This is a genomic window from Rathayibacter sp. VKM Ac-2857, from assembly GCF_013205025.1.
Taxonomy (GTDB): domain Bacteria; phylum Actinomycetota; class Actinomycetes; order Actinomycetales; family Microbacteriaceae; genus Rathayibacter.
Window position 1 is genome coordinate 56,040 of the sequence record NZ_JABMLE010000002.1, and the last position, 54,290, is coordinate 110,329.

Consider the following 54,290-nt stretch of genomic DNA (forward strand, 5'->3'; position numbering starts at 1 on the left):
TCGGAGACGAGGCCCATCGCGATGCCCGCGACCGGGGCGCGCAGCGGCACACCGGCGTTGAGGAGCGACAGGGTCGACGCGCAGACGGAGCCCATCGAGGTGGAGCCGTTGGAGCTGAGCGCCTCGGACACCTGGCGGATCGCGTAGGGGAACTCCTCGCGGCTCGGCAGCACCGGCACGAGGGCGCGCTCGGCGAGGAAGCCGTGCCCGATCTCGCGACGCTTCGGCGACCCGACGCGGCCGGTCTCACCGGTCGAGTAGGGCGGGAAGTTGTAGTGGTGCAGGTAGCGCTTCTTCGTGACGGGCGACAGCGAGTCGATCTGCTGCTCCATCTTGAGCATGTTCAGCGTGGTGACGCCCAGGATCTGGGTCTCGCCGCGCTGGAAGATCGCCGAGCCGTGGACGCGCGGGATGACCTGCACCTCGGCGTCGAGCGGACGGATGTCGGCCAGGCCGCGGCCGTCGATGCGGACGCCGTCGCGGAGGATGCGGCCGCGGACGACCACCTTCGTGACGGACTTGTACGCGGCGCCGACCTGCGAGTAGGCCTCGGCGGAGAGCTGACCGGACGCGATGCGCTCGGCGATCTGCTCCTTGACCTTCGCCTTGAGGGCGTCGTCGGCGTCCTGACGCTCGACCTTGTCGGCGATCTGGTAGACGCGGACGAGCTCGTCGTAGCTGAGCTCGGCGACGTTGTCGTAGGTCTCCTGCGCGTAGGGCAGGAAGACCGGGTAGTCCTTGACCGGCTTCGCGGTCTCGGCGGCCAGCTTCGACTGCGCCTCGACGAGCGCGCGGAGGAAGGGCTTGGCGGCCTCGAGGCCCTGGGCGACGACGGCCTCGTCGGGCTTGGTGGCGCCCGCCTTGATGAGGTTCCACGAGACGTCGGTGGCCTCGGCCTCGACCATCATGATGGCGACGTCCGAGGAGCCGTCCTCGTTGGTGACGACGCGGCCCGCGACGGTGAGGTCGAAGACGGCGTTCTCGAGCTGCGAGGCCTTGGGGAAGGCGACCCACTGGTCGGCGCCGGAGCCGTCGGACATGAGCGCGAGGCGCACACCGGCGACGGGGCCCGAGAAGGGCAGGCCGGAGATCTGGGTCGAGGCGCTCGCGGCGTTGATCGCGAGGGCGTCGTAGAACTCGTCGGGCGCGATGCTGAGGACCGTGATGACGATCTGGACCTCGTTGCGCAGGCCCTCGACGAACGAGGGGCGCAGCGGCCGGTCGATCAGACGGCAGACCAGGATCGCCTCGGTGGAGGGGCGGCCCTCGCGGCGGAAGAACGAGCCGGGGATCTTGCCGGCGGCGTAGGAGCGCTCCTCGACGTCGACGGTCAGCGGGAAGAAGTCGAAGTTGTCCTTCGGGTTCTTCGACGCCGAGGTGGCGGAGAGGAGCATGGTGTCCTCGTCGAGGTACGCGGCGACCGCGCCCTGAGCCTGCTGCGCGAGGCGGCCGGTCTCGAAGCGGACGGTGCGGGTGCCGTACGAGCCGTTGTCGAGAACGGCTTCGGCGAATGTGATTTCAGGACCTTCCAAGAGGTCTGTCTCCTTAACGTCTGCAGCGGCACCCCTCTGGGCGCCGGCGTTCGTCGGAGCGGCATGACGGTCAGGAATCGCACGCGATCCCACGGCAGGGCTTCGCGCCGTGCCGTCGTGTGGAGGGCGTTCGTGCTGGCCACCAGTAGAAGGGCTCCGGGTCTGCCCGACATCGGCCAGTCTGCTGTTGCACTGCCTGATGTCGCGAACCGGGACTCCACCACCGAGGACCAGCTTCCTGCCGGCCTGCTCCGTGGTTCGAACCCGATGACGACCGGCGGTCGCTCCCGGATTCGGAACCGGTTCATGCTATCAGTGCGGGCCCCGATCGACCAGGAACCGCGGATCCGCCGCGCGGCTCCGGGCCGGGAGCGCTGCCGGGCGACTACCAGATCGTGCCGGCCCCGACGGTGATCGCCGCGAGCATCAGCGCGCCGAGCACGAGGCCGACGACGGCCCGGGTGACGCCTGCTCCCCGCCGCGCGCCGCCCTTGACGAGGCCGACGACACCGAAGACGACGGCGAGCACGTCGAGCGGACCGCCGAGCAGGAGGCCGATGAACAGCGGGATCGGGGTGAGGAGCACGCCGAGGATCCCGAGCACGAGCGACGCGGTCGCAGCGGCGTTGCCGACGGCGGGTGCCGCGGGCGCCAGCGGCGCGAGGTGGCCGGTCCAGGCCCGGCCGTCCCAGTAGCGCTGCGTGCCGGCCATGCCCGGATCCGGATACCAGCCGGGCGGCGGACCGACGGGGGCGGGGCTCCCCCAGAACTCGGCCGGTGACGACGGACCCTGCGGCCCCGCGCCGTCAGCCACGGGTCTCGTGCATCAGCAGCTGGACGCGCAGGCCGCCCTTGGACTTCACGATCCGGGCGGGGATGCGCGGCTGCTTGCCGGCCTCGGTGAGCCGGGCGAGCGCGGCCTCGACGACGTTCTCGAGCCCGCGGGGGACGTAGCCGACGAGGTCGCTCGGCCGGTGATTCGCGAAGAGGCGGACCGGCATCGGCGCGTCGGTGCGCTCCTCCTCGATCGTGCGGCGCGGGATGACCGCCGTGATCTCCTCCTCGCCGAGGGCGTGCACGCGGGCCAGCTCGTCCTGGTGCGGGAGGGAGTCGGCGACGCCGAGGAGGGTGTCGCCGCGCTTGGACTTGGGCCGCAGCTCGTAGTCGTAGTCGTCGAGCTTGCCCGAACCGCGGTCGCCGGCGGGCAGGGGATCGGAGTCGGAGCGGCCGAACGAGAAGAGCTTCATGACTCCATCATGGAGCGCCGGGGCCACCCGTGTCGCGGCGCGCGCCCCGCCCGGCCGCCGCCGCCCGGCCGCCGCGCTCAGGCCGCCGAGCGCAGCATCCGCGCGATCGCCACCAGCACCAGCGCGAGCACGATCGCGACGAAGCCGACCAGCACCGGCACGGCGGGGAGGACGGCCAGCGCAGCGCCGATCAGGAGCACCGGGACCGCCAGCCCGATGTAGGAGGCGAGGAACATCCCGGCGAGCACCTCGCCGCGGGTCTCGTCGGAGGCGAGCGAGCCCGCGACGCCGAGGGCCAGGCGGAAGATCAGCCCGACGCCGGCGCCCGCGATCACGCCGCCGCCGATGAAGGCGGGCAGCACCACGGCGACGGCGCCCGCGGCGACGAGGGCGAGCCCGACGGTGAGGGCGACGGCCGAGAGGATCAGCGCGCGGCGGACGGGCAGTCGCGCGGCGGTCAGCTGGGCGACGGCGCCGGCGGCGAAGACGCCGAACGAGACGACGCCGGCCACCAGGTGCGAGGTCTCGCCGAAGCGGCCGGCCAGGAAGGTCGGCGCGAGCGAGGTGAAGAGGCCGAAGACGGCGAAGCCGGCGAACGCGCCGACAGCGGCTGACAGGAAGGTGCCGCGCGAGGCCGCGGGCACGGCGAGCCGCTGCGGCCGGTAGGCGGGCAGCTCCTCCCGGCGCTCGACGGTCTCGGGGACGAGGGCGACCGCGATGCCGAGCACGACGAGCAGCACGAGGAAGACCTCGTAGGGCACGACGAGCGGCCGGTCGACAGTCACGGCCAGGATTCCGCCGATCAGCGGGCCGAGCGCCAGGCCGCCGACGTTGACGAGGGTGGAGACGGCGCGCGAGGCGCCGGGGCCCTCCTCCGGCCGGGCGATCGCGCGGAGCTCGGAGAGGTGCGCGGTGGCGGTCGCCGTGAGCGCGCCGACGCCGATGCCGGTGAGCAGGCGGGCGACGATCAGGCCCGGCACGTCCGGCCAGAGCAGGAAGACGATGCTCGCGAGCACCTCGACGAGGATCGCGGCGAGCAGGATGCGACGCCGGCCGAGCCAGTCGCTGACGTGACCGGCGAGGAAGAGGCTGGCCACCACTCCGACGGCGTAGGCCGCGAAGATCACCGTCACGACGAAGGCGGGGAAGCCGTCGCGCTGCTGGTAGATCGCGTAGAGCGGGGTCGGCACGGTCGAGAAGGCCATCACCGAGAGGAAGGCGAGCGCGATCACCCAGAACCCGAGGTGGTGCCCGAGCTCGGGGCGGCGCGACCCTGGGCGGCGCGAGGAGGACGGCGTGCGGGCGGGGGTGCGCTCGGCGGGGATTCCGGTGGTCGGCATGCGCCCAGAGTGCTCCCCCCGATCGTCCACGTCCAACGGAGGATCCTGGACGCATTGATCGAGGATGCTGCATGATTCACGGATGGACGATCGTCAGCTCGCCGCCTTCGTCGCCGTCGCGGAGGAGCTCAGCTTCACCCGCGCCGCGGCCCGCCTCTACGTGGTGCAGTCCACGCTGTCCGCGACGATCCGCTCGCTGGAGCAGGACCTCGGGGCGCCGCTGTTCACCCGGTCGACCCGCCGCGTCGCGCTCACCACCGTCGGCGAGGCGCTGCTGCCCTCGGCCCGTGCGGCGATCGACAGCGTCGACCGGATGCGCTCGCTCGCGGCGGAGGACGCGGCGGGGCTGCGCGGCCGCGTCCGGGTCGGCACCTTCTCCGCGCTCGACATCCTCGATCTGCCGGGCGCCCTCGGCGCGTTCCGGCGCCGGCACCCGCTGGTCGACCTGCTGCTGCGCACCTCGCCGAGCGGATCGACGGGGCTGGCGGAGGACCTCCGCCGCGGCCGGCTCGACGTGGCGCTGCTCGCGCTGCCGGTGACCGAGCTGGACGATCTCGCCGTGACGACCGTCGTCCGGGACGGCTACGTTCTGCTGGTCGAGAGCGAGCACCCGCTGGCGCGGCTGGTGCGGCCCTCCCCCGCGGACCTCGACGGGGTCGCCTTCATCGACACCCCGGCCGGCTTCGGCAACCGCGTCAGCGTGGACCGGGCCTTCCGCGCGGCCGGAGCGACGCGGCGGGTCGCGACCGAGGTCGCCGATCTGCCCGCGATCCCGCGCTTCGTCCAGGCCGGCCTCGGGCCGGCGGTGGTCCCGCGCTCGGGCATCAGCCCGCTGGCCGGGGTGACCGCGATCGATCTGGACTGGCCCGGGCTGGTCTGGGAGGTCTCGGTCTGCAGCCCGCCGCGCCCCTCGGCCGCCGTGCAGGCGCTCGTCGCGCTGCTGGCCGAGCGGGCGGAGCCGGTCTGAGGAGGGCGCCCGCGGGCCCTCAGCTCTCGCCCGGCGCTCAGTCGCCCGCCTGCGGTCCGCTCTCCCGCAGCGGTCCGCGGACGATCGAGTCGCCGGAGTGCTGCGGGTCGCCGTCGTCGGGCTCCTCGGAGATGTCGACGAGCGAGTACTCGGCGAGGTCGATGTCGGCGGGGACCGTGAAGCGGCCGTCTGTGCCGTCCAGCACGCCGAGCCCCACCAGTCCGGTGGCGTCGGCGGCGATCAGCCAGACCTCGCGGTAGGAGTCGGCCGCGCCCTCCGCGTCGAGGTGCACGACGAGCTGCCGCTCGCCGTCGGCGTCCTCGAGCTCGGCGCTGCCGCTCGCGCCCTGCCAGTCGGGGAAGGCGGCGAGGTCGGCGCGTGCCACGACGACCGCGTCGGTGCTCCGCGACGCCTGCAGCCAGAAGCCGCCGACGACGCCGATCGCGAGGGCCGCGAGGGCGGCGAGCGCCGCCGGAAGCAGTCGGCGGGAGCGCGGTCGGCGTCGCGACGGCGTGTGGCGGCCGACAGGAAGCGCGGTCACCGGAGCGATCGGGGCCTCCGGAGTCGTCCCCAGCCCCAGCTCCCCGCGGATGCGGTCCCAGACCTCGGCCGGCGGGGTCTCGAGCACCAGCGAGCGGCTCTGCCTGCCGAGACCGGCGGCGTGGCCGAGTTCGACCAGCTGCTGGGCGCACTCGGGGCACGCCTCGAGGTGGGCGGCGGCGTCGGCGGAGGAGTCCTCGCCGAGGGCGAGGAGGGCGAGCTCGTCGGGATCGAGGTGCGTCATGGGCTGCTCACCTCCAATCGGGAGCGGAGTCTGTCGAGACTGCGGCGGATGTGGCTCTTGACGGTGCCGAGCGGGAGCCCGGTGCGCTCGGCGATCTCGGTGTGCGTCAGGTCGTCGTAGAAGGCGAGGCTCATCACCCGCCGCGGGACCGGATCGAGGCGGGCGAGCTCGTCCGCCACCAGGACCCGCTCCTCGAGATCGACCGGCGCCTCGCCCTCGTCGATCGGGGCGACCGCGACCAGCGCGGCGGTGAGCCGGCGCTCGCGCGACCGGTTCTCGTGGGCGTCGGCGATGCGCTTGCGCGAGATGCCGACCAGCCAGGCGCCGAGGGCGGCCCGGCCGGGGTCGAAGCTGCCGCGCCCCGTCCAGGCCGAGACGAACACGCGCTGGACCACGTCCTCCGCATCACCGCGGTCGCCGAGCGAGCGCAGCGCGAGGGTGAAGACGAGCGGCGACCAGCGGGAGTAGGCCTCGGCGAGCGCCGACTCCTCCCCCGCCGCGAAGCGCAGGCCGAGGCGCTGGACGAGGGCGCGCTCGTCGGCGGCCTCGTCGTCGGGCTCGCGGGTCTGGGCGTCGCTCAGGGGGGTCCTCCTGGACTGGGGGCGGCACCGGGGCGGAGGAGCCGGTGGCTCGACGGCGCGGGGTGCTGCGGCGATGCTCATGCTACGGCGCGCTCTCACCGGGAGCACAGGGGTGGTCGAGCACGGTCATCGTCGGGCGGTCAGGTCGAGGGGGTCGCGGTGACGACCACGTTGCTGAGGTAGTGCCGGGTGTCGTAGTCGAAGTCGCCGCCGCAGGTGATCAGGACCAGCCGGGCGGGGCCGTCCTGGACGAAGACGCTGGAGAGGTCGACCGCGGTCTTCTCGGTCGTCTCGACCGTGTCGACGGTGTAGACGCGCTGGACGCCGTCCTCACCGGTCAGCCCGATCCGCTGACCGGGCTGGGCCTTCTTCAGCTCGGCGAACGGGCCGAGCCCGTAGGTGAGCGAGTCGACGTGCGCGGCGATCACGGTGGTGCCCTCGGCGGCATCGAGTCCGCGGCCGAAGCGGTACCAACCGGCGACGTCGGTGTCGGGCACCAGCTCCATGGTGCCGTCGTCGGCGACTTCGACCGGCTGCACCGGCATGTCGATCGGCAGGCCGTCGACGACCAGCCGGGTCGGCGCGAGCACGACCGGCGTAGGCGTTGCCCCGAGTCGCGCGTCGGCGACGGGGACGTCCGGCACGGCGGGGGCGGTGGGAGTGCTGGAGGGGATCGCGGCCGGCGTCGACGTCTGGACCGGCGGGCTCGCGTCAGGGGCGGGCACGACCCCGACCGCCTGTGCCGAGCAGCCGCCGAGGCCGACGCCGACCACGATCGAGCCGACCACGAGGAGGACGCGCGGCAGACGGGGGGTCCTGCTCATCACGTCCTCCTTCCTCGTGGTCGGCGGCCGGCCCGGAGTGCGGGGCACGCCGGGCCGGCGGTCTTCGGTGCCGGTTCGCGACCGGCGGTCTTCGTCGCCGGTCAGCGACCGGCGGTGCTCACCGTCGGTCAGCGACCGGCGACGGCCTTGCGGCGGCCCACCAGCGCGGCGCCGATCAGCGCGAGCGAGGCGAGCGCGGCAGCGCCCCACCAGCCCGCGGCCGCGTCGGTGCGGTTGTCGGCGGCGAGGCCGGCCTCACCGGCGGGGACACCCGACGGCGAGGAGTGCAGTCCGCCGATGGTCTGCGTCGCGAGGGCGAGGTTGCCCTTCTCCAGGCTGCCCCAGGCGTAGACGATCGTGTTGACGCCCTCCTGGACCTGGACGTCGGCCGGGCCGATGACCGGGGTCGTGGTCCCGGTCGCGGCGACGACGGTCGAGATCGTGGCCGGAGCGAGGTTGAGGATGCCCTCGTTCGGGTTGGTCACGTTCGTCAGCACCGGCGAGCCGCCGGCGAGGATGTCCACGGCGGGGGCCGCGGCGATGTGGCGGACCGTGAGGCGTCCCTCCCCGGCTGCAGTGGCGGAGATGTCGTTCGGGAACAGCGTGGCGGTGGGGGTGTTGTCGGGCTTGAGGTGCGCAGCGACGGTGTAGCTCTTGCCGGCCTCGAGCGCGAGGTCGACGGGGCCGATGACGGGGGCGCTCGCGTCGGCGGCGTCCGCGGCGGTGATCGCGACGGTGTAGGTGCCGGTCGGCAGGTCGAGCGGGCCGGCCAGCGAGCCGGGCGTGAAGTCGTCGAGCGTCAGTGCTCCGTTGACGTACACGTCGACCGGGGTGTCGGGCACCGCGTGCAGCACGTAGAGGTCGGCCGAGTCGGCGTCGGCGGCGCTGGCGGGGGCGGCGGCGAGGCCGGCGACGGCGAGGGTGCCGAGGCAGGCTCCGGCGAGCAGGCGGTGGGTGAGGCGGGAGGTGGTCACGGTGTTCCTCTTTCACGATGGGACCCGCGGGCGGGTCGGTGGGTTCTCGAGAAGGGCCTTCACCACTACTTCCGTCCGAGCGGCCTCCGCGGATGCACCGTTCCGGAGATTTCTCGAAGGAATTCCGGCCGCGGTTCCGCGCGCCTCGCTCCGCCCCTGGTCAGACGCCTGTTCCGGGTCTAGCCTCCGAGCAGAGGGAGTCCCGCATGGTGCGTCGAGGCACGGTGGCGTCCGCGCTCGATCGAGTGCGGCGGGGTGAAGTGCGGCGCCAGGGAGTGCGGCCGGATCGCTCCGTCGCCGCCGTGCGCAGCGACTCCCCCGGGCGGCTCCTCGGGGCGACCGCCGCCTCCGCCGCCGCGATCGCGGTGCTCGCGCTCGCCCTCGCCGCCCTCGCTCCCCTCGCCGGTCTGCCCTCCGCTGCGGGCGGGACGACCGGGCCGTGCGACGAACCGCGCGAGCTGCTCGCCGCCTCCTCCGTGCTCGACCGCGAGGGTGAGGCGCTGGCCGGGCATCTGCTGGCCTGCATCGACGCCGACCACCGCAGTCTGACGATCCACAACGACACCCCCGTCGTCTGGGTGCTGAGCGATCCCGGGGTGCGCGGCGTGGTCGGTCAGAACGATCCGAGCCGCGACGCCGGGGTCACCGGACTGCTGAGCGCGTACTCCGCTCGGATCGGCCGCGGCCTGGTGCTCCCTCCGGGTGCGTCCGCCGCGATCTCCGCGGGCCCGGGCCGGCTGGCACCGCGGCCCGACGAGGAGGCGACGCGGCTGTTCCTCGCGCTGACCGCGGTCGTCGGCGCGCAGGATCAGGTCCGTGCCACCGAGCCGCCGCGGGCGCCGCGGAGCGTCGTGCGCACGGCCGCGCTGACCTGCGCGCTCGCGCTGGTGCGGGACGGCGCCGCCCCCGGCGCCGACTCGATCACCCGGGCCGCCGGCGAGCCCGCCTGCGCCGACGCCTGGCAGCGAGCGCAGGCGAAGGCCCTCGACGACCAGTGGAGCCTCCCCGGTCTCGCCGAGGCTCTGGCGCTGCCCGGACGACCCGAGGCGGACGCCGCACTCGCCCGGTCGGCGGACGACTGGTTCGCGGCGGCGGACGGCTTCTCCTGGGGCGGGGTGGACCGGCCGGAGCGCCTGGACTGAGCAGGGGCTCCGGGGGTGCCACTCAGGAAACGCGGAACGGGCCGCCCTCCCGGAGGAGAGCGGCCCGTTCTGAAGAAGATCGCGGTGTCATCGAGACTCCGCGCTCGACCCGATGAGGGGAGGAGCGAGGAGGACTATCGACGGAGGCCGAGACGCTCGATCAGCGAGCGGTAGCGGCTGATGTCCACGTCCGACAGGTAGCCGAGGAGTCGACGGCGCTGACCCACGAGCAGCAGCAGACCACGACGCGAGTGGTGGTCGTGCTTGTGCTCCTTGAGGTGCTCGGTGAGGTCCTTGATCCGCTTGGTCAGGACGGCCACCTGCACCTCGGGGGATCCGGTGTCACCGGGGTGGGTCGCGTACTCTTCGATGATCGCCTTCTTGACGTCTGCTTCGAGTGCCATGAATGGGATCCCCTCTCTCTCGTTGCGCGGTGCCCGGCGCCTGATGCGTGGGCTCTCTTGATCCGCGGCCGTTGGACGGCAACCTGAGGAGCCTACCAGAGCGCGAGGTCCGGTGGGCGGCGGGATCGGGCGCCCACGGACGGGCGCCGGCGGATCAGGCGCCGACGGCCCGGTTCCAGAGCTCGACGAGCCACGGCGAGACGAGCAGCTCCCAGCCGATGACGACGAGCACGTTCAGCACCACGCCGATCCAGCCGGCGATCGGCGGCCGGCCCTCGCGGCGCCGCGCGCGGATCGAGGAGACGCCGAGCAGCACGCCGGTGAGCAGGAGCGCGTGGATGATCGCGGTGTAGAGGACGCCGACGAGCAGATCGCTGACGGCCTGGTCGCCCGGGAAGGCGCCGAGGGAGATGATCGCGTACCAGACGAAGAAGGCGATAGGGACGACGACGATCGCGAGGAGGATCGACGCCGTCGCGGCGCCGTAGCGGCGGCGGAGCGCGGCGAGACGGCCTCCGGAGGCGGCGGCGCTCGAGCGCGCGGGGCGGGTCCGGGAGCGCGGAGCGGGGGCGGCGGCGCGGCGCGCGGGGGCGGCTCCGGCGACGCGCGACGCGGTGCTGCGCGGGCGTCGGGGCGCGCCGTCGGATGACGTGCTCATCCCCCTACCCTACGGTCTCCGCCTGCACGGCCCCGTGCGCCCGCGTCCGGGGCGGGACGACCGCGGAGGGACGAGAATGGAGCGAGTGAGCCAGCCTCCCTCCGCACCGCGACGCAGCCACGTCGTCGACCTCTCCCCCCTCCGCGAGTCCCCCGCCTTCGCCCGACTCTGGGCGGGCAACGTGATCTCCGGCATCGGCGGGCAGATGACGATCGTCGCCGTGGGCCTGCACATCTACGCGCTGACCGGATCGACGCTCGCCGTCGCGATGGTCGGCGTGGTGGCGCTGGTGCCGACGGTCATCGCCGGACTCTACGGCGGGATGCTCGCCGACGCCTTCGACCGCCGGCTGGTACTGCTGCTCTCCGCCATCGTCGCCTGGGGCTCGACCGCGGGGATCGCGGCGCTGGCCTGGCTCGGCACCGAGACGCCGCTCACGCTCTACGCGCTGACGGCGGTCAACGCCGTGGCGACGACCATCATCGGCGCGACCCGGATGACCGTTGCGCCGCGGCTGCTCCGGCTCGAGCTGGTGCCGGCCGCAGCGGCGCTCGGCGGGATCGCCGGCGGAGTCGAGGTGACGGTCGGGCCGGCCCTCGCGGGCGTGCTGGTCGCCTCCTCCGGCTTCGCGGTGACCTACACGATCGACGTGGTGCTCTTCCTCGCGGCCTTCCTCGGCATCGCCGGGCTGCCCGCGCTGGTGCCGGAGGGCGAGCGGCAGCGGCCGGGCCTGGAGTCGCTGCGCTACGGACTGCGCTTCCTCCGCGGGGCGCCGAACATCCGGCTGTCGTTCCTGGTCGACATCGTGGCGATGACCTTCGGGCAGCCGCGCGTGGTCTTCCCGGCGGCGGCCGCGCTGCTGCTCGGCGGCGGGGCGGTGACGGTCGGGATCCTCACCGCGGCGTACGCGGTCGGGGCGCTGCTCAGCAGCGTCTTCTCCGGGCGGCTGACCGGGGTGCGGAGCCAGGGGCTCGCGATCGGCCGGTCGATCCAGGCGTACGGCGCGCTGATCGTCGGCTTCGGCGCGGTCCTGCTGGTGGCGGAGCTGACGGCGCACGACGCCGCAGAGCCGAACCTCGGCCTGATCGCGGCGGCCTCGGTCGCGCTCGCCGGGGCCGGCGCGGCCGACAACGTCAGCTCGATCTTCCGGCAGACGATGCTGCAGACGGCGGTGCCCGACAACATGCGCGGGCGGCTGCAGGGCGTCTTCATCGTGGTGGTCACGGGCGGGCCGCGGGTCGGCGACCTCTACACGGGGCTGCTGGCCTCGCTCGCGCTGCTCTGGCTGCCGCCGCTGGCCGGCGGGCTGGCGATCGTCCTGATCCTGGCGGCGGTGCTGCGGCTCAGCCCGGGCTTCCGGCGCTACGACGCGCTGCATCCGGTGGCCTGAGGCACGTGGTGGGGTGACCGCGCCGCCGCCCGTGGAGCGAGCGGCGCGGTCGCGGGGTCACTCGCCGGCGTAGGCGCCGGCGGCGTTGCCGTCGGTGAGGTCGTCCGAGACCTCGCCGCTGTCGTCGTCGCGTCCCTCGACGCGGACGGGGCGGTAGACGTGGAAGCCGTCGATCTCGCCGTCCAGCTCCCAGACGACCTCGACCTCCTCGCCGTCGATGTCGGCGACGCGGGTGAGGGAGCGCTGCGGGGAGCCGTCGATGAGTTCGAGGCGGATGCTCTCCTGCTCCGCGCCGCTGTCGAGCATGGCCGTGTACGTGGTGGTGTCCATCCCTCGACGCTAGCCAGGCCGTCGACGCGCTCGCCACCCCTTGCGGCGTCCGTGCTTCCGCGTAGCGTCGGGGCCATGACCGACACCTCCATCACCCCCGCCACGGACGACGACCGCGCTCAGATCACCGAGATCGTGAAGAGCGCGAAGATCGGACTCCTCACCACCGTCAACGAGACCGGGCAGCTCGTCAGCCGGCCGCTCGCCGCGCAGGACATCGACTTCGACGGCGACCTCTGGTTCTTCACCCAGGACCCGTCGGCGAAGGTCGACGACATCCGCGCCAACCCGAGCGTCAACGTCGCGTTCGAGTCGAAGAAGGGCTACCTGTCGGTGGCCGGCTCGGCGACCGTCGTGCACGACCCCGCCAAGGTGGACGAGCTGTGGTCGCCCTCGATCTCGGCCTGGTTCCCGGACGGCAAGGACGACCCGAGCGTCGCGCTGCTGCGCGTCTCGGCCGAGACCGTCGAGCTCTGGGTGACCGACTCCCCCGCCCCCGTCGTCCTCTTCAAGGTCGCCAAGGCGGCCGTCACCGGCGGCCAGCCCGACATCGGCGAGAACCGCACCGTCAGCTTCGAGTAGCCGCCCGCCCCCCTCCCCTCCCGCGAGATGCCACTTGTGCACGCCTTTCACGGCGTGTCGCGCTCATAAGTGGCATCTCGCGGGAGGTCAGCGCTAGTCGACGGCGATGCCGCGGGACTCGAAGAAGATGCGCGGGTCGAGGAGGTTCCCGTTCTGCGTGATCGTCAGGTGGCAGTGGTTGCCGAAGCTGACGCCGGTGTTCCCCGTGTAGCCGACGACCTGCCCCTTCGTGACCCGATCGCCGACCGAGACGATCGGCGATCCGGCGATCAGGTGGCCGAGCAGTGAGACGACCCCGTCCGCGTGCCGGATGTCGACCCTGTGTCCGTACGTGGGGTCGGACGTGGTGGCGAGGACCACCGTGCCGTCGCTCATGGCGCGCTGCGGCCAGTTCTGCGGCAGCCCCCAGTCGAGACCTCGGTGGCCGTTGGGGTGGGCGCTGTCCTTGACCTGGAACTCCGTCGTCACTCGCCACGTGCCCTCGAACGGGAGCTGCCACGTCGCGGGCACGGCCGTTCCGGTCACGTTGTTCCAGACGCTCACTCCGTCGTCGCGGGTCATCAGCAGTCGGCCGTCCGTCTCGAGAACGACCCTCTTGCCCTGACGGCCTGCGGTCGACGCCTGCCACCGCACATTGGCGCCGTTCTGAATGACGAAGTTGCCATCGCTCTGCATCGACGCGACGGAGCCGGGGACCGACGTGCGGGTCTGCCACTGCACAGCGTTGGACCGGTCGTAGATCACGAAATTGCCGTCGGCCTGCATGATCGCCTTGTAGCCGTTGTTGGACAGGTGATGTCCGGGCTGGAGAGCCTCTCCGGCGATGAGAGCCGCAGAGAAGGTGTTCGAGCGATATCCCGCAGTGCCGTCAGAACGGTAGAGGACGATGTTCCCGTCGTCCTGCAGCGAGAGCTTCGCCGCCGTTCCCGTGGAATACGTCTGCCAGATGGAAGGACCGGATCCCCGATAGATGACGAGATTGCCGTCCGCCTGCGGGACGAATCGGCAGTCCGCGCCGCTCGTGTACGACTGGAAGACGATCTGATTGCCGGGCGTGTAGACGGCCAGATTGCCGTCGCCCTGCATGACGAGTCGGAACTGCCCCGAAGGGGATCGGAGCGTATCGCCGTACGCCATCTCGGACCCGACCGGAATGGAATCCGTGTAGAAGATCGGCTTCGTCTCGGTTCCGCTGAACCAGAGGGCCGAGTCGGACGTCGACAGCAGCACGAGATTGCCGTCGTTCTGCATGACGAGCCTGCGCGACGCAGCGCCGGATCCGCCCGCCCGCAGGACCTTGACGACGCTGTTGTCGGTCGCCCGGTAGATGACCAGCCCGCCGTCGGCCTGGATCGCCAGCCTCGCTCCGCTGTTGCCGTCCGTGTCGCTCTTCCACAGCGCTGAATCGTCCTTGGCATAGATGACGGCGTTGCCGTCCGGCTGCATCACCAGACGAGTGCGGCCGTTCCGCGAGACGATCTGATCGCCGTTGCGGAGATCGGCCGGAGCGGCGACCTCTCCGACGTGGTCGGCGGCGGAGGCGGGGACGGCCGAGACGACGGATGCGCTGACGACGGTCGCTCCGAGAGCGGCGAGTACTGTTCGACGTTTCATGGGTGCTCCTTCTGGAATAAGCGACGCTTCCTCACATCGCTCCACGAACGTAACGAAAGCTCGACTCCGTCGGCACGCGTCAGGAGGATTCCTCACATAAGAGTGGGCTCGGCGGACGTCGTCGCACTCCTTAACCGTCCGGTCAGTCCGATGGGGCGGTCCTCGACGCGGAATCACCCTTCGATGGCGCGCGAGACCGCTCCGCACCTCCGCGCGCCCGTAGCTCCGGGCGCGCGCGCCGATCCCCCTCCGCGAGATGCCACTTGTGCGCGCCTTTCGCGGCGTGTCGCGTGCACAAGTGGCATCTCGCGGAGGGGGGCAGAGCCTAGGGGCCGCCGAAGCGCTCGGTGCGGACCCGGGCGGGGTCGTGGCCCTGGGCGACCAGGGCCGTGGCGACGGCCTCGACGAAGGCGGTGGGGCCGCAGACGTAGACCGTCGGCTCCTCGGAGGCGGGGATCGCTGTCGCGGCCAGCAGCTCGGGGGTGAGGCGGCCGGCGGGGCGGGCGGAGCCGGGCGGGGCGACGCGCGTGTAGATCAGCTCGGTCTCGACGCCGCCGCGATCGCGGGACAGCTCGCCGAGCGCGCGCAGGTCGTCGCGGTAGTAGGCGAAGACGCTCGAGCGCACGGAGTAGAGCAGGCGCATCGGGGCGGCGCTGCCAACGCGGCCGTGCTCGCGGGCCATCGCCATCAGCGGGACCAGCCCGCTGCCGCCGGCGATCAGCTGCACCGGCTCGGTCTGCTCGGCGCGCCAGACGAACCAGCCGCCGATCGGGCCGCGCACCTCGAGGCGGTCGCCCGCCTCCAGTCCCTCGACCAGGTACGGCGAGACCTCGCCGTCGTCGAGGCGCTCGACGGCCAGCTCGACGCGGTCGCCGTCGGCGGGCGCGCCGATCGAGTAGGAGCGGCTGGCCTGGTAGCCGTCGGGCGCGGTGAGCCGGACGTCGAGGTGCTGCCCGGCGAGGTGCCCGGGCCAGCCGGGGACGCGGAGCGCGATGAGGCGCGAGGTCGGAGTGAGCGGCAGGACCGACTCGGTCACCGCCTCCGTCCAGATCACCAGTAGCGCTCCTCCTTCCAGGGATCGCCGTGCATGTGGTAGCCGTTCTGCTCCCAGAAGCCGGGCTCGTCGCCGGGCATCAGGCGGAGGCTGCGGACCCACTTCGCGCTCTTCCAGAGGTAGAGGTGCGGCACGAGCAGCCGCGCGGGTCCGCCGTGCTCGGCCGCGAGCGGCGCGCCCTCGAACTCGGTCGCGATCCAGGCCTTGCCGTCGCGGATCTCGGAGAGCGGCAGGTTGGTCGTGTAGCCGCCGTAGCTCTGTGCCATCACGAAGCCGGCGTCGCTCTCGATGCCGTCGAGCAGGAGGTCGACCGAGACGCCGCGCCAGTTCGTGGCGAGCTTGGACCAGCGGGTGACGCAGTGGAGGTCGGTGTGGATGTCCTCGCGGGGCAGCGCGGCGAACTCGTCCGCCGTCCAGCGTCGTACCCCGGCGGGGCCGGCGTCGATCGAGAAGGCCCACTCGTGGATGTTCGGGGTCGGCCCGATCGAGAGGACGGGGAAGCCCTTCTCCAGGTACTGGCCCGGCGGGATGTCCGGGTTCTGCTCGCGCTTGCCGAAGAAGCCCCGCGTGATGATGCCCATGTCCGCCTTCGAGTCCTCGGGTGCGCCCCGGTCCGTGGATGCCGCTCGTCGCTCGCCAGGCTAGCGCGCGACCCCCGCTACCGCATCGGGCCGCGAGCGGCGAGCCCGCGACCGTGTCGGGGGTGGGTGCGAGGATCGGGCCATGAGCAGAACAGTCGTGCCGCCGTATCTCCTCGTCCGCATCGCCCGACTCGACGACCCGGCGTTCGCCCGGGCCGCGCGGGCGGCCAGCCGCTCGCTCGAGCAGGACGTGCCCTTCCGTCGCGTCCGGCCGGGCGAGCCCTCCCCCGGTCGCTCGACCGCCACCGCGTCGCCGGTCCCCCGCGCGGAGCGGGTCGCCGCCCTCCAGCGGACCATCTCGGACGCGCAGTCGACCGAGACCCTCCCCGGCACCGTCGTGCGCACCGAGGGCGCTCCCTCCACCGGCGACGCCGCGGCGGACGAGGCGTACGACGGCCTCGGGGCGATGTCCGACTTCCTGCAGCAGGCCTTCGGCCGCGACTCGATCGACGACGCCTGGCTGCCGCTGGACGCCACGGTGCACTTCGGCGAGGACTACGACAACGCCTTCTGGGACGGCTCGCGCATGGTCTTCGGCGACGGCGACGGGCAGGTCTTCCGCCGCTTCACGGTCTCGCAGAGCGTGATCGGCCACGAGCTGGCGCACGGGATCACGGAGTACACCGCGAACCTCGTCTACCGGGGGCAGTCCGGAGCGTTGAACGAGTCGATCTCGGACGTCTTCGGCGCGATGCTCGAGCAGTTCGGCGCCGGGCAGGGCGCGGCGGACGCGAGCTGGCTGATCGGCGAGGGCCTCTTCACCGACGAGGTGCAGGGCACCGCGCTGCGCTCGATGATCGCGCCGGGCACCGCCTACGACGACGACGTGCTCGGCAAGGACCCGCAGCCCGGCTCGATGGCCGACTACGTCGACACCGAGGACGACAACGGCGGCGTGCACATCAACTCCGGCATCCCCAACCGCGCGTTCGCGGTCGCGGCGATCGAGCTCGGCGGTCCCTCGTGGGAGCGCGCAGGGCGGGTCTGGTACGACGTGCTGACCGGCGGCGTGCTCACGGCGACAGCGGACTTCGAGGGCTTCGCGGCCCTCACCGTGGCGGCCGCGGCCGAGCGCTTCGGCGCCGGCTCCGAGGTCGAGGCGGCGGTCCGCACCGGCTGGACGACGGTGGGGGTCGCGCTCGCCGGCTGACCCGCGGGGTGGGCCCTCCTGCTGCCCGCGCTTCATGCTGGTCGAGTAGCCCCGCAGGGGCGTATCGAGACCCACCGTCGTCAGCAGCAGGGTCTGCAGACTCGCCTCTCGGTGATGGTGGATCTCGATACGCCCGCTGCGCGGGCTACTCGATCAGCAAGGGGCGGCCGTTGCGCGGGCTGCTCGATCAGCAGGGGACGGCCGTTGCGCGGGCTGCTCGATCAGCAGGGGACGCCCGCCGGGCGGGCTGGTCGATCAGCAGGGGCGCCCGCTGCTCGATCAGCATGGTCAGGGGCAGGCGCGTACGATCGCGGCCATGGATGTGATCGTGTCGCGCAGTGGCGGCTTCGCCGGGCTCCGCCGGGTCTGGCGGATCGATGTGGACGCGCAGCCGGACGAGCGCGCCTGGCACGACCTGCTCGGCTCGCTGGACTGGGACGATCGGCCTCGTGCCGCGGCGGTCGCCGGCGGGCGGCCCGACCGGTTCGTCTACGAGATCCGGGTGCAGACGCACACGGTGCGGCTCGGCGAGACGGAGCTCGACGGGGCCTGGCGCGAGCTGGTGGACCGGGTGAAGAAGGCGCAGCCGCGCTGAGAGGTGGCGGCGGGGAACGACGAAGGCGCAGGCCCCGGTGATCGGGGGCTGCGCCTTCAGGGCTTGCGGGGTGGGTCTCGATACGCCCCTCTGGGGCTACTCGACCAGCATGAATCGAGACGCCCCCTCGGGGCTACTCGACCAGCATGAATCGAGACGCCCCCTCGGGGCTACTCGACCAGCATGAATCGAGACGCCCCTTCGGGGCTGCTCGACCAGCTCGGGCCGAGTGCGGGCTACTTGGTGCCGAGGAGGTCGATCACGAAGATGAGGGTCTTGCCGGAGAGGGGGTGGCCGCCACCGGCGGGGCCGTAGGCGAGGGCGGGCGGGCAGATCAGCTTGCGACGGCCGCCGACCTTCATGCCGGGGATGCCCTGCTGCCAGGCGCGGATGAGGTTGTTGAGGGGGAAGTTGATCGACTGGTTGCGGCTCCAGGAGGAGTCGAACTCCTCGCCGGTGTCGTACTCGACGCCGAGGTAGTGCACGTCGACGGTGGAGCCGGGCTGGGCCTCGGCGCCGTCGCCGATGACGAGGTCCTCGACGACGAGGGTGTCGGGGGCCGGGCCGTCGGGGGCGTCGAGCTCGGGCTTGGTCAGGTTCTCGCTGCTCATGCTCTCCATCCTAGGAGGGACGCCCTGAGCGCTCGATCCGGCCGCTCCCCCGACCGCATCCGGCTCACTCCACCAGGGTCAGGCGCTGCGTCGGCCGGGTCATCGCGACGTAGAGCGAGGCAGCGCCCCGCTCCTCCGCCGCGATCAGCCGCGGCCGGGCGATGACGACGGAGTCGAACTCGAGCCCCTTCGCGTCGGCCGTCGAGAGCACGGCGACCGGCCGGTCGAGTCCCCGGGAGCCGCGGCCGACCTCGCGGCCGAGCTCCTGCTCCAGCCGCGCGGTGATGGCGTCGAGCTCGTCGTCGGGCGCGATCACGGCGAGCGTGCCGTCCCCGATCGCGCGGTCCTCCAGGACGACGGCGAGCACCCGGTCGGCGAGCACGGCGTCGCCGCGGTCGCGCACGGTGCGGACCGGCCACTCCGTGGAGCGCACCGCCTCGCCCGGGGTGATCTCGAGTCCGTTCTCGCGCGCGGTGCGCTCGGCGTAGGCGACGATCTGCGCGGGCGTGCGGTAGTTGACGGTCAGCTCCTCGAGGCGCCACGGCGCGGCCTCGCCCTCGCGGCCCTGGCGGCCGAAGGTGTCGCGGAGGGCGGCGTCCCAGCTGGAGGCGGCGGAGGCGCCGGACGCCTGGGCGACGTCGCCGACGATGGTGAAGGAGCGCATCGGGCAGCGCCGCAGCAGCACCCGCCACTGCATCGGCGAGAGCTCCTGCGCCTCGTCGACCACGACGTGGCCGTAGGTCCAGGAGCGGTCGGCCGCCGCGCGCTCGGCGGTGGTGCCGACGCTGGTGCGTTCGGCGAAGCCAGCCGCGAGGTCCTTGGCGTTCACGAGCCCGTCGACGCCCATGTTGCGGATCGCGGCCTCGGCGTTCTCGACGTCGCGGCGGCGCTGCTCCTTCTCGGCCTTCTTCTGCGCGTCGGCGTGGTCGTCGTAGGCGCCGAGGAGCTCGGCCGCCTCGTCGAGCAGCGGCACGTCGGAGACGGTGAAGGCGGCGTCGCGGTCGCGGCGGAGCAGGGCGCGCTGCTCCGGAGTCCAGCGCGGCGTGAGCGAGGCGAACCAGTTCGGCCGCGCGTAGAGGTCCTGCAGCAGCTTCTCCGGGGTGAGCGGGATCCACGCGGTGTTGAGGGCGACGCGGACGTCGTAGGCGGTGCGGACGTCCTCGCGGAGGACCGCCTCGTCGGCCTCGTCGACCGTGTTGCCGTGGCTGCGCAGCTGATCCGCGAGCTGGCGGGTGAGCTGCGTGATCATCGCCTTGACGAAGGTGACGCGGGCCTCGTTGTGCGGCTTGCGGGAGTCGCGGGCGCGGGTGATCGCACGCTCCACCTCGTGCGGCTCGAGCCGCAGCTTCTCGCCGTTGACGTCGAGGACCAGCGTCTCGGCCGGGACGGCCTGGCGCGAGCGGACGGCGCGCTTGAGCAGCTCGGCCATCCGCGAGGAGCCCTTGACCCGGGCGACCGCGGGGCGGTCCTCCTCGACGAGGTCGAGACCCGGGTAGAGCTGACCGAGGGTGGAGAGCACGACGCCGGTCTCGCCGAGCGAGGGCAGCACCGCCTCGATGTAGCGCAGGAACGAGCGCGACGGCCCGACGACGAGCACCCCGGAGGAGGCGATGCGGTCGCGGTGCGAGTAGAGGAGGTAGGCGGCGCGATGCAGCGCCACCGCGGTCTTGCCGGTGCCCGGACCGCCCTGCACGACGAGCACGCCGCGCAGCTCCGAGCGGATGATGCGGTCCTGCTCGCCCTGGATGGTCGCGACGATGTCGTGCATCCGACCGGTGCGCTGGGCGCCGAGGGCCGCCATCAGCGCGCCCTCGCCCTGGAGCGCCGTGCCCTCGCGCAGCAGCTCCTCGTCGAAGACCTCGTCCTCGAAGCGGATGACCTCGCGGCCGCGGAGGGTCAGGTGCCGGCGGGCGCGGGTGCCCATCGGGCGGGCGGCGGTGGCCTGGTAGAAGGCGGCCGACTGGGGCGCCCGCCAGTCGAGCAGCAGGGTGTCCTGCTCGTCGTCGCGGAGGCCGATGCGGCCGATGTAGCGGTGCTCGGTCTCGGCGTCGGCGAGGGTGAGCCGGCCGAAGGCGAGGCGGTCGTCGGCACCGGAGAGCGAGCGGATGCGGTCCTCGTAGAGGCGCGCGAAGGCGTCGCGCTCGGACCGGCTCTGGTGGTTGCCGCCGACGCTCTCGATCCGGACCGAGTCGAGCGCCTCCCTGGCCTGCGCGACCAGCTCGTCGAGGCGGGCGTAGAGGCCCGCCACGTACGCGCGCTCGCGCGAGAGCTCGGACTCGAGGATCGTGTCGCTGTCCGTCATCGTGCGCCCTTCCCTGCCGGCTCCGCGGTCTCGGGCGGGAGGCGGATGCGCTCCGGGGACCGTCGAAAACAGGCGGTCCAGTCTAACGACCGCGCGGGCGCCGACCGGCGCGACGGGGCTTCTCGCGCCTCGCCGTGGGCGAACGGCGACGCCCTCTTGCGGACGGCCGCGGAGAGGCGCATGCTGTCGGTCAAGAAGAGCTCGACGCCCTGTCAGAGCAGCCGGCCCTGCCGCTGCCGCAGGGCGTCGAGGTCTTTAACCGGCCGGATCGCGCTGATGGCACCCAGGGTCGTCCTGAGCGCCTGCTCAGGAACCGACCCGGACTGCTGCGAGGATGAGCGCGGGGCCCCTGGGCTCCTGCCCGCCCGCCCGCGAACGGCCACGCCCCCGGGAGCCCGCATGACTCCGACGCCCGCGACCGCCCCGGTGCGCCGCCTGCGCTCCGTGCGGTTCCGGATCCTCGCGGCGATCCTGGTCGTCACCGCGCTCGGGCTGCTGGTCTCGGGCGGGGCGTCCTTCCTGCTGCAGCGCGACCGCATCCTCGCCTCGATCGACGAGGAGCTGCGCCAGCAGGTCGAGAGCGTGCGCACCATCGTCGAGTCGCCGGCCGAGGCAGCGCTGACCGAGCCGGACGAGTCGCCGCTCACCGCGGCTCCCACGGACGGCTCCGGCTTCACCGACATCGACGCCCTGCTGCGCACCGTCCTCGGGCAGGTCCTGCCGCGGCTGGACGGGAGCACCGTGGGCCTGGTCGACGGCGTCGCCCGCTGGGAGCCGCAGCCGTACGCCCTGAGCTTCCTGCTCGACGACGACCCCGACTTCCTCGCGCGCGTCTCGGGCGAGACGGCGGCGGGCGCGACGGTGCTCGGCTGGGGCGAGACGGAGGACGGGACGCTCCGCTACGCCGCGGTGCCGCTGCGCGTCGAGGGCTCCGACTCGGCCGGCGTGTTCGTGACGGCCGTCGACACCGACGCCCGGCTCTCCGACCTCGCCGACGTCTCGCGGAGCTACGCCGTGATCGCCGTCGTGGCACTCGCGGCGACGGGACTCGTCGGCTGGTTCGTCGCGGGCCGCCTGCTCTCCCCGATCCGCGAGCTGCGGCGCACCGCCTCCCGGATCACGGCGACCGACCTCGGCGAGCGGATCCCGGTCGGCGGGGACGACGACGTCTCGGATCTCGCCCGCACCGTGAACGACATGATCGCGCGACTCGAGGGGTCGTTCGACGCGCAGCGGCGGCTGCTGGCGGACGTGCGGCACGAGCTGGGCACGCCGATCACGATCGTCCGGGGCCACCTCGAGCTGGTCGACGCCCGGGATCCCAGCGACGTCGAGGCGACCCGCGTGATCGCGCTCGATGAGCTCGATCGGATGGGGCACCTGCTGGAGGACATCGCCGAGCTGTCGGAGGCCGAGCGCGAGGACCGCGTGGCACTGCAGCCGGTCGAGGTCGGCGAGCTCACCCGGCAAGTGCTGGCGAAGGTCGCGGTGATCCCCGGGCGCGAGTGGCGGGCGGGGCCCGTGGCCGAGGTGCGGGTGGACGCGGATCCCGCGCGCCTCACCCAGGCGTGGCTGCAGCTGGCCGACAACGCGGCGAAGTACAGCCCCGAGGGCTCGACCGTCGTGCTCGGCAGCGAGCGGCGCGGCGACCGGGTCGAGCTGTTCGTCACCGACGAGGGGCCCGGGATCCCCGCCGCGGCGCGCGAGCGGATCTTCGAGCGCTTCGGCCGCGTCGACGACGGGCGAGGCATCCGCGGCTCCGGACTCGGCCTCGCGATCGTCTCGGCGATCGCCCGCGCGCACGGCGGCCGGGTCGAGCTCGACTCCGTCCCCGGGCGCGGCACCCGCTTCGCGCTCTCGCTCCCCCTCGAGCGGCGCTCCCCCGCCGACGACGAATCGACCGACGTTCCCCCGAGAGGACGAGCACAGTGAGCACCATCCTCATCGCCGAGGACGAGGAGCGGATCGCCGCCTTCGTCGAGAAGGGCCTGCGCTCGGCCGGCTACACGACGACGCTGGCGGCCCGCGGGGACGACGCGCTCGCCTACCTGCGCAGCGGCGGGTTCGACCTCGTGCTGCTGGACGTCGGCCTGCCCGGCATGGACGGCTTCGCGGTGCTGCGCGCGCTGCGGGCGGAGGGGGCGACGCTGCCGGTGATCATGCTGACGGCGCGCAGCTCCGTCGCCGACACGGTCGAGGGGCTCGACCTGGGTGCGAACGACTACCTCGCGAAGCCGTTCCGCTTCGACGAGCTGCTCGCGCGGATCCGGGTGCGGCTGCGCGATGCGGCGGCCGCCGGCTCGGGCTCTGCCGAGGACGACGGCGTCCTCGTGCACGGCGGCGTCACCCTCGATCTGCGCTCGCGGCGGGCGACGGTCGAGGGCAGCACGCTCGACCTCTCGGCGCGCGAGTTCGCGCTGGCGGAGGAGTTCCTCCGCCACCCGGAGCAGGTGCTCAGCCGCGAGCAGCTGCTGAGCCGGGTCTGGGGGTTCGACTTCGATCCGGGCTCGAACGTCGTCGACGTCTACGTGCGGTACCTGCGCGGCAAGATCGGGGCCGAGCGGATCGAGACGGTGCGCGGCATGGGCTACCGGATGGTGGGCTGAGGCGGCGACGCGCCGAGTCGGCGCAGGTCGAGCGGCTCCGGACCCGCGCCGTCGTCAGTCGTCCGTGTCGTCGTCGACGTCGTCGTCCGGGTCGTCGGCGTCCTCGTCGTCGCCGTCGTCGTCCCCGTCGGCCGGCACGGGCGCCGGGACCGGCACGACCGGGACGGGGGCGGTGCCGGCGCCCTGCTCGGCGGGCGGGCTCTGCGGGGCCGGTGCGGCCGGGGCCGCGGGCGCGGTCGTGGCGGCGGGGTCCACGGCGGCGGGATCGGTCGCGGCGGGATCGGCGCCGGCCGGATCGTTGCTCGACGGGTCGGCGTCCGAAGTCTCGCCGGCACCGGGGGCCCGGCTCGGTCCGACGACGGGCGTCGAGCCGATCTCGGTGACCTGCGGAGGCTGCTGCAGCGCGCTCGCGACGGTGACGACTCCCCCGGCGATCGCGGCCAGGCAGAGGGCCGCTGCGGCGGCGAGCAGGACGGGACCACGGCGGGGCATCGGCGTCTCCTGACCGGTCGTGTCGGGATCGGGGCGGCGGAACGGGTTTCCTGGTGATTTTCTCATGCGGCGAGGATCCTTCCTGAGAGGCGGGCGAGGGACCGGGCGGCCGGCGCACGCCAGGCCGGGCGGAAGAGGTAAAGGCAGCCGAGCCGGAACCGGGCCGCGGTCTCGGAGGCGGCGAGGCGCCCGGGCGAGGCGCCCGCGTGCTCGGCAGCGCGGTCGACGACCGCGGTGGCCCGGGCCGCGAGATCTGCGGGCAGCAGGCCCTGCGCGGTGCGCAGCCGCAGGTGCGCCCGCAGGTTGCCGAGGTCGAGCGCCGCCTCGGCCCGCGCGGCGGTGTCGAGGTCGAGCAGGGCGAGCCCGCCCTCCGCGACCAGCAGCTGCTTGTCGTGCAGGTCGCGATGGGCGAGCACGAGCGGCTCGACGGGCCCCGCGAGGAGCGACTCCCCTACCCGCTCGGCGGCGGCGAGCATCTCGGCTCGCAGGCCGCGGAGGAGCAGCGGTGCGGCGTGGGCGGCCCAGCGCGCGACGACGGCGGCCTCCGCCTCCGGCCCGTGCTCGGGCAGCTCGGCCGGCGCCGCGGGCAGGAGCGCCCAGCCCTCGGCCCAGCGCTCCCAGAGCGCGGACCACTGCTCGGCGGTGGTCCGCGGGTCGGAGCCGACCTCGAGCACGGTGCGTCCGGGCAGCGCCGAGAAGCGGACGAGTCCCTCCGGGTCGTCCGGTCGCTCCAGCACCCGCGGCAGAGCGAAGCCCGCCGCGAAGGCCTCGGCGCTCCGGTGGGCGGCGAGCACCGCGGGGGCGGCCTGCGGGCGGAGGACCTTGAGGAAGCTGCCGCCGTCCGCGGCGCGCACCACGGCTCGGCGACCGGGCCGGTGCACGATCACGGCGCCCTCGCGGCGGGCGTGCGCGAGCGCCGGGAGCCGGCGGTCGGTGCCGGCGGGGAGCAGCTCGACACCGCGCTCGGGGGTCCAGCGGCCGGCGCGCACCTCCGGCGAGTCCGCACTCAGGGCCTCGAGATCCGCTCCGTCGAGGGACGGCCAGGCGCGCGAGACGGTCCACGTCACGGCGTCCTCGACGACCTCGGCGGGGACGGCGGGCGCCGCGCTCAGCGGGCTCGGCAGGTCCGGGGCGCTCAGCATCCGAGCACCTCCTCGGCACGGGTGACGGCGTCGTCGAGGCGCTCGCGCCAGTCCGGCAACGCGGTGCGGAAGGGCTCGACCGCGCGCAGCAGCACGCCCGAGGCGGTGCGGCGGCGCAGCGCCGCCTCGTCGACGGCACCGCCGGCGGCCCGGTAGGCCTCGAGAAGCGCTTCCGCGAGGGCGGAGCCGGGGGCCTCGGCCGCGAGCAACCCGCCGAGGTCGCGCTCGGGCTCGTCGAGGCGGACCCGATCGAAGTCGATCAGGCGGACGCCGTCGCCGACGAGGACCTGGTCCGCGGAGAAGTCGCCGTGCACGACGACGGACCGCGCCGGCGTCGCATCGCGGGGGGCGCCGAGGGTCGCCACCAGGCGCTCGAGGCGCGGAGCGAGGCCCGGGGCGAGGTCGGCGAGCGCGCGGACGGCCGTGGCGACCTCGTCGCGGGAGCCGGCGGGCACGCGCACTCCGCGCACCTCGTGCAGCCGGGCGAGTGCCGCGCCGGCGGCCTCGGCGGCGCCGGCCGACGGCTGTTCGGCCAGATCGCCCTCCCCCCACCACGGCGTCGAGGCCGCTCCGGAGCCGAGCACCGTCGGCGCGAGCACCGGCACGCCCCGCGCGGCCAGCTCCGCCTGCACGCGCGCGACCTCGGCGACCGCCGCCGCGGCTCCCCGGGGGACGATCTTGACCACGCGCGACCCGTCCGCGAGGACCAGCCGGCGGTGCGGGTTGTGCCGGAGCACGCGCGACCGCTCGAGGAGCCCCGGCTCGCTCCGCTCCAGGCGCCGAAGAGTCGGCGAGAGCTCGCGGTCGGCGTGAGCCGGTCCGCTGAGGGCCGCGAGCGCCGGGTGCTCGCGCAGCTCGACGCCGACGCGGGCGGCGCGCTCGCGGGTCTTCGCGAGCTTGGCCGGGTCGGCGTAGGAGGCGATCCAGCCCGGGCCGTCGGGCGCGTCGAAGGCGACCACGACGTCGGCCGCCCGCTTCCAGCGCCGCCGGGTGACGCGCAAGGGGTGGCCGAGGGCGTCGGCGAGTCGGCGGGGATCGAGCAGCTCGGCGAGGGCGGGCAGCGCCGGGTCGCGGCGGGCGAGGTCGGCGACGGCCGCCTCCGTGACGGCGGTCGCGCCGGCGCCGGTGCGGGCGCTCATGCGCGCACCTCCGCTCCGGGCTCGGTCGCCGCGGCGCGGTGGAACCAGGCGGCGACGCGGGAGTCGCGGCCCAGCAGCTCCTCGGGCGAGCCGTCCTCGACGATGCGGCCGTCCTCGAGCCAGAGCAGCCGGTCGGCGCCCGCGATCGCGGCGGGGTCGTGGGTGATCGAGATCGTGGTGCGGCCGCGGGTGAGCTCGGCGAGCGACTGCGCGACCTGGGCACGCGCCTCCGGATCGAGCCCGGTCGTCGCCTCGTCGAGGACGACCACCGGCGCGTCGCGCAGCAGAGCGCGGGCGATGGCGATCCGCTGACGCTGGCCGCCGGAGAGGGTCCCGCCGCGCTCGCCGAGCACGGTCTCGAAGCCGTGCGGCAGCGCCTGCACGAAGTCGAGCGCGTTCGCGCGGCGGGCGGCCTCCTCCACCTCGGCGTCGGTGGCGTCGAGGCGTCCGTAGCGGATGTTCTCGCGGACCGTCGTGGCGAAGAGGACCGAGTCCTGCAGCAGCAGCGAGATGCTCGAGCGCAGGCTCGCGAGCGTCGCGTCGCGCAGATCCGTCCCGTCGATCGCGATGCGGCCGCTCCGCGGGTCGGAGGCGCGCACGAGCAGGCTCACGAGCGTCGACTTGCCGGCTCCGGAGGCGCCGAGCAGGCAGACGCTCTCGCCGCCGCGCAGCTGCAGCGACAGGTCGGTGAACAGCGGGCGGCCGTAGCCGTCGTCCACGCCGATCGCCTCGAACGAGACGGCGCCGGCCGTGGTCACGAGCGCTCGCGCGCCCGGGCGGTCGTGCACCTCGATCTCCTCGTCGAGGAGGTCGGCGACCCGCTCGCCCGAGGCGGCGGCGCGCGCGATCCGGCCGGTGTACTTCGCGAGGTCCTTCAGCGGTCGCATCGCGATCTTGAGGTACATCGTGAAGACGACGAGGTCGCCCGGGGTCATCTGCCCCTCGAGCACCCGCCAGCCGCCGCCGGTCAGGACGAGGGCGGTCGCGACGCCGACGATGACGTCGGTGCGGCGCTCGAGCGCGGCGGCGAGCCGCCGGGCCTTCACTCCCTGGTGCAGCGCCGTCGCGTTGCCGCGGTCGAACGCGTCGCCCACCTCCTTCTCCAGCCCGTAGGCCTGAACGACGCGGATCGCCCCGAGGGTCTGCGCGGCGGTGTCGGCCAGCGCGCCCTCACCCTTGCGGGTGGAGCGCGAGGCGCTGGTGATCGAGCTGGAGCTGCGGCGCGAGGAGACGAGGTAGACGATCGACGCGCCGATCACGACCAGGGTGAGCAGCGGATCCAGCCACAGCATCACGACGGTCAGGACGACCAGCGTGATCACATTGCCGACCAGCGGGAGCCCGGCGGTGACCGCGACCTCCTGCAGCCGGCCGATGTCGCCGACCAGCCGCTGCACGGTGTCGCCGGCCGAGGAGACCGTGTGGTACCGCAGCGAGAGGGCCTGCACGTGCGCGAAGACGCGGGCGCGGAGCGCGGTCGCGACCCGCGAGCCGACCAGCGCGAAGGCGATCGTGGAGAGATAGGCGGTGATCGCGCGCAGGCCGACCAGGCCGAGCAGGATCGCGCCGCAGGCGACGAGGAGGCCGATGGTGGCGGGCGGGGTGCCGGCGTTGGCGCCGGCCGTGGCGCCCAGGCTCGCGCTGACGCTGTCGATCACGATCTTCAGCGGCCACGGCTCGAGGACCCGGAGGATCACCTCGGCCAGCAGCGCGACGAGGCCGCCGAGCATCAGGAGGCGGTGCTCGCGCAGGTGCGGGCGGACGATGCCGAGGCTGCGGCGGAGGGCGCCGGGGTCGGGGGTGCTGCGGCTCGCGCGGCTCATGCGGCGGCCTCCTCGGTGCTGTCGGTGGTGGTGCCGGTGCGGATGCCGTCGATGCTCATGCCCGCGGTGCGCATGGCCTCGGTGCCGGTGACCGCGGAACGATCGACGGGGACGGCGGCGAGGATCCGCTCGAGCACCCGCGACCAGTCGTGCTCAGCGACCGCGTCGGCCCGGGCGGCCGCGCCCATCGCGCGGCGGCGGGCGGGGTCGGCGGCGAGGTCCGCGACGGCCGCGGCGAGCGCCTCCGGCCGCCCCGGCTCGACGACGAGGCCGGTGACCCCGTGCCGGAGGATCGCGGGGATCTGCCCGACGCCGGTGGCGATCACAGGCAGACCGGCGGCCAGGTACTCGTAGACCTTGAGCGGCGAGAAGTAGTCCTGGCCCTCGCGGGCCGGGTACGGAGCGACGCCGACGTCGAGGCGGGCGAGCTGCGCGGGCATGTCCTCCGGGGCGACGGCGCCGGTGAACTCGACGTCGAGGCCGAGGCGACCGGCCTGCTCGCGCAGGGCCGGTCCCTCCGGGCCGTCGCCGACGACGAGCAGCCGCACGCGCTCGGGGTCGAGCAGCGCGACGGCGTCGACCAGGCCGCCGACGCCGTGCCACGGCTTGAGCGTGCCGACGAAGCCGACGACGAGCGGGTCGCCGGAGCGGGCCGGGCCGGGAACGATGCGGCGCGTGTTGACGCCGTTGGGCGCGACGAGCGGCGAGGCGGCACCGTGCTCGGCGGCCCAGCGGGCGACGGGCTCGGAGACGCAGGCGACGGCCGCGGCCGAGGACAGCACCGCGCGGGTCGCCCGCTCCGCCCCCGCCTCGTCGACGAGGACGCGGTGCTCGCGCTGCTCGTCGATCAGGGGCGCGTTCACCTCGAGCACCGCGGGCACGCCGAGGGCGCGCGAGACCAGGGCGGAGGCGCGGCTGAAGAGGGAGTAGCGCTCGTGCACGAGGTCGCAGCCGTCGAGCACGACCGCCTCGGCGAGGTGCGCGGCCGCCTCGGCCACGGCGCGCTCGCGCTCGGCCGGGTCCTGCACGCGGGTGCGGTGCTCGAGCACCTCGACGTCCTGCAGATCGGCGGGGACGCTGTCGCCGGCCCGGGCGCAGTAGACGCGCACCTCGTCGCCGCGCGCGCGGTAGGCGCGCAGGATCTCCTGGGCGTGGACGGAGGAGCCCTTGCGGCCGAAGACCGGCACGCCGGGGTCCGCGCAGACGAAGGCGACGCGCATCACGCCACCTCCGCCGCGAGGTGGGCGGGCGCGGTCGCCGCGAGGGTCAGCGCGGCGAGCGTGCGCGCCTGCCCGCGGGAGTCGAACTCGCGCTCCACCAGCGCGCGGGCACGGGCGGCGGTCCCGGCGGTGTCGAAGGCGGGATCCGCCACCCGCTGGAGCGCGCGGGCGAGGTCGTCCGCGCGGCCCGGGCGGCAGAGGACGCCGGTGTCGCCGTCGCGGATCACCTCGGGAATCCCGGTGACCGCGGTCGAGATGCAGGGCACCCCGGTGGCCATCGCCTCCAGCAGCACGGTCGGCAGACCGTCGGCGTTGCCGTCGGCGCCGACCACGCAGGGGGCGACGAAGACGTCGGCGCGGCGCAGCAGCTCCGCGACCTCGTTCTGCGGCACCGGGCCGAGGAGCCGGACGCTCCCGTCGAGGCCGGCGGCGCGGATCCGCTCGGCGAGAGCGTCGTGCAGCTCGCCTCCGCCGGCGATCTTGACCTCGACGGCGGTCCCCCCGAGCGCGAGCATCGCGACGGCGTCGACGAGCACCGAGAAGCCCTTCTTCTCGACCAGCCGGCCGACCGCGGCGACCCGGAGCACGCCGGTGCGCTCGGGGCGCGGCGAGAAGGCGAAGCGGTCGAGCTCCAGCCCGTTGTAGACCCGGTGCACCCGGGCGGACGCGGCCGGGAAGCGCGCGGCGAGGTGCAGCACGTTGTAGTCGCTGACCGTCACGGCGAACCGAGCGTCGGCGAGCTTGCGCTCCAGGTCCGCGGCGTCGACGGACTCGTGGAAGAGGTCCTTGGCGTGCGCGGTGAAGGAGTAGGGCACTCCGGTCAGCAGCGACGCGAGCCGGGCGACCGTGGTGGCGCTCGACGCGAAGTGCGCGTGCAGGTGCGTGACGCCCTCGCGCTGCACGGCGGCGGCGAGCTGCACGGCCTGCGCCGCATCCTCCGGGCTCGCGCGCAGCAGCTCCGGCAGCAGCCGGCCGACGGCGGCGAGCAGCTCGGGCGACTGCTCGGCGGCCCGCAGGCCCTGCCAGAGGGCGGACGCCTTGACCGGCTTGTCGAGGTAGCGCACAGGGGCGCTCACCCGGGCGAGCTCGGGGTGGAACCGCGGGTCGTCGGGCGCGCGCAGCGAGAAGATCACCAGGTCCTCTCCCGCGGCCTCGCGGGCCAGGATCTCGGAGACGACGAAGGTCTCGGAGAAGCGCGGGTAGACCTTGAGGACGTAGGCGGTGCGGGACATCGGGGCTCCTCCGGAGGCGGTGGCGGACGGGACGGGGGCAGCGGGCGGGGTGGTGGCCGGGGCGTCAGACGGCACGGTCCGCCTCCTCGACCGCGGTGCCGCGGGCGGCAGTGACGAGGCGGGCGGCGAGCGGGCCGACGGCGGCGAGACCGTCGAGGTCGATCCCCGTGCGCTGCACCTCGGTGCCGACCCTCGCCGCGAACCAGGCGCCGAGCCGCTCGGCGCTGACCTCGGCGGGCGCGAGGACCTCGACGGCGCCGCGGGCCTCGAGCGCCTCCGCCCGCAGCCGCTGCTCCTGGCGGCGGTGCGAGCGCGGCACGATCAGGGCCGGCACCGTGGTGCTCATCACCTCGCAGACCGTGTTGTAGCCGCCCATGCTCACGACGGCGGAGGCCCGGCGCAGCAGCGCGAGCGCGTCCGGGACCGAGCGGACCACCGTGGTCGCGGGGCCGGCGGCGGCGCGGATCGCCCGCCGGTGCTCGGCCGGCATCTGCGGTCCGGTGACGACGACGTGGCGGTAGCCGGCCGGCACCTCGGCCGCCACCGCCGCCTCGGCGATCGCGCGGCCGTCGGAGCCGCCGCCGACCGTGGTGAGGACGAAGGGCTCCTCGACCACGGAGTGACCGGCGCCGAGCCGGCCGTTCGCGAGGAAGCCGGTGTGCGCGACGAGGTCGTGCAGCCCGCGCGGGATCTCGCCAGTGGCCGCAGGATCGTGCACGGCCGGGTCGCCGTAGACCCAGACGGCGTCGTACAGCTCGCGGACGGCGCCGGCCCCGCCGATCGCCTTCCACTCGGCCGAGGTCGCGGAGCGGCGGTCGAGCACGTCGCGCAGCCCGAGCACCACGACCGCGGCGGGGTTCGCCGCGCGGACGGCCCGCAGCGCCGGCTCGAGCTCGCCCTGCACGCCGAACGCGTGCCGGTCGACGATCACCAGGTCGGGGGCGAAGGCGGCGAGACCGGCGCGGACCACGTCGCCGCGCAGGCTCGTCAGGGTGCGCAGCTCGACGTCGAGGTGGCGCGAACGGTAGCCCTGGTCGCCGGTGGTGACGCCGGGGAGGGCGAGCCAGTCCCAGCCGTCGGGGGCGGTGAACGCGGTGGCGGAGGACTGACCCGTCACCAGCAGGCCGGTCACCTCCTCGCCGAGCAGCTCCGGCAGCGCGGTGTTCAGGGCGTGCGCGAGGGCGACGTTGCGCCGCACGTGGCCGAGCCCCACCGAGTCGTGCGAGTACAGGGCGATGCGGATGACCATGGCGTTCCCCTCGGAGGCGGTGAGCACGGCCCGGTGGCCGTGGCGGATCCTCGACCCGTGCTCACAGCCTCCCGACGGGGCGTAAGCCGGGTGTGAGACGAAGATGAGAGCCGTCTCATCTGCGGCCGTCGATCCCCTCGGCTCCCTCGGGAAGAGAAGCGGCCGCCCCCGCGTTGCAGGGTGCATGCCTTCGACGAGCAGCACTGTCACCGCCCCCTCCCGCGCCTCGATCGACACGACCGAGTCGGCCCGCGCCGGCTGGGAGTCGTGGCTCGCGCGCCGCGCCGAGCGGGTCACCGGCCCGCGCGGCGACCTCGCCCTGGTCGAGACCCGCTGGCTCGAGCCGGGCGAGAGCGTCGACGACGAGGCCGCGCTGGCCGGCTACGGGCCGACCGCGACGCTCACCCGGATGCGCCGCGCGAGCCTGGACACCGGCGAGGAGGAGTACGGCTACCGCGTCTGGGACGCGGCCTCCGAGGGCATCCGCTCGTTCGACGCGATCGAGACCTTCCCCTTCGACGCCGCCTGGGTGCTCGAGGCCTGGTTCGAGCCGGTCGACGACGCGCGGACGATCCCGTTCGAGCACCTCCGCGACAACGGCGCGACCCGCGACCTGGTCGTGCCCGGCGACATCACCTTCTCCCTCGTCGACGACGGGAGGGCGCACGAGTACACGGTGGCCGCGTTCGACGACGGCGGCACCCTGCTCGTCCCGTTCGGCGACCCGACCAACCGCAGCGACGACCCGGCGCTGAAGAGCTACCCGGTCGGCCGGTTCCTGGTCGTGCAGCGCCTCGGCGGAGCGGCCGACGCCGGCACGCCCGGCCCGGTGCTGCTCGACTTCAACCGCGCCTACATCCCGCCGTGCGGGTTCTCGCCGCACTACAACTGCCCGCTGCCGCCCGCGCAGAACCGCCTCGGCGTCGCGGTGACCGCCGGCGAGCGCCGGGTGCTGCGCGCCGACTGAGGCCGCCGACTGAGGCCGCCGCCCGCCCGCTCCCGCGGAGGGCGCCGGCCTCGGGTCAGAGACTCTCCCACGTCGTGCGCGCGGCCGGACCCGGCACGATCCGGACGCGGTCTATCGACGACCGGCGCCCCTCCCGGTCGACGAAGGCGAGCGCGAGCCGCTCCCCAGAGTCCGCGTCGGCGGCGAGGGAGGCCGCGCCGTGCGGGGCCGGGCGGTTCTCGTCGCCCCACTGGGCGAGCGCGACGAGGACGAGCTTGAGCGCCCGGCCCTGCTCGGTGAGCTCGTAGCGCGAGCGCTCGCGCGAGCCCTCCGGCCGGTAGGGCACCTTCTCGAAGATCCCGGCCTCGGTCAGGGTGCGCAGCCGCGCCGAGAGCACGTCGCTCGGCACTCCGAGCCGCTCGCGGAACTCCGAGTAGGTGCTCGCCCCGCGGAGCGCCTCGCGGACGATCAGGAGGCTCCAGCGCTCGCCGAGCAGCTCGAGCGACCGGGCGACCGAGCAGCGCTCGGCCCGGTCGTCGTCGACGCCGACGGGGCTGCTCTCGACGGGGCGGGGGGCGGTGGACACGCTACGAGGATATCGCCGGGGCACCTCGCTTGGACATTCCAAGCCAGGGCGCTAGCGTGACCTCCATGCCGACTCCCAGCACCCTCGTCCGCCCTTCCGCGCGCTTCGGGCGGCGAGGCGCCTTCTGGGTCTCGACGCTCGTGCTGGCGCTCTGCCTCTGGTCCAGCGGCGCCCCCTCCGTGCTCTACCCGAGCTACGCCCAGGAGTGGGGCCTCTCCCCCGTCGTCATCACCTCGGTCTTCGGCGCCTACCCCGTCGCGCTGCTGCTCGCGCTGCTCCTGGTCGGCGGACTGTCCGACGTGATCGGGCGGCGGCGGACGATGCTGCTGGGCATCGCGCTGATCGCGGTCTCGGCGGTCGTGTTCTCGCTCGCGGACGGCGTCGCGCTGCTCTACGTCGGCCGGGCGATGCAGGGCGTCGGGACCGCGCTGGCGCTCAGTGCGGCGAGCGCCTCCCTCGTGGACAACAACGTGTCCGCCAATCCGCGCCTGCCCTCCTCGCTGACGACCGTGTCGACCGCCGCGGGGCTCACCCTCTCCCTGCTGCTCTCGGGCGCGCTCGCGCAGTACGCGCCGCTGCCGCTGCAGCTGAGCTACTGGGTCCTGGCGCTGGTCGGCGCGGTCACCCTCGTCCTGCTGGCCCTCGGCCGTGACGACCGCCCGGTCGCCGGCGCCCGCTGGCGGCCGCACCTCCCCTCCGTGCCGGTCGGCCTCCGGAGGGCGTACGCCGGTGCGACCCTCGCCGTCTCGGTCGCCTACGCGGTCGGCGCCCTCGTGCTCTCGCTCGGCGCGCAGATGGCGCGGGAGCTGACCGGCACGACCGACCTGCTCGTGATCGGCTCGGTGCTGGCGCTCTCGTCGATCGTGATCGGGCTCACCGCGCTGGCGATCCAGCGCGTGCACGCGCACCTCGCGATCATCGTCGGCGCCGTCGTCGCGATAGCCGGGCTCGCGCTGATGGAGTGGACGGCGGCGAGCGGCTCGCTCGTGCTGTTCGTCGCCTTCATGATCGTCGGCGGCGTCGGCTACTCGCTCAGCTTCTCGGGCGGGCTCGCGCTGGTCGGGCAGGCGGCTCCGGCCGAGCACCGCGGCTCGATGATCTCGGCCGTGTACCTCCTGAGCTACCTGGTCCAGGCGATCACGGCCGTCGCGGCCGGGGCCGTGGCGACGGCGCTGGGGCTGGAGGCGGCGATCGACCTGGTCGCGCCGGCCGTGGCGGTCCTCGCCCTCGGCTCCGGGGTCGTCGCCGTGGTCGATCTGCGGCGCCGCCTCGCGGAGCGGCGCGACGCCGAGGCGGCCCCTGTCGCGGAGGTCGCGGCGGTGCAGCAGCGCTGACGGGCGCGCTCGACCGCGGAGAGCGGCGTCAGCTGAGGGCGATCAGGTGGTCGAGCGCCTCCGGCAGCCGGCGCAGCACCGAGACGTGGCCGTCGTCGGGGTGCTCGATCAGCTCGGCGGCCGGGAGCAGCGCCCGGAGCCGTCGGGCGTGCTGCGCCGGGATCACCCGGTCGAGCCCGCCCTGCACGAGCACGACCGGGCACCGGATCGCCGCGAGGTCGACTCCCCAGGGCGCGGCGAAGGCGACGTCGTCGTCGATGAGGCCGCCGTCGCCCCATTTCTCCGAGCGCGCGACGTCCTCGCCGAGGGCCGCCCACTCCCCCTCGAGGGCCGCGTAGTCGGCCGCCACGAACGACTCGGGGTCGAACTCGTCGGTCTCGGCGAAGCGGGCCCGCGCCTCGCGGCCGTCGCGCGCCGAGACGAGGCCGCCCGGAGCGGCCATGCCGTCGAACCAGGCGGGGTCGCCGTCGTACGGAGCGGGTGAGGCGAGGACGGCGACGCCGTCGACCCTGTCGCCGAGCAGTGCGGCGCAGGCCAGGGCGTGCGGACCGCCGCCGGAGGCGCCCGCGGTGAGGATCCGGTCGAGGCCCAGCGCGTCGAGCACGGTGTGGACGTCGTCCGCCGCGGAGGCGACGTCGCGGCCCAGGCGCTCGGTCGAGCCGCCGTAGCCGGGGCGCGCGTAGGAGAGGAGCCGGAGTCCGCGGGCGCGGGCGGCCTCGAGGACGGGGGTGAGCAGCGCGCCGGTCTGCGGGGAGCCGTGCTGCCAGAGGAGCGGACGGCCCTCGTCGCCGCTGTCGTGGGCGACGAGGATTTTGCCGTCGGCGGTCGCGATCTCGATGGTGCGGGTCATGTGCTGCTCCTGTCCTCTCGCGGACCGTGCAGTCCGCTGATCCCTCGGTCCGGACGGCTCAGCCGCCGGTGAGCGCTGAGCGGCGGGCGACCAGCTCGTCGAGCAGCAAGCGCTCGTCGACGGCGGCCGCGCGCCCGCCTCGCCCGGCGAGCTGCTGCTGGCGCACGTGCGCGAGCCGGGTCGCGGAGCGGAGGAAGCCGCGCATCGCCCGGGGCCGGTCGCCGCCGGCCACCCGGGCCCAGCGCAGTGCGGTGCGGCGGCCCTCGGCGGTGCCGATCATCCGCACCTCGGTCGGCGAGAGCCAGCCGGCCGCCGCGTAGTCGCCGAGCCGCGCGAGGGTGACCCGCCGCTCCTGCCGGCGCAGCAGCACGACGACCACCACAGCGACCACGAACAGCGGCACCTGCACCACGCCGTAGAAGCCGAACCAGTCGGAGACGAGGAACGACGAGCCGTTCCAGAGGGCGTGCAGGAACGCGGCGAGCGCGAGGCCGAGGAGCGCGATCGGCAGCCGGGCGGCCGGCGGGCGGTTCATCGCGAAGCCCAGCGCCGCGCCGAAGCAGGACGTGAAGAGTACGTGCGCGAAGGGCGAGAGCACGCCGCGGAGGAAGAAGGTGACGGCGAGCGAGCCGAGGCCGCCCTCCACCAGCGCGCTGCCGAAGTAGAGGATGTTCTCGACGAAGGCGAAGCCGGAGGCGACGACCGCCGCGTAGACGATGCCGTCGACCGGTCCGTCGAAGCTGCGGCGCCAGATCAGCAGGATCAGCAGGACGCCGAGTCCCTTCGCCGACTCCTCGACGATCGGCGCCTGGATCACGGCACCGACGAAGTCCGACTCGCTCGGCTGCGCGCCGGAGGCGTAGACCGCGATCTGCACGCCGAGATCGACCAGGAGCGCGATCGCCACCGAGCCGGCCGCTCCCCAGAGGAAGGCGAACCAGAGGCCGAGCGGCGCCTCCGGCTCCCAGCGGTCGACCCAGCGGACACCGGCCAGCACGACGAGCAGCGGCACCAGGGCGACGACCGCGCAGATTCCGGCGGCGGTCGCCCCGAGCCCGGAGACGACGTAGGCGAGGACCAGCAGCAGCAGGACACCCAGCAGCGCGACGCCGATCGCGCCCAGCACCGTCGGGACGATCGAGGGGCGGGCGGGGGCCGGCGGCGGGTAGGCGCTCATGGGGTCCGAGAGTAGGGCACCGGCGGGAGCGCGGCCCGGCGGTTGACAGCGGGTGCGGGCGGCCGGACATGCTGATCGAGTAGCCCGCGCAGAGGGCGTATCGAGCGGAGGGGCGCCTTCGGCGCCAGCGCAGGGCGGGGAAGAGACCGACGTCCTTGGGGTGGGAGGGTCTCGATACGCCCCTGCGGGGCTACTCGACCAGCATGACCTCGTCGGTGCGGGGGCGCCCCCATGCGATCGAGTAGCCCGCGCAGCGGGCGTATCGAGATCCACCACCGCCAGAAGGACGAGTCCGCACATCAGCCCTGCTGACGACAGCGGGTCTCGATACGCCCCTCCGGGCTACTCGACCAGCATGAACGGGATGCCGCCGCGTCCTCTCCCTCACCACCGAGTCGCGAAGCGGCTCCGTCGTGCACGTGGCGGGCGGCGCACCGCGCGGGGCCGTGTCCGATTCCCGCGATCCTCCGGCCGCAGGGCGTGCCAGTCTCGGAGCATGGTCGAGGATCCGCTGTTCGAGGAGCGCTACCGCGCGGTCGCCTCGCGCGACTCGCGCTTCGATGGCCGCTTCATCACCGGGGTGCACTCGACCGGCATCTACTGCCGGCCGAGCTGTCCCGCCACGACGCCACGGCCCGGGAACGTCCGGTTCTACCCGACCGCGGCGGCCGCGCACGAGGCGGGGCTGCGCGCCTGCAAGCGATGCCTCCCCGACGCGGTGCCCGGGTCCCCGGAGTGGAACCTGCGCGACGACACCGCGGCCCGCGCGATGCGGCTGATCGGCGACGGCGTGGTCGACCGCGAGGGCGTCGAGGGGCTGGCGGGGCGGCTCGGCTACGGCGCACGCCAGCTCGGGCGGATCCTGCGCGTCGAGCTGGGCGCGCCGCCGCTCGCCCTCGCCCGTGCGCAGCGGGCGCAGACCGCCCGGCTGCTGCTCACCGGGACGGAGCTACCGGTGTCGGAGGTGGCGTTCGCCGCAGGATTCGCGAGCATCCGGCAGTTCAACGCGACGATCCAGGAGGTGTATGAGCGCAGCCCGAGCGCCCTGCGCGCCTCGGCCCGGGGAGCCCGGTCGGAGGCGGCCGTGCACGCGGGCGCGACGACGCTCGCGCTTCGGCTCGCCGTGCGCGCGCCGTTCGATCCGGGGGTGCTCGCGGTCCTCGGCGCCGACGCGGTGCCGGGATTGGAGGAGGCCGGGCCGGGCCGGTACTCCCGCTCGCTCGCGCTTCCCGGAGGCCCGGCGATCGCGCGGCTCGAGCAGGACGGCGACGCGGTCCGCTGCACGGCGACGCTGGCCTCGGTGGCCGATGTCGGCCCCCTGGTCGCGCGGGTGCGCCGACTGCTCGACCTCGACGCCGATTCCGCCGCGATCGACGAGGCGCTGGGCGCGGATGCCGTGCTGGCGCCGCTCGTCGCCGCGACGCCGGGGATCCGCCTGCCTGGCTCCGTTGATCCGGCCGAGACTCTGCTCCGCACGCTGATCGGGCGGGGCGTCACGGCTGCCGCCGCACGCTGGGCACTGACCCGGTTGGTGGCGGCACTCGGCGAGCCGCTGCCCGCCGCCCTCGCGACCGGCGGCGTCACCCGCGCGTTCCCGTCACCCGCGGCGATCGCGGCGAGCGGTGCGGACCTGCTGCACGGCCCCGCCCGTCGGGTCGAGACCCTGCGCCGGGTCGCCGCCCTCCTCGCGGACGGCACCCTGCGCCTGGACGCGGGCCTGCCGCGCGAGGACCTGATGGAGCGCCTGCTCGCTGTCGACGGCATCGACCCGGCGACCGCCGGCTCCGTCGCGGCGCGGATCACCGGCGACCCGGACGTCCTGCCGGCCGGCGACCGCGCCGTGCGCGCCGGCGCCGCCGCGCTCGGCCTCCCGTCGACCCCTGGAGCCCTCACCGCGGCCGCCCGCCCCTGGGCCCCCTGGCGCAGCTACGCCGCCCTCCACCTCGCCGCGAGATGCCACTTGAGTACGCGACACGCCGCTGAGGACGTACACAAGTGGCATCTCGCGACGAGCGGGCCACGACGGACCACCGCTGAGTGCGACCCGCCCGGGTGATGCGCCTCGGCAGTTGCTCGCGCAGCAGATCCCCGCGAGATGCCACTTGGGTACGCGACACGCCGAGAAACGCGTGCACAAGTGGCATCTCGCGGAGGGAGGAGGCCGGGCTATTCCGTGGGGGGCTCGATGATCGGGAGGGACGCCGTCATCGCCTCGATGCCGGAGAGGCGGGCCGGCGAGATGAGGCGCAGGACCTCGTCGCGGGACATCAGGCCGGCCTCGACGACGAGGTCGGCGACGTTGCGGCCGGTCGCGAGCGCCGCCTTCGCGAGGGCAGCGGAGGCGGTGTAGCCGATGCTCGGGGTCAGCGCGGTCACGACTCCCACCGAGGAGGCGACCATCGCCTCCAGGCGGTCGATGTTCGCGGTGATGCCGTCGATGCAGTTGATCCGCAGGGTGAGGCAGGCCTGGGTCATCCAGGTGATGCTCTGCAGGAGCGAGTGCGCGATGACCGGCTCGAACGCGTTCAGCTGCAGCTGACCGGCCTCGGCGGCCATCGTCACGGTGACGTCGGCCCCCGCCACCGAGTAGGCGACCTGATTCACCACCTCCGGGATCACCGGGTTCACCTTCCCGGGCATGATGCTGGAGCCCGCCTGGCGCGGCGGGAGGTTGATCTCGCCGAAGCCGGCCTGCGGACCGGAGGAGAGCAGGCGCAGGTCGTTGCAGATCTTCGACAGCTTGATCGCCGAGCGCTTCAGCGCGCTCGAGAACGACATGAAGACGCCGGTGTCGCTGGTGGCCTCGACGAGGTCCTGCGCCATCTCGAGGTCGAGGTCGGTGAGCTCGTTGAGGTGGCGGACCGCGGCGGCGCCGTAGCGCGGGTCGGCGGTGATGCCGGTGCCGATCGCCGTCGCGCCGATGTTGACCTCGGCGAGCAGCCAGATCGTCTCGGACAGGCGCGCGTGGTCCTCACCCAGGGTCGTGGCGAAGCCGTGGAACTCCTGACCGAGCGTCATCGGCACCGCGTCCTGCAGCTGGGTGCGGCCGACCTTGAGGACACTGCCGAACTCGACGGCCTTCCGCGAGAACGAGGCCTGGAGCAGCGCGAGCTCGTCGAGCAGACGGCGCAGCGACCAGGTCATCGCGATCTTGATCGACGTCGGGTACACATCGTTCGTCGACTGGCTGCGGTTCACGTCGTCGAGCGGGTGCAGGAAGGCGTAGTCGCCCTTCGGCCGTCCGGCGATCTCGAGGGCGACGTTGGCGACGACCTCGTTCGCGTTCATGTTGGTCGAGGTGCCCGCGCCGCCCTGGATCACGCCGACCACGAACTGGTCGTGGAACTCGCCGTCGATGATGCGGCGGCAGGCCTGCTCGATCAGCTCGGCCTTGGCCGGCGCGAGGCTGCCGATCTCGGTGTTCGCCCGGGCGGCGGCGAGCTTGACGGTGGCGAGAGCCCGGACGAGGTCCGGGTAGATCGAGATCGGGCGCTTGGAGATCGGGAAGTTGTCCAGTGCCCGCGCGGTGTGGATGCCCCAGTAGGCGTCGGCCGGGATGTCGAGCGGGCCGAGCGAGTCGGTCTCGGTGCGGGTGTCGGCGTCCACGGGGGGTCCTTCCGGCGGGGCCTGCGGGGCGGTGAGCCGCGAGCCGATGCTCTCGGGGTCGGTGCTCTCGGGGAGGGTGGTCGAGGCGGATGTCACGTCAGCTCCGTCGCTGTCGTCGTGCGGCCCCGAAGGCTGCAGGGGGTCCGCGAACTGCCCGGCCAGCCTACGCCGGGGCTCCGATCCGCCGGGTCGGCGGCGTTCGACGCACGCTCCAGCGCGCCATCTCCCGACGGATCGGCGGCGGCCGCCCGGGCCCACCACTGACCGGGCCACCCCGATCGAAGCGGCCACCGAAGGACCGCGACCGGCAGGGTGGCCCTTCTTCTCCTCCCCAGAGCCGAGTGGACCGGGCCACTCTCGGAGCATCACCTCGAGATCGGATGCCCCATGCTCGCCCTGCTCCTCGTCCTCGTCCTCCTCACCGCCGTCGCGGTTCCGCTCGCGCTCGCAGTCCGGCGCGACGGGTACTCCCCCGTCGCGTTCGACCGCGCCTACGACAGCCGGGGCGGCGGCGCCTGACACGGTGCCGCCGCCCCGCGGGTCCGCGCTCAGTCGACGCGGTCCGGCTCCGGGATGCTCGGCGCTGCCTGCAGTCCGCCGCTCAGCGCGTAGCGCTCCTCGGGCGAGAGGACGAGGCGCTTCCGGCCCCAGACCGCGAAGCCGATCAGGATGATCACGTAGACCACGGCGATGGCGATGATCGCCGGCTGGAACGCGTCGTTGAAGAGAAAGCCGAGGAAGATCAGCACGTTGATCAGCGCCGCGATCACCGCCCCCGGGACGCCCCACGGGCTGCGGTACGGACGGCTCGCGTTCGGGAACCGGCGGCGCAGCAGCACGAACGACACCATCTGCATGAAGTAGGCGACGACCGCACCCCAGACCGCGATGTTCAGCACGATCGCGCCCGCGACGGCGCCGACGTTGTCCGGGTCGAGCCGGCTGAGCACGTCGACGACGACGAGGGCGACGAAGCCGATCACGGCACCCACGGTGAGCGCGACCCACGGCGTCTGGCGCTTGCCGGTGAGTGAGAAGACCCGCGGGTAGTAGCCGGCCCGCGAGAGCGAGTACATGTTGCGCCCGTAGGCGAACATGATGCCCTGCAGCGAGGCGAGCAGCCCGATCAGGGCGAAGAGCGCGAGCACAGCGGCTGCGCCGTCGCCGACCATCGCGCGGAAGCCGTCGAGCAGCGGCTCGGTCGAGACGCCCATGTCCTCGGAGCCGATCAGCGCCGTGTTGAGGAAGAGCACGAGCAGGCCGGTCACGATCAGGGTGCCGCGGGCCCAGAAGCCGGCGCGGGGGATGTCGCGGACCGGGTCGTGCGCCTCCTCGGCCGCGAGCGGCAGCTCCTCGATGCCGAGGAAGAACCACATGGCGAACGGCAGCGCGAAGAGGATCGGCAGGACGCCGTGCGGGAGGAACTCGGTCTGACCGGCGTCCGGCGCGATGTTCCACAGGCTCGACCAGTCCAGCGCCGGCGAGAGCAGGGCCATCACGGAGAAGGCGAGGAGGATCGCGATGGAGACGATCGAGACGACGATCGCGAAGCGGAACGAGATGGCCGCGCCCGCCGAGTTCAGGGCGACGAAGACGATGTAGAGGACCAGCCACCAGATCCACATCGCGCCGGAGAGATCGAAGCCGAGCAGCTCGCTCGTCACCCCGTTCGCGTACTGCGCGGAGAAGAAGACGACCACGGCGGTGGTGGCCACGTACTCGATGGTCTCGGCCAGCCCCGTCACCAGGCCGCCCCACGGCCCCATCGCCGAGCGGGCGAAGGAGTAGGCGCCGCCGGTGTGCGGCATGGCGGCGGACATCTCGCCGATCGAGAAGATCAGGCCGTAGTACATCACCACGAGGACGGCGAAGGCGATCAGCATCCCGCCGAAGCCGGCGAAGTCGATGCCGAAGTTCCAGCCCGAGAAGTCGCCGGAGATGACGGCGGCGACCGCCAGGCCCCACAGGCCCCAGACGCCGGCGGAGCGGCGCAGGGTCCGCTTCTCGAAGTAGCCCGCCTCGGCCTCGCGATAGGTCACCCCCGCGGTACTGGTGACGTTCGCGGAGTCGGGTCCGGACGCCGCCGGGCGCCGCGCACCCTTGCTCGTCGGAGTCTGCTTCGTCTGCTCTGCCATCGGGTCTCCTCGGCTCGGGTGGTCCGAGCATAGGGACCTCAATGGACGCTGGGAAGACCGATGGCGTTACGACGGTGTGAACGGCGCGATCCGAAGGGTCCGAGCGTCAGCGCGTGTCCCGCGCCGTCCGCGCCGGCGTCACTCCGCCGGCGACAGCGGCTGTGCTTCAATGGACCTCGATCCGACCATGCGGCCTCGTCCGGCCCCCGGCGGAGTGACCCTCGGAGGCATCCCATGGCACCTGTCAGCGCCGAGAGCAGTGCCGCCGATCGACGCAGTGCGGCCGATCCGGTCGTCGCGCGGGGCATGCTCACCCTCGAACGACTCGACGCGCTCATCGAGGCCGGTGAGATCGACACGGTGATCGTCGCCTTCACCGACATGCAGGGCCGGCTCGTCGGCAAGCGCATCTCGGCGCGGCTGTTCCAGGACGACGTCGCCGCGCACGGCGCCGAGTGCTGCAACTACCTGCTCGCCGTGGACGTCGAGATGAACACCGTCGCCGGCTACGCGATCTCGAGCTGGGAGCGCGGCTACGGCGACATGAAGATGATCCCGGACCTCTCGACGCTGCGTCTCGCGCCGTGGCTGCCGGGGACCGCGCTGGTGACGGCCGACCTCACCTGGCTCGACGACGCTCCGGTCGGCGAGGCGCCGCGGCAGATCCTCCGCGCGCAGCTGGACCGCCTCACCGAGCGCGGCCTCGAGGCGTTCGTCGCCACCGAGCTCGAGTTCATCGTGTTCGACGACTCCTACCGCGAGGCGTTCGCGAAGGGCTACCGCGGCCTCACTGCGGCCAGTGACTACAACATCGACTACGCGCTGCTCGCCTCGACCCGGATGGAGCCGCTGATGCGGGACATCCGCGTGTCCATGGAGGGCGCCGGCCTGTACTGCGAGGGCATCAAGGGCGAGTGCAACCTGGGCCAGCAGGAGATCGGCTTCCGCTACGACGCCGCCCTCGTCACCTGCGACAACCACTCGATCTACAAGTCGGGGGCGAAGGAGATCGCCGACAAGCACGGCAAGAGCCTGACCTTCATGGCCAAGTTCAACGAGCGCGAGGGCAACTCCTGCCACATCCACCTCTCCCTCCGCGGCACCGACGGCACACCCGTCTTCGCCGACGCGGAGAGCGAGCACGGGATGTCAGCGCTGTTCCGGCACTACCTGGCCGGCCAGCTCGCCGCGATGCGCGAGTTCACCCTCTTCTTCGCGCCGAACATCAACTCGTACAAGCGCTACGTCGACGGGTCCTTCGCGCCGACCGCCGTCGCCTGGGGTCTCGACAACCGCACCTGCGCCCTGCGCGTCGTCGGCCACGGCACCGGGATGCGCGTCGAGAACCGCGTGCCGGGAGGCGACGTCAACCAGTACCTGGCCGTCGCCGCGCTCGTCGCCGCCGGGCTGCACGGCATCGAGAACGAGCTGGAGCTCGAGGACGTCTGCACCGGCAACGCCTACGGCTCGGGAGCGCCGCGCGTCCCGACGACGCTGCGCGAAGCCGCTGACCTGTTCGAGTCCTCCGCCCTGGCGCGGGCCGCCTTCGGCGACGAGGTCGTCGACCACTACGTGAACAACGCCCGGGTGGAGCTCGCCGCCTACGACGCCGCCGTCACCGACTGGGAGAGGGTGCGCGGCTTTGAGCGGCTCTGACCTGCGGACGGACTCCGAGCAGGGTCCCGTCGCCCCGCGTCCGATCATCGGGCTCACCACCTACCGCGAGCGCGCCGTCTCCGGCGTCTGGGACGTCGAGGCGTCCTTCCTGCCCGCGAACTACATCGACTCGGTGACGCGGGCCGGCGGCGTGGCGCTGCTCCTGCCGCCGCAGCCCGCCTCGGCGGAGACCGCTCGCGCCGTCGTCGAGCGCCTCGACGGGCTGATCGTCTGCGGCGGCAAGGACATCGACCCCGCCCGCTACGGCCAGGAGGCGCACCCCGAGACCGACGCGCCCCGCCCCGAGCGCGACGCATGGGAGGACCACCTGATGACCGCCGCGCTCGAGGCCGACCTGCCGTTCCTCGGCATCTGCCGCGGCGCGCAGCTGCTCAACGTCTCGCTCGGCGGCACCCTGCACCAGCACCTGCCCGACGTCGTCGGCGACCGCCGCTACCAGGCGGGCGGCGGCGTGTTCTCGCACGTCGACGTCGCGGTCGAGCCGGAGTCGCGCCTGCGCGGGCTGCTCGGCGAGGACGCCGTCGTCGCGCAGGTGTACCACCACCAGGCGGTCGACCGGGTCGCGGACGGCCTCGAGGTCGCCGCGCGGACCGCCGACGGCACCATCGAGGCGCTCGAGCTGCCGGGCCGCCGCTTCGCGCTCGGCGTGCAGTGGCACCCGGAGGAGGACACCGCCGACACCCGCCTCTTCACCGGCCTGGTGGCCGCCGCGCTCGCGCACCGCGCGGGCGCCGGCACGGCAGAAGGCTCCTCCCTCAGAACCCCGAAGGACGCACTCCGATGACCCCGCAGACGCCGACTCCGCAGACACCGACCCCGCAGACGACGACGCAGACCCTCGTCGACCCCTCGACGGGCGCCGCCTTCGACGAGCTCGCCCTCGCCGATCTCGCGACCGTCGACGCCGCGATCGAGCGCGCGGCCGCAGCTCAGCGCGGCTGGGCCGCGCTGGCGCCGCTCGACCGGGCCCGCGCCCTTCGCCGCTTCGCCGCCGCCGTCGACGGCGCGATCGAGGAGCTGGCGCAGCTCGAGACCCGGAACTCCGGTCACCCGATCACGCAGTCGCGCTGGGAGGCGGGGCACGTCCGCGACGTCCTCGAGTACTCCTCCGCCGCTCCGGAGCGCCTGCTCGGCGCGCAGATCCCGGTCGCCGGCGGGCTGGACGTCACGGTGCACGAGCCGCTCGGCGTCGTCGGCATCATCACGCCGTGGAACTTCCCGATGACGATCGCCTCGTGGGGCTTCGCACCGGCGCTCGCCGCGGGCAACGCCGTCGTGCTGAAGCCGGCCGAGTGGACGCCGCTGACGAGCCTCCGCCTCGCCGAGCTGGCCCTCGCGTCCGGACTGCCGGAGGGCCTCTTCCAGGTGCTGCCCGGCCGGGGCGACGTCGTCGGCGAGCGCTTCGTGACGCATCCGCTGGTCCGCAAGGTCGTCTTCACCGGATCGACGCGCGTCGGCAAGCGGGTGATGGCGGGCTGCGCCGACCAGGTGAAGCGGGTCACGCTCGAGCTCGGCGGCAAGAGCGCGAACATCGTCTTCGCCGACTCCGACCTGGACCGCGCCGCGAGCACCGCCCCCTACGGCGTCTTCGAGAACGCCGGTCAGGACTGCTGCGCCCGCAGCCGGATCCTGGTCGAGCGGCGCGTCCTCGACCGCTTCCTCGAGCTGCTCGAGCCGGCCGTGCAGGGCGTCGTCGTCGGCGACCCTCGCGACGAGGCGACCGAGATGGGCCCGCTGGTCTCCGCCGCGCACCACGAGCGCGTCGCCGCCTTCGTCCCGGACGCAGCACCCGTCGCGTTCCGCGGCTCGGCCCCCGCCGGCCCCGGCTTCTGGTTCCCGCCGACCGTGCTGCTGCCCTCGAGCGGCGACCCGGTCTGGCGCGAGGAGGTCTTCGGCCCCGTCGTCTCCGTCCTCCCCTTCGAGGACGAGGCCGACGCGATCCGGCTCGCCAACGACACCGACTACGGCCTCTCCGGCTCGATCTGGACCCGCGACCTCGGCCGCGCGCTGCGGATGTCGCGGGCGGTCGAGAGCGGCAACCTGTCCATCAACTCGCACTCCTCGGTCCGCTACTCGACCCCGTTCGGCGGCTTCAAGCAGTCCGGGCTCGGCCGCGAGCTCGGACCTGACGCGGCGCTCGGCTTCACCGAGACCAAGAACATCTTCTTCGCGGCCGACTGACCCGGCCCCGTCCCACCCCCGCACCCTCCCGTGAAAGGCCGCACCATGGCTCTCCCTCCCCTCGACACCACCCCGATCGACCTCACGCAGCGCCTCGCCGGCAAGGTCGCCGTCGTCACCGGCGGCGCCAGCGGGATCGGCCTCGCCACCGCCACGCGCTTCGCCCGCGAGGGGGCGCGCGTGGTGATCGCCGACGTCGACGTCGCGCGCGGCACCGAGGTCGCCGAGGCGCTGGGCGGGATGTTCGTGCGGGTCGACGTCACCAGCGAGGCGGAGGTCGACGCCCTCTTCCAGGCCGCGGTCGACGTCTACGGCTCCGTCGACATCGCCTTCAACAACGCGGGCATCTCGCCGCCCGACGACGACTCCATCGAGACGACCGAGCTGCCGGCGTGGGAGCGCGTGCAGGACGTCAACCTGAAGTCGGTCTACCTCTGCTGCCGCGCGGCGCTGCGGCACATGACGAAGCAGGGCCGCGGATCGATCATCAACACGGCCTCGTTCGTGGCGGTGCTCGGCTCGGCGACGTCGCAGATCAGCTACACCGCGTCGAAGGGCGGCGTGCTCGCGATGAGCCGCGAGCTGGGCGTGCAGTTCGCGCGGCAGGGCATCCGGGTGAACGCGCTCTGCCCGGGCCCCGTGAACACCCCGCTGCTGCAGGAGCTGTTCGCGGCCGACCCGGTGCGGGCTCAGCGCCGGCTCGTGCACATCCCGGTCGGGCGCTTCGCCGAGCCGGAGGAGCTCGCCGCCGCGGTGGCCTTCCTCGCCAGCGACGACGCGTCCTTCATCACCGGGTCGACGTTCCTCGTCGACGGCGGCATCTCCTCCGCCTACGTGACCCCGGAGTGAGCGCGACGTGAGCGCGAGCACCGGGACGGGCGGGGCGGACGACGACGCGGTGGGCCGCCCGGCGGCTCCGGCGGCGAGCGCCAGGGAGGCGATCCTGCGGCGGCTGCTCCGGAGCAACGCCTTCGAGGAGACGGTGCAGCGGCTGATGCAGACGGTGAATCTCGGGCTCGTGGGGCCCGGCGAGCGGCTGCCCTCCGAGCGCGAGCTCGCCGCACAGCTCGGCGTGGGACGCGACACCCTGCGCGAGGCGATCGCCTCGCTCGCGGACGCGGGGTACCTGGTGGTGCGGCGCGGCCGGTACGGCGGGGCCTTCGTGGCGGAGGAGCTGCCGACGGCACCGGTCGGCCGGCGCGGCTTCGACCGGGCCGAGATCGACGACGTGGTGGGGCTGCGCGAGATCCTCGAGGTGGGGGCCGCGCGGCTCGCGGCCGGAGCTGACTTGACCGCCGCCGACCGGGAGCAGCTGTTCCAAGCCCTCGCGGACGTCGAGGGCGCGAGTCCCGAGGACTACCGGCGGCTCGACTCCCGGCTGCACCTGACCATCGCGGAACTGGCCGGCGTCCCGTCGCTGCTGCCGCTCGTGGCCGAGAGCCGGACGCGGGTGAACGCCCTGCTGGACGACATCCCGCTGCTGCCGCGGAACATCACCCACGCGGACGAGCAGCACCGGGCGCTCGTGACGGCGATCCTCACCGGGCGGGCGGCGGAGGCGGCCCGGCTGATGACGGAGCACGTGCACGCCTCCGCGGCGCTGCTGCGGGCGTTCCTGACCTGAGCGGGAGCGCCCAGCCGGTCAGTTGACGTCGGTGCCGGTCGCGATCGCGACGAACGGCACGAGCAGGCCGAGGAAGAGCAGGGCGACGACGAACAGCGCGACGAGCCCGATCATCACCGCGTTGAGGACGATGCCCCAGATCGCGAGCGTGCGGCCGGTCGGCTCGCGGCGGAGGCCCAGGATGCCGAAGATCAGGCCGGCGACCGGCGCGATGACGGTGAGGCCGAAGAAGACCGAGGTGACGCCGAGGATGAGGCTGGTCAGCGAGAACGGGGTGGACGGCGTCGGGGCGACGGCGATGGGCGGGACGCCGTAGGGGGCCGGGTGCCGCGCGGCGGGCCGCTCGAACGGCGGGTCCTGCTGCTCGGACTGCTGCTGCCGCGACTCCGGGGCCGGGTCGGTGAGGACGGCGGTCGAGCCGTAGACCTCGGTGGGCTGCTCGTCGGCGGAGGTGGTGCGGGTGGACGTGGTGGCGGCGGTCGGGGTGGTCTCGGCGTTCGACATGTTCGGTGCTCCTTCTGCGGGGTGCGGTGCCGGGGCGCCCGGCGATGCCTCCACGCTACGGAGGACGCGGATCCTCCCCCATCCGGATAACCCCCGGGCCGGACGGGGAACCCCCCGCTCACTCCCGGGGGCCGGTGCGAGACTGAGGGGACCGGCGGAGCGCCGGGACGATCGCGAGGGAGCGGCCGCGGATGGACGACGACGAGACGCTGCGCCGCCGCCGCGACGGCCGCGGGGCCCGCGCGATCTGGCTCGCCGGACTGTCGGCGATCGCGGGCTTCGTCATCCTCTCCCCGCTGATCTCGGTCACCGCGACGGTGATGGCCTGGGGTGCCCGGCGTCGCGGCGGCACTCTGAGCGACCGCAACGGCGTCGTCGCCGTGAACTGGCAGCTGACCTACCTCGCCCTCCAGCTGATGCTCGTGCCGCTGCACCTCGCGCTCGTCTCGGTCCGCGACACCTACGGCGGCGGCTGGCCCACCCTCACCATCGCGGCCATCCTCGGCCTCTTCGTTCTGAATCTCGTGCTCTGCGTCGTGCTCGGCGTCCGCTCGGGCCGCGGCCGCAGCGTCCGCCTCGTCATCGCGGTGCCGTTCGTCCGCTCCTCCCGGCCGGTGCGCTGAACAAGATCCGACGCGTCCTCTCCGCGGTGTCAGCAGGTGAACGCGCCGCTCACGATCCCCCCCAGAAGGCCGCCTGTCGCCGCGGCGATCGCCCCGGGCCCTGTGATCGCCCCGACGAACCCTCCCCAGGCTGCTCCACCGATGCCATTGCCCGCCACGCAGTGACCCCATTCCTTGGAGCCCCAGTCGCTCGAGAGCGCCCGCGGCGGCGCGCCCTTCGCGGGGATGAGAGAGCTGCTCCCGGAGGAGAAGTGGAAGGTCACCGTGTTGGAGTCATCGAGCGTCCAGGTCCCCGTCACGCTCCGCCCACTGGCGCCGCTGATCGTCTTGGGTAGTGCGTCCGAGGTCACACTTCCATCAGTGATTCGGATGCGTCCATCTTTCGACTTCACGGGCAGGGCTCCGCCGCCGACGTCGAACGTCACTCCCGTGGCTGTCACGCGTTTCACCGCGATCTCGGCATGTCCGCTGGACTGCACCAACGCCGGTGCTTCCACCGCGGCCGACGCCGCAGCGAAGGGCGCTCCACTGAGGGCCGTCGCGCAGACAGCCACCGCCGTCAGGGTCATTCGAATGCTCTTCATTGAGTACCTTCCTCGATCTTGTCATCGGCGCTGACTGCGCCAGAGGGTGAGCAATGCACGGCAGACGAGATATGTGATCGCGATGGCCACGGCATTGATCACCACGGTCCACGGGTCGATCGCTCCGACTGCTTTGGCGATGGCGCCGCCGCACAACGATCCGACGAAGGCGATCACGACGAATCCCCACGGTGTCCGCGTTCCCCATATCGGGTCTCGCTTCCGCTCTTCTTTCGGCTGTTCTGCCTCACCCATCTGAGAACCATACTGAAATGGTTACGATGCCTACGACGCCAGGATCGATTGCGCGAACTTGGCGCGCGATCACGCATCTCCGGGAGTGCTCTCACCTGGGCCGATGCAGCGAATCCGAGCGCGATGTCGATCCCGCCGGGGCACAGGGCCCGCCGGCGCGGGATGGCAGGGTGGTGGGGTGACGCCGATCGCCTTCCCCCCGCCCGTGTCCGTGGTCGCCGACGACGGGACGCGGATCGCGACGTACTCGCTCGGCGACGAGGGGGCGCCGACCGTGCTGGCGGTGCACGGGTTCGCGTCGAACGCGGTGCTGAACTGGGAGACGGCGGGCTGGCTGCGGACGCTGAGCCGCGCCGGGTACCGGGTGGTCGCGCTCGACCAGCGCGGGCACGGCGCCAGCGAGAAGCCGCATCGCGCCGGCGCGTACGGGGTCGACCTGATGGTCGCCGACATCGTGCGGGTCATCGAGACCTACGACCTGATCGCTCCGCACTACCTCGGCTACTCGCTCGGCGCGCGGATGGGCTGGGTGCTCGGGATGGAGCATCCGGAGCTGCTCGCGACGCTCAGCCTCGGCGGGCTCACGGTGGGCGAGCCGCTGCGGCACTTCGATGCGGCGGCGGCCAGGGCGCGGGTGGCCGACGGCGGCGAGATCGACGACCGGTTCACCCGCGCGTTCATCGGCATGGCGGAGGGCGTCGCAGGGAACGACCTGGCCGCCCTGGTGGCGGTGGCCGACGGGGTGCGCGGCGGGGCGCATCCGGAGCTCGGCGCGCACCCCGAGCTCCCGACGCTGATGGTGACGGGCGGGGCCGACCCGATCGCGCCCGGCGGGGCGCGGCTGGCGGAGGAGGCGGGCGCGCGCTTCGTCAGCGTGCCGGGCCGCGACCACACGAGCACGGTGCCGGCGCGGGCGTTCAAGGACGCGGTACTGGCGTTCCTGGCGGAGCACGCCTGACGCGTGCGGGCGGGCCGGCGTGCGATCCGCAGGCGATCCCGGCGGGAGCGCGCTCTCGTCCGCGCGGAGGCGCCGGCGGAGCGCCGGATCACCTGCGGATCGGACGGGACCGCCCGTGGAGGCCCGCGGCGTAGCATCGCGGCATGCTTGCGATCCGCGTCGAGAACCCCGGCCCCGACTCCCGCCTCGTGCTCGAGGAGACCGCCACCCCCTCCCCCGGACCCGGTGAGGTGCTGCTCCGCGTGGCCGCCGCGGGCGTGAACCGCGCCGACCTCGGGCAGCGCGCCGGCGTCTATCCGCCGCCGGCCGGAGCGTCGGAGATCCTCGGCATGGAGGTGTCCGGGACGGTCGTCGGTCTCGGCGAGGGCGTCACGACGGTCGCGCAGGGCGACGAGGTCTGCGCACTCCTCTCCGGCGGAGGCTACGCCGAGCACGTCGTCGTCGACGCGGGGCTGCTGCTGCCGGTCCCCGAGGGCGTCGACCTGATCTCGGCGGCGGCGCTGCCCGAGACGACCGCGACCGTCTGGTCCAACCTGGTGCTGGTCGCCGGGCTCCGCGCCGGCGAGACCGTGCTGATCCACGGCGGAGGCAGCGGCATCGGCACCACGGCGATCCAGATCGCCGCGGCGATCGGCGCCCGGGTCGCCGTGACGGCCGGCAGCCCGCGGAAGCTCGACGCCTGCCGGGCGCTCGGCGCGGACATCCTGATCGACTACCGCGAGCAGGACTTCGTCGAGCGGATCGCCGCTGAGACGGACGGCGGGGTCGACGTGATCCTGGATCCGGTCGGCGGCGACTACCTCGCCCGCGACGTCGAGGCGCTCGCGCTCGGCGGCCGCGTCGTCTTCATCGGCAACCAGTCCGGCACGCAGGGCTCCCTCGACATCGGGACGCTGATGCGCAAGCGCGCGGCCGTGCACGCCACGACGCTCCGCGCCCGGCCGCTCGAGGAGCGGCGCGCGATCGTCGCCGCGGTGCGGAAGAGCGTCTGGCCGCTCGTCGCGGACGGGACGGTGCGGCCGGTGGTCGACGAGGTGATCCCGCTGGCCGAGGCCGAGCGGGCGCACGAGCGGATGACCGCCTCCGGGCACATCGGCAAGCTGCTGCTCACCCCGTGACGGACGGCTGACGACACAGCATCAGCCGAGAGGCCCCGTCAGCCGCGATCGGCGATGACGGGGCCTCTCGGCTGATGCTGTGCGGTGCGGAGCGGTCAGACCGCTGCGCGGAGCAGGCCGAGCGAGCGGTTGATGCCGTCGACGTCGACGCTCGCGGGGTCGAACGTCGCCTCGGGGGCGAGTCCGAGGGCGTCGAGCGCCTCCGCGTGGTCGGCGGACGACGGGTCCGTCGCGGCGCGGACCGTGTCCGCCCAGGCGGCCGGGCCGCCGGGGGCGTCGAGCGGAGCGGCTCCGCGCGCGCCGGTGCAGCGCGGCAGGGCGGCGCCCAGCGGCGACACCGACTCGAGGCGGATGACGTGGCGCCACTCGTCCTCGAGGTCGTAGACGTAGAACAGCTCGTCGCCGACGCTCTCGAGCACCTCGGCGAGCGCGACGCCGCCCTCGTCGACGAGGTCGGAGCCGAGCTCCTCCGCGTCGGCCGGCGAGCCGATCGGCGCGTGCTCCTCGTCGGGCACGCCGACGCTGAAGTAGTGCGGCTGCGCGTCGGTCCAGCCGAGCGAGAGCTGCAGGGCGAGGTGCAGATCGCGCAGCGACGACTCCGAGGACAGCTCGAGCCGGCGCCAGACGACCGGCTTGGTGCCGAGCAGCGAGACGTGCAGGGCGTAGGCGGAGTCGGTGTCCTCCGTCGCCTCGTCGAGGATCTCGAGGCGGGTCGCGTCGCCGGCACCGAGGAGCACGATGCTCGCGCGGACGACCGAGGCGAGGACCGGTTGCAGGCCCTCGGGCAGCACGTAGCCGAACTCGGGCGAGTGCAGCAGCAGGCCGAGCTCGGCGGCGTCGTCGAGCATCCGCTCGGCCGCGCCGACCATCCGCTCGCGCTCGTCCAGGGCGTCCTCGAGCGAGACGTCGAGTTCGGCGGCGAGCTCGTCGACCAGCTCGCCGACGACGAGGCCCTCGTGGATCTGCGCCTGGCAGGCGACCGCGATCCGCGCGAGGACGGCGTCGGTGGTGGTGATCGCGCGCTCGCGCGGCGAGAAGGCGCCGTTCTCGGTGTCGGCGGCGGCGAGCGCCTCCTGCGCGCTGACGAGCCAGAGCTCGATGAAGCGGGCGATGTAGGCGATGCGCTCGACCGTGGCCTCGCGCGCCTCGGAGCTGCGCCAGGCCGGCGCGGCGTCGCCGAGGCCCGCGGTGGAGCCGTCGGCGTCGAGCACGTCGGAGGCGACCAGCGCGTCCCACCAGGCCGAGACCGGGATGCGGACGGCGTCGTCGCTCGGGGACGAGCCGGCGGAGGAGACGCCGGCCTCGACCACGATCTCGCGGGCGGCGCGCTCGGAGACCGTCGCTCCGTCGGTGGCGGCGAGGTGCTCGACGACGACGTCGGCGGCGTGCACGAGGGCGGTGGCGCGGGCAGCGGACAGCATCTCGGCGTCCGGGACCTCGTCGACCTCGAGCAGGTCGTCGAGGACGGCCTCGACGAAGGAGCCGGCGAGGTCGAGGACCTCGTCCAGCACGGCCTGGCACTCGTCGAGCTCCTCGTCGGTGCCGGTCCAGAGGTCCTCGTTGGTGAGGAAGTCGAGGAAGTGCTCGACGACCTCGGCGACGGTGAAGAGGGTGTCGTCCAGGTCTGCCTCGCTCTCCTCGCCGGAGAGGTCGGCCTCGATCTGGTCGAAGACGGCCTCGAGGAGCTCGGCGTCGGGCTGGGCGAACGAGCCGCGCGGGCGCAGGTCGCGGGTCATGGCGAAGAGGTCGGTGAGGACCTCGACGGCCTCGTCGACGTCGAGGTGCTCGTGCAGGACGGCGACGTCGGCGAGGTGCGACCGGTACCAGCTGCGGAACCGCACCATCAGTGCGGTCTCGGCCGTGCGGCCGCCGCCGCCCTGACCGCCCGAGCCGCCGGAGCGCCCGCCTCCGGATCGTCCCTGATTGCGCTTCTTGCCCATCGTTCCTCCGCGACCGCTCCCCCTCGACGACGGAGCAGTACAGCCTACCCAGTGCGGGCGAGCCGGGTCACGCGCGGGGACCGCCGGGAATGAACGCTCCGCGAACTCGCGTGCGGTCGATCGACCGTCCCGCACACCTCCTCGAGCGAGGGCCCTCCGCGCGTTGACAGCGGGCCGCTGCCCTGCCTGACTGGGCTCGACGCGAGGAGGCGCTCATGGCGGGGATCACCGCATTCGACCACGTCGGAGTGACGGTGCACGATCTCGAGACGGCGACGGCGTTCTTCGTCGGGCTGGGTCTCGTGCTCGAAGGGCGCGCGCCCGTGGAGGGCGAGTTCCTCGACACGGTGGTCGGCATGCAGGACGCCCGCACCGACATCGTGATGCTGCGGCCACCCGGTGGCGGGACCGCGGTCGAGCTCTCGCGGTTCGTCCGGCCTGCACCGCGGCCCGTTCCCGCCGCCGTCGAGGCTGACGAGCCGGGGCTCCGGAGCCTGGCCTTCGTCGTCGACGACCTCTCCGCCGTCCTCGAGCGGCTCGCGGCCGACGGGTACGGACTGGTCGGCG

The 54,290-nt window shown here is 73.8% G+C and carries 53 protein-coding genes (2 of these 53 cut by a window edge); 21 read left to right on the forward strand and 32 right to left on the reverse strand.

What is annotated here, in order from left to right; genetic code table 11:
• The 4 genes from HQQ86_RS07785 to HQQ86_RS07800 form a co-directional block, all read right to left on the reverse strand.
• Nucleotides 1-1,532 carry the 5' portion of a polyribonucleotide nucleotidyltransferase gene (locus HQQ86_RS07785; protein ID WP_159984320.1) on the reverse strand. 733 nt of this gene lie to the left of the window's left edge, so the window shows 1,532 of its 2,265 coding nt (coding positions 1-1,532); its start codon is at nt 1,530-1,532; its stop codon lies off the left edge, out of view.
• 385 nt (nt 1,533-1,917) lie between these two features.
• Nucleotides 1,918-2,244, reverse strand: a complete 327-nt coding sequence (locus HQQ86_RS07790) for a DUF2510 domain-containing protein (RefSeq protein ID WP_254071975.1) — start codon at nt 2,242-2,244, stop codon at nt 1,918-1,920.
• 94 nt (nt 2,245-2,338) lie between these two features.
• Nucleotides 2,339-2,779, reverse strand: a complete 441-nt coding sequence (locus HQQ86_RS07795; protein ID WP_173287604.1) for a hypothetical protein — start codon at nt 2,777-2,779, stop codon at nt 2,339-2,341.
• A gap of 77 nt (nt 2,780-2,856) precedes the next feature.
• Nucleotides 2,857-4,119 (reverse strand): MFS transporter, encoded by a 1,263-nt coding sequence (locus HQQ86_RS07800; protein WP_173287605.1) that lies wholly within the window; start codon nt 4,117-4,119, stop codon nt 2,857-2,859.
• An 82-nt stretch (nt 4,120-4,201) separates the two neighbouring features.
• Between HQQ86_RS07800 and HQQ86_RS07805 the strand changes: the two genes are divergently transcribed.
• Nucleotides 4,202-5,086, forward strand: coding sequence for a LysR family transcriptional regulator (locus HQQ86_RS07805; protein ID WP_173287606.1), 885 nt, complete (start codon nt 4,202-4,204; stop codon nt 5,084-5,086).
• Between the two features lie 37 nt (nt 5,087-5,123).
• Here the strand turns inward: HQQ86_RS07805 and HQQ86_RS07810 are convergent, their stop codons facing one another.
• The 4 genes from HQQ86_RS07810 to HQQ86_RS07825 form a co-directional block, all read right to left on the reverse strand.
• Nucleotides 5,124-5,870, reverse strand: coding sequence for an anti-sigma factor (locus HQQ86_RS07810; protein ID WP_173287607.1), 747 nt, complete (start codon nt 5,868-5,870; stop codon nt 5,124-5,126).
• Nucleotides 5,867-6,532, reverse strand: coding sequence for an RNA polymerase sigma factor (locus HQQ86_RS07815; RefSeq protein WP_173287608.1), 666 nt, complete (start codon nt 6,530-6,532; stop codon nt 5,867-5,869). Before HQQ86_RS07815 ends, HQQ86_RS07810 begins: the two co-directional genes overlap by 4 nt.
• A 59-nt stretch (nt 6,533-6,591) precedes the next feature.
• Nucleotides 6,592-7,275 carry a class F sortase gene (locus tag HQQ86_RS07820; RefSeq protein ID WP_173287609.1) on the reverse strand — a complete coding sequence of 228 codons (684 nt, stop codon included), beginning with the start codon at nt 7,273-7,275 and terminating at the stop codon, nt 6,592-6,594.
• A gap of 128 nt (nt 7,276-7,403) precedes the next feature.
• Nucleotides 7,404-8,249, reverse strand: a complete 846-nt coding sequence (locus HQQ86_RS07825) for a DUF4397 domain-containing protein (RefSeq protein WP_123704985.1) — start codon at nt 8,247-8,249, stop codon at nt 7,404-7,406.
• Between the two features lie 302 nt (nt 8,250-8,551).
• Here HQQ86_RS07825 and HQQ86_RS07830 point away from each other — a divergent pair, with 302 nt between their 5' ends.
• Nucleotides 8,552-9,391 (forward strand): hypothetical protein, encoded by an 840-nt coding sequence (locus tag HQQ86_RS07830; RefSeq protein WP_173287610.1) that lies wholly within the window; start codon nt 8,552-8,554, stop codon nt 9,389-9,391.
• Nucleotides 9,392-9,525: 134 nt separating this feature from the next.
• Here HQQ86_RS07830 and rpsO read toward each other — a convergent pair whose 3' ends face one another.
• Complete coding sequence (gene rpsO, locus HQQ86_RS07835) at nt 9,526-9,795, reverse strand: 30S ribosomal protein S15 (protein WP_123447896.1); 270 nt, start codon at nt 9,793-9,795, stop codon at nt 9,526-9,528.
• A gap of 154 nt (nt 9,796-9,949) precedes the next feature.
• Nucleotides 9,950-10,453, reverse strand: coding sequence for a hypothetical protein (locus HQQ86_RS07840; protein ID WP_173287611.1), 504 nt, complete (start codon nt 10,451-10,453; stop codon nt 9,950-9,952).
• An 85-nt stretch (nt 10,454-10,538) separates the two neighbouring features.
• Between HQQ86_RS07840 and HQQ86_RS07845 the strand changes: the two genes are divergently transcribed.
• Entirely contained in the window at nt 10,539-11,843 is a 1,305-nt protein-coding gene (locus HQQ86_RS07845; RefSeq protein WP_367948587.1) for an MFS transporter, read from the forward strand.
• Between the two features lie 57 nt (nt 11,844-11,900).
• Here HQQ86_RS07845 and HQQ86_RS07850 read toward each other — a convergent pair whose 3' ends face one another.
• Entirely contained in the window at nt 11,901-12,173 is a 273-nt protein-coding gene (locus tag HQQ86_RS07850; RefSeq protein WP_123704987.1) for a hypothetical protein, read from the reverse strand.
• Nucleotides 12,174-12,248: 75 nt separating this feature from the next.
• Between HQQ86_RS07850 and HQQ86_RS07855 the strand changes: the two genes are divergently transcribed.
• Nucleotides 12,249-12,755 carry a pyridoxamine 5'-phosphate oxidase family protein gene (locus HQQ86_RS07855; protein ID WP_173287613.1) on the forward strand — a complete coding sequence of 169 codons (507 nt, stop codon included), beginning with the start codon at nt 12,249-12,251 and terminating at the stop codon, nt 12,753-12,755.
• Between the two features lie 93 nt (nt 12,756-12,848).
• Here the strand turns inward: HQQ86_RS07855 and HQQ86_RS07860 are convergent, their stop codons facing one another.
• The 3 genes from HQQ86_RS07860 to HQQ86_RS07870 form a co-directional block, all read right to left on the reverse strand.
• The gene (locus tag HQQ86_RS07860; RefSeq protein ID WP_173287614.1) at nt 12,849-14,369 is read right to left on the reverse strand and encodes a peptidoglycan DD-metalloendopeptidase family protein; all 1,521 of its coding nucleotides are present in this window, start codon (nt 14,367-14,369) and stop codon (nt 12,849-12,851) included.
• A gap of 325 nt (nt 14,370-14,694) precedes the next feature.
• Nucleotides 14,695-15,423, reverse strand: coding sequence for a ferredoxin reductase (locus tag HQQ86_RS07865; RefSeq protein WP_367948588.1), 729 nt, complete (start codon nt 15,421-15,423; stop codon nt 14,695-14,697).
• Nucleotides 15,420-16,004: a molybdopterin-dependent oxidoreductase gene (locus tag HQQ86_RS07870; protein WP_123447901.1), complete on the reverse strand. Its 585-nt coding sequence runs from the start codon at nt 16,002-16,004 to the stop codon at nt 15,420-15,422. Before HQQ86_RS07870 ends, HQQ86_RS07865 begins: the two co-directional genes overlap by 4 nt.
• Before the next feature lie 142 nt (nt 16,005-16,146).
• Here HQQ86_RS07870 and HQQ86_RS07875 point away from each other — a divergent pair, with 142 nt between their 5' ends.
• Together HQQ86_RS07875 and HQQ86_RS07880 are read left to right on the forward strand one after the other, a co-directional pair.
• Nucleotides 16,147-17,214 carry a M4 family metallopeptidase gene (locus tag HQQ86_RS07875; protein WP_173287615.1) on the forward strand — a complete coding sequence of 356 codons (1,068 nt, stop codon included), beginning with the start codon at nt 16,147-16,149 and terminating at the stop codon, nt 17,212-17,214.
• 316 nt (nt 17,215-17,530) lie between these two features.
• The gene (locus HQQ86_RS07880; protein ID WP_173287616.1) at nt 17,531-17,809 is read left to right on the forward strand and encodes a protealysin inhibitor emfourin; all 279 of its coding nucleotides are present in this window, start codon (nt 17,531-17,533) and stop codon (nt 17,807-17,809) included.
• Nucleotides 17,810-18,045: 236 nt separating this feature from the next.
• On the opposite strand, the gene HQQ86_RS07885 is transcribed toward HQQ86_RS07880, so the two are convergent.
• Nucleotides 18,046-18,420, reverse strand: coding sequence for an FKBP-type peptidyl-prolyl cis-trans isomerase (locus tag HQQ86_RS07885; protein ID WP_123447904.1), 375 nt, complete (start codon nt 18,418-18,420; stop codon nt 18,046-18,048).
• A 64-nt stretch (nt 18,421-18,484) separates the two neighbouring features.
• Nucleotides 18,485-20,722: a UvrD-helicase domain-containing protein gene (locus HQQ86_RS07890; protein ID WP_173287618.1), complete on the reverse strand. Its 2,238-nt coding sequence runs from the start codon at nt 20,720-20,722 to the stop codon at nt 18,485-18,487.
• A gap of 399 nt (nt 20,723-21,121) precedes the next feature.
• Between HQQ86_RS07890 and HQQ86_RS07895 the strand changes: the two genes are divergently transcribed.
• Together HQQ86_RS07895 and HQQ86_RS07900 are read left to right on the forward strand one after the other, a co-directional pair.
• Nucleotides 21,122-22,654, forward strand: coding sequence for a HAMP domain-containing sensor histidine kinase (locus tag HQQ86_RS07895; RefSeq protein ID WP_173287619.1), 1,533 nt, complete (start codon nt 21,122-21,124; stop codon nt 22,652-22,654).
• Nucleotides 22,651-23,328, forward strand: coding sequence for a response regulator transcription factor (locus HQQ86_RS07900; RefSeq protein WP_173287620.1), 678 nt, complete (start codon nt 22,651-22,653; stop codon nt 23,326-23,328). The genes HQQ86_RS07895 and HQQ86_RS07900 overlap by 4 nt, the downstream gene beginning before the upstream one ends.
• 54 nt (nt 23,329-23,382) lie before the next feature.
• Here the strand turns inward: HQQ86_RS07900 and HQQ86_RS07905 are convergent, their stop codons facing one another.
• The 7 genes from HQQ86_RS07905 to HQQ86_RS07935 all read right to left on the reverse strand — a co-directional run bounded on the left by HQQ86_RS07905 (nt 23,383) and on the right by HQQ86_RS07935 (nt 31,625).
• Nucleotides 23,383-23,886, reverse strand: coding sequence for a hypothetical protein (locus tag HQQ86_RS07905; protein WP_173287621.1), 504 nt, complete (start codon nt 23,884-23,886; stop codon nt 23,383-23,385).
• Nucleotides 23,883-24,962, reverse strand: a complete 1,080-nt coding sequence (locus HQQ86_RS07910) for a hypothetical protein (RefSeq protein ID WP_173287622.1) — start codon at nt 24,960-24,962, stop codon at nt 23,883-23,885. The genes HQQ86_RS07905 and HQQ86_RS07910 overlap by 4 nt, the downstream gene beginning before the upstream one ends.
• Nucleotides 24,956-26,101: a phosphotransferase family protein gene (locus HQQ86_RS07915; RefSeq protein WP_173287623.1), complete on the reverse strand. Its 1,146-nt coding sequence runs from the start codon at nt 26,099-26,101 to the stop codon at nt 24,956-24,958. Before HQQ86_RS07915 ends, HQQ86_RS07910 begins: the two co-directional genes overlap by 7 nt.
• Nucleotides 26,098-27,924, reverse strand: a complete 1,827-nt coding sequence (locus HQQ86_RS07920; protein WP_173287624.1) for an ABC transporter ATP-binding protein — start codon at nt 27,922-27,924, stop codon at nt 26,098-26,100. The genes HQQ86_RS07915 and HQQ86_RS07920 overlap by 4 nt, the downstream gene beginning before the upstream one ends.
• The gene (locus HQQ86_RS07925; protein WP_173287625.1) at nt 27,921-29,144 is read right to left on the reverse strand and encodes a glycosyltransferase family 4 protein; all 1,224 of its coding nucleotides are present in this window, start codon (nt 29,142-29,144) and stop codon (nt 27,921-27,923) included. Before HQQ86_RS07925 ends, HQQ86_RS07920 begins: the two co-directional genes overlap by 4 nt.
• On the reverse strand, nt 29,144-30,376 hold the full coding sequence (locus HQQ86_RS07930) for a glycosyltransferase (protein ID WP_173287626.1): 1,233 nt from the start codon (nt 30,374-30,376) through the stop codon (nt 29,144-29,146). The genes HQQ86_RS07925 and HQQ86_RS07930 overlap by 1 nt, the downstream gene beginning before the upstream one ends.
• 64 nt (nt 30,377-30,440) lie before the next feature.
• Complete coding sequence (locus HQQ86_RS07935; protein WP_173287627.1) at nt 30,441-31,625, reverse strand: glycosyltransferase family protein; 1,185 nt, start codon at nt 31,623-31,625, stop codon at nt 30,441-30,443.
• A 184-nt stretch (nt 31,626-31,809) separates the two neighbouring features.
• On the opposite strand from HQQ86_RS07935, the gene HQQ86_RS07940 reads away from it, so the two are divergent.
• A complete protein-coding gene (locus HQQ86_RS07940; protein WP_173287628.1) occupies nt 31,810-32,592 on the forward strand; it encodes a DUF1684 domain-containing protein in 783 nt (260 codons plus the stop codon).
• A gap of 55 nt (nt 32,593-32,647) precedes the next feature.
• Here HQQ86_RS07940 and HQQ86_RS07945 read toward each other — a convergent pair whose 3' ends face one another.
• The gene (locus HQQ86_RS07945; RefSeq protein ID WP_173287629.1) at nt 32,648-33,157 is read right to left on the reverse strand and encodes a helix-turn-helix domain-containing protein; all 510 of its coding nucleotides are present in this window, start codon (nt 33,155-33,157) and stop codon (nt 32,648-32,650) included.
• 65 nt (nt 33,158-33,222) lie between these two features.
• Between HQQ86_RS07945 and HQQ86_RS07950 the strand changes: the two genes are divergently transcribed.
• On the forward strand, nt 33,223-34,491 hold the full coding sequence (locus HQQ86_RS07950; RefSeq protein ID WP_173287630.1) for an MFS transporter: 1,269 nt from the start codon (nt 33,223-33,225) through the stop codon (nt 34,489-34,491).
• Nucleotides 34,492-34,519: 28 nt separating this feature from the next.
• Here the strand turns inward: HQQ86_RS07950 and HQQ86_RS07955 are convergent, their stop codons facing one another.
• Both HQQ86_RS07955 and HQQ86_RS07960 read right to left on the reverse strand, forming a co-directional pair.
• On the reverse strand, nt 34,520-35,341 hold the full coding sequence (locus tag HQQ86_RS07955; RefSeq protein ID WP_173287631.1) for an alpha/beta fold hydrolase: 822 nt from the start codon (nt 35,339-35,341) through the stop codon (nt 34,520-34,522).
• A 58-nt stretch (nt 35,342-35,399) separates the two neighbouring features.
• Nucleotides 35,400-36,518, reverse strand: a complete 1,119-nt coding sequence (locus tag HQQ86_RS07960) for a PrsW family intramembrane metalloprotease (protein WP_173287632.1) — start codon at nt 36,516-36,518, stop codon at nt 35,400-35,402.
• 496 nt (nt 36,519-37,014) lie between these two features.
• Here HQQ86_RS07960 and HQQ86_RS07965 point away from each other — a divergent pair, with 496 nt between their 5' ends.
• Nucleotides 37,015-38,574 (forward strand): Ada metal-binding domain-containing protein, encoded by a 1,560-nt coding sequence (locus HQQ86_RS07965; RefSeq protein WP_173287633.1) that lies wholly within the window; start codon nt 37,015-37,017, stop codon nt 38,572-38,574.
• 110 nt (nt 38,575-38,684) lie between these two features.
• On the opposite strand, the gene HQQ86_RS07970 is transcribed toward HQQ86_RS07965, so the two are convergent.
• Nucleotides 38,685-40,124, reverse strand: a complete 1,440-nt coding sequence (locus HQQ86_RS07970) for an aspartate ammonia-lyase (RefSeq protein WP_367948653.1) — start codon at nt 40,122-40,124, stop codon at nt 38,685-38,687.
• Between the two features lie 387 nt (nt 40,125-40,511).
• On the opposite strand from HQQ86_RS07970, the gene HQQ86_RS21700 reads away from it, so the two are divergent.
• The gene (locus tag HQQ86_RS21700) at nt 40,512-40,643 is read left to right on the forward strand and encodes a hypothetical protein (RefSeq protein WP_301952289.1); all 132 of its coding nucleotides are present in this window, start codon (nt 40,512-40,514) and stop codon (nt 40,641-40,643) included.
• Between the two features lie 29 nt (nt 40,644-40,672).
• Here HQQ86_RS21700 and HQQ86_RS07975 read toward each other — a convergent pair whose 3' ends face one another.
• Nucleotides 40,673-42,259 carry an amino acid permease gene (locus HQQ86_RS07975; RefSeq protein WP_173287634.1) on the reverse strand — a complete coding sequence of 529 codons (1,587 nt, stop codon included), beginning with the start codon at nt 42,257-42,259 and terminating at the stop codon, nt 40,673-40,675.
• Between the two features lie 306 nt (nt 42,260-42,565).
• Between HQQ86_RS07975 and HQQ86_RS07980 the strand changes: the two genes are divergently transcribed.
• The 5 genes from HQQ86_RS07980 to HQQ86_RS08000 are packed head-to-tail and all read left to right on the forward strand — an operon-like array spanning nt 42,566 to nt 47,741.
• A complete protein-coding gene (locus tag HQQ86_RS07980; protein WP_173288718.1) occupies nt 42,566-43,915 on the forward strand; it encodes a glutamine synthetase family protein in 1,350 nt (449 codons plus the stop codon).
• A complete protein-coding gene (locus tag HQQ86_RS07985) occupies nt 43,902-44,720 on the forward strand; it encodes a gamma-glutamyl-gamma-aminobutyrate hydrolase family protein (protein WP_254071977.1) in 819 nt (272 codons plus the stop codon). Before HQQ86_RS07980 ends, HQQ86_RS07985 begins: the two co-directional genes overlap by 14 nt.
• The gene (locus tag HQQ86_RS07990; protein WP_173287635.1) at nt 44,717-46,117 is read left to right on the forward strand and encodes an aldehyde dehydrogenase; all 1,401 of its coding nucleotides are present in this window, start codon (nt 44,717-44,719) and stop codon (nt 46,115-46,117) included. The genes HQQ86_RS07985 and HQQ86_RS07990 overlap by 4 nt, the downstream gene beginning before the upstream one ends.
• Before the next feature lie 45 nt (nt 46,118-46,162).
• Nucleotides 46,163-46,966: a 3-oxoacyl-ACP reductase gene (locus tag HQQ86_RS07995; protein WP_173287636.1), complete on the forward strand. Its 804-nt coding sequence runs from the start codon at nt 46,163-46,165 to the stop codon at nt 46,964-46,966.
• A gap of 7 nt (nt 46,967-46,973) precedes the next feature.
• The gene (locus tag HQQ86_RS08000) at nt 46,974-47,741 is read left to right on the forward strand and encodes an FCD domain-containing protein (RefSeq protein WP_173287637.1); all 768 of its coding nucleotides are present in this window, start codon (nt 46,974-46,976) and stop codon (nt 47,739-47,741) included.
• An 18-nt stretch (nt 47,742-47,759) separates the two neighbouring features.
• Here the strand turns inward: HQQ86_RS08000 and HQQ86_RS21235 are convergent, their stop codons facing one another.
• Nucleotides 47,760-48,245 carry a DUF4190 domain-containing protein gene (locus HQQ86_RS21235; protein ID WP_254071978.1) on the reverse strand — a complete coding sequence of 162 codons (486 nt, stop codon included), beginning with the start codon at nt 48,243-48,245 and terminating at the stop codon, nt 47,760-47,762.
• A 191-nt stretch (nt 48,246-48,436) separates the two neighbouring features.
• Between HQQ86_RS21235 and HQQ86_RS08010 the strand changes: the two genes are divergently transcribed.
• Nucleotides 48,437-48,868, forward strand: coding sequence for a DUF4870 domain-containing protein (locus HQQ86_RS08010; protein WP_173287638.1), 432 nt, complete (start codon nt 48,437-48,439; stop codon nt 48,866-48,868).
• 29 nt (nt 48,869-48,897) lie between these two features.
• Here the strand turns inward: HQQ86_RS08010 and HQQ86_RS08015 are convergent, their stop codons facing one another.
• Together HQQ86_RS08015 and HQQ86_RS08020 are read right to left on the reverse strand one after the other, a co-directional pair.
• Nucleotides 48,898-49,452: a hypothetical protein gene (locus HQQ86_RS08015; RefSeq protein WP_173287639.1), complete on the reverse strand. Its 555-nt coding sequence runs from the start codon at nt 49,450-49,452 to the stop codon at nt 48,898-48,900.
• 21 nt (nt 49,453-49,473) lie between these two features.
• A complete protein-coding gene (locus tag HQQ86_RS08020; protein ID WP_173287640.1) occupies nt 49,474-49,629 on the reverse strand; it encodes a hypothetical protein in 156 nt (51 codons plus the stop codon).
• A 256-nt stretch (nt 49,630-49,885) separates the two neighbouring features.
• Between HQQ86_RS08020 and HQQ86_RS08025 the strand changes: the two genes are divergently transcribed.
• Entirely contained in the window at nt 49,886-50,665 is a 780-nt protein-coding gene (locus HQQ86_RS08025; RefSeq protein WP_367948589.1) for an alpha/beta fold hydrolase, read from the forward strand.
• A 143-nt stretch (nt 50,666-50,808) separates the two neighbouring features.
• A complete protein-coding gene (locus HQQ86_RS08030; RefSeq protein WP_173287642.1) occupies nt 50,809-51,783 on the forward strand; it encodes an NAD(P)H-quinone oxidoreductase in 975 nt (324 codons plus the stop codon).
• A gap of 95 nt (nt 51,784-51,878) precedes the next feature.
• Here HQQ86_RS08030 and HQQ86_RS08035 read toward each other — a convergent pair whose 3' ends face one another.
• Entirely contained in the window at nt 51,879-53,723 is a 1,845-nt protein-coding gene (locus HQQ86_RS08035) for a plasmid pRiA4b ORF-3 family protein (protein ID WP_173287643.1), read from the reverse strand.
• Between the two features lie 215 nt (nt 53,724-53,938).
• On the opposite strand from HQQ86_RS08035, the gene HQQ86_RS08040 reads away from it, so the two are divergent.
• Nucleotides 53,939-54,290 carry the 5' portion of a VOC family protein gene (locus HQQ86_RS08040; RefSeq protein WP_173287644.1) on the forward strand. Its footprint extends 89 nt past the window's final position, so 352 of the gene's 441 nt are visible here — the first part of the coding sequence; its start codon is at nt 53,939-53,941; the stop codon falls past the right edge of the window.

What these genes read in the sequence shown, in the direction of transcription:
- HQQ86_RS07920 (WP_173287624.1), bottom strand. Translation starts at nt 27,924, where the DNA reads ATGAGCCGCGCGAGCCGCAGCACCCCCGACCCCGGCGCCCTCCGCCGC.
- HQQ86_RS07915 (WP_173287623.1), bottom strand. Translation starts at nt 26,101, where the DNA reads ATGAGCGCCCGCACCGGCGCCGGCGCGACCGCCGTCACGGAGGCGGCC.
- HQQ86_RS08030 (WP_173287642.1), top strand. Translation starts at nt 50,809, where the DNA reads ATGCTTGCGATCCGCGTCGAGAACCCCGGCCCCGACTCCCGCCTCGTG.
- HQQ86_RS07805 (WP_173287606.1), top strand. Translation starts at nt 4,202, where the DNA reads ATGGACGATCGTCAGCTCGCCGCCTTCGTCGCCGTCGCGGAGGAGCTC.
- HQQ86_RS07955 (WP_173287631.1), bottom strand. Translation starts at nt 35,341, where the DNA reads ATGACCCGCACCATCGAGATCGCGACCGCCGACGGCAAAATCCTCGTC.
- HQQ86_RS07980 (WP_173288718.1), top strand. Translation starts at nt 42,566, where the DNA reads ATGCTCACCCTCGAACGACTCGACGCGCTCATCGAGGCCGGTGAGATC.
- HQQ86_RS07930 (WP_173287626.1), bottom strand. Translation starts at nt 30,376, where the DNA reads ATGTCCCGCACCGCCTACGTCCTCAAGGTCTACCCGCGCTTCTCCGAG.
- HQQ86_RS07850 (WP_123704987.1), bottom strand. Translation starts at nt 12,173, where the DNA reads ATGGACACCACCACGTACACGGCCATGCTCGACAGCGGCGCGGAGCAG.
- HQQ86_RS07960 (WP_173287632.1), bottom strand. Translation starts at nt 36,518, where the DNA reads ATGAGCGCCTACCCGCCGCCGGCCCCCGCCCGCCCCTCGATCGTCCCG.
- HQQ86_RS07810 (WP_173287607.1), bottom strand. Translation starts at nt 5,870, where the DNA reads ATGACGCACCTCGATCCCGACGAGCTCGCCCTCCTCGCCCTCGGCGAG.
- HQQ86_RS07950 (WP_173287630.1), top strand. Translation starts at nt 33,223, where the DNA reads ATGCCGACTCCCAGCACCCTCGTCCGCCCTTCCGCGCGCTTCGGGCGG.
- HQQ86_RS07890 (WP_173287618.1), bottom strand. Translation starts at nt 20,722, where the DNA reads ATGACGGACAGCGACACGATCCTCGAGTCCGAGCTCTCGCGCGAGCGC.
- HQQ86_RS07860 (WP_173287614.1), bottom strand. Translation starts at nt 14,369, where the DNA reads ATGAAACGTCGAACAGTACTCGCCGCTCTCGGAGCGACCGTCGTCAGC.
- HQQ86_RS07975 (WP_173287634.1), bottom strand. Translation starts at nt 42,259, where the DNA reads ATGGCAGAGCAGACGAAGCAGACTCCGACGAGCAAGGGTGCGCGGCGC.
- HQQ86_RS07795 (WP_173287604.1), bottom strand. Translation starts at nt 2,779, where the DNA reads ATGAAGCTCTTCTCGTTCGGCCGCTCCGACTCCGATCCCCTGCCCGCC.
- HQQ86_RS08035 (WP_173287643.1), bottom strand. Translation starts at nt 53,723, where the DNA reads ATGGGCAAGAAGCGCAATCAGGGACGATCCGGAGGCGGGCGCTCCGGC.
- HQQ86_RS07995 (WP_173287636.1), top strand. Translation starts at nt 46,163, where the DNA reads ATGGCTCTCCCTCCCCTCGACACCACCCCGATCGACCTCACGCAGCGC.
- HQQ86_RS07910 (WP_173287622.1), bottom strand. Translation starts at nt 24,962, where the DNA reads ATGCTGAGCGCCCCGGACCTGCCGAGCCCGCTGAGCGCGGCGCCCGCC.
- HQQ86_RS21235 (WP_254071978.1), bottom strand. Translation starts at nt 48,245, where the DNA reads ATGTCGAACGCCGAGACCACCCCGACCGCCGCCACCACGTCCACCCGC.
- HQQ86_RS07935 (WP_173287627.1), bottom strand. Translation starts at nt 31,625, where the DNA reads ATGGTCATCCGCATCGCCCTGTACTCGCACGACTCGGTGGGGCTCGGC.
- HQQ86_RS07800 (WP_173287605.1), bottom strand. Translation starts at nt 4,119, where the DNA reads ATGCCGACCACCGGAATCCCCGCCGAGCGCACCCCCGCCCGCACGCCG.
- HQQ86_RS08015 (WP_173287639.1), bottom strand. Translation starts at nt 49,452, where the DNA reads ATGAAGAGCATTCGAATGACCCTGACGGCGGTGGCTGTCTGCGCGACG.
- HQQ86_RS07885 (WP_123447904.1), bottom strand. Translation starts at nt 18,420, where the DNA reads ATGAGCAGCGAGAACCTGACCAAGCCCGAGCTCGACGCCCCCGACGGC.
- HQQ86_RS07870 (WP_123447901.1), bottom strand. Translation starts at nt 16,004, where the DNA reads ATGGGCATCATCACGCGGGGCTTCTTCGGCAAGCGCGAGCAGAACCCG.
- HQQ86_RS07895 (WP_173287619.1), top strand. Translation starts at nt 21,122, where the DNA reads ATGACTCCGACGCCCGCGACCGCCCCGGTGCGCCGCCTGCGCTCCGTG.
- rpsO (WP_123447896.1), bottom strand. Translation starts at nt 9,795, where the DNA reads ATGGCACTCGAAGCAGACGTCAAGAAGGCGATCATCGAAGAGTACGCG.
- HQQ86_RS07880 (WP_173287616.1), top strand. Translation starts at nt 17,531, where the DNA reads ATGGATGTGATCGTGTCGCGCAGTGGCGGCTTCGCCGGGCTCCGCCGG.
- HQQ86_RS07925 (WP_173287625.1), bottom strand. Translation starts at nt 29,144, where the DNA reads ATGCGCGTCGCCTTCGTCTGCGCGGACCCCGGCGTGCCGGTCTTCGGC.
- HQQ86_RS07820 (WP_173287609.1), bottom strand. Translation starts at nt 7,275, where the DNA reads ATGAGCAGGACCCCCCGTCTGCCGCGCGTCCTCCTCGTGGTCGGCTCG.
- HQQ86_RS07875 (WP_173287615.1), top strand. Translation starts at nt 16,147, where the DNA reads ATGAGCAGAACAGTCGTGCCGCCGTATCTCCTCGTCCGCATCGCCCGA.
- HQQ86_RS08010 (WP_173287638.1), top strand. Translation starts at nt 48,437, where the DNA reads ATGGACGACGACGAGACGCTGCGCCGCCGCCGCGACGGCCGCGGGGCC.
- HQQ86_RS07940 (WP_173287628.1), top strand. Translation starts at nt 31,810, where the DNA reads ATGCCTTCGACGAGCAGCACTGTCACCGCCCCCTCCCGCGCCTCGATC.
- HQQ86_RS07905 (WP_173287621.1), bottom strand. Translation starts at nt 23,886, where the DNA reads ATGAGAAAATCACCAGGAAACCCGTTCCGCCGCCCCGATCCCGACACG.
- HQQ86_RS07790 (WP_254071975.1), bottom strand. Translation starts at nt 2,244, where the DNA reads ATGGCCGGCACGCAGCGCTACTGGGACGGCCGGGCCTGGACCGGCCAC.
- HQQ86_RS07990 (WP_173287635.1), top strand. Translation starts at nt 44,717, where the DNA reads ATGACCCCGCAGACGCCGACTCCGCAGACACCGACCCCGCAGACGACG.
- HQQ86_RS07840 (WP_173287611.1), bottom strand. Translation starts at nt 10,453, where the DNA reads ATGAGCACGTCATCCGACGGCGCGCCCCGACGCCCGCGCAGCACCGCG.
- HQQ86_RS07815 (WP_173287608.1), bottom strand. Translation starts at nt 6,532, where the DNA reads ATGAGCATCGCCGCAGCACCCCGCGCCGTCGAGCCACCGGCTCCTCCG.
- HQQ86_RS07965 (WP_173287633.1), top strand. Translation starts at nt 37,015, where the DNA reads ATGGTCGAGGATCCGCTGTTCGAGGAGCGCTACCGCGCGGTCGCCTCG.
- HQQ86_RS07855 (WP_173287613.1), top strand. Translation starts at nt 12,249, where the DNA reads ATGACCGACACCTCCATCACCCCCGCCACGGACGACGACCGCGCTCAG.
- HQQ86_RS21700 (WP_301952289.1), top strand. Translation starts at nt 40,512, where the DNA reads ATGCTCGCCCTGCTCCTCGTCCTCGTCCTCCTCACCGCCGTCGCGGTT.